A 55,591-nucleotide genomic window follows, 5' to 3' on the forward strand; every position below is an offset into this window, starting at 1 on the left:
ACGTCGGGGGCGGGCCGCTCGTGCGGGTCGGTCCCGGCGCCGTCGACCGCGGGTGCGTACCCCGTCGGGTCCGGCTCCCCCGCCTGCACCGGGATCAGCAGCTCCATCGTGGTCTCCGCGGGGGATTCCACGGGTGCGGCCGTCTCGTCCGGGTCGGCGTCCGCCTCCGACTCGGCGTGTGCCGTCGGCTCACCGGGTGCAGGCGGCTCGGCGGACGCCGGCGGGGCCGCCGTCTCCGGCGATCGCGGCGTCTCCGGCGATCGCGGCGTCTCCGGCGATCGCGGCGTCTCCGGCGCCTGGGGCGCCTCTGCCGGTTCCGGCCCCCCGGCCGGTTCCGGGTGGTGGGCGGGCGTCGTGGTGTCCGCGGCTTCGTCCTGGCGTACCGCCTTCTCCGCCAGGGCGACCAGCGGGTCGTCGTCGGAGGCGCGTCCGTGCAGGACGTTGGAGTTGGCCTCGGCGGCGGCGCCCGGGAAGGAGTAGGAGTGGGCCGTGCCGGTGAGCGGGCCGGAGGTCGCTACGGCCACGGGCGGGGCGGCGGCGAGGAGTGTGCGCGGCAGGACGACGACCGCCGCGACACCGCCCTGCTTCTGCTCGCGCAACTGGACGCGCACACCGTGGCGGTGGGCGAGCCGGGCCACGACGTACAGGCCGAGGCCGAGACCGTCCTCGCCCTCCTGGTCGTAGGGTGCCTCGGGGTCGAAGTCGGTGAGGCGGGCGTTGAGCCGCTCCAGCCGCTCCTCGGTCATGCCGATGCCCTCGTCCTGGACGGACAGCATGACCTCGCCGTTCTCCAGCAGCCAGCCGGAGATCTCGACGGGCAGGTCGGGCGGCGAGAACGAGGTGGCGTTCTCCATGAGTTCGGCCAGCAGATGGGACAGGTCGTCCGCGGCGAACCCGGCGATGTGCGCGTGCGGCGGCAGCGCGGCGATCCGGACCCGCTCGTAGCGCTCGATCTCGCTCACCGCGGCCCGGACGACGTCCACCAGCGGCACGGGCCCGGCGGCGTGCTGGACGTGCTCGGTGCCGGCCAGGACCAGCAGGTTCTCGCTGTGCCGGCGCATGACCGTGGCGAAGTGGTCGAGCTTGAACAGCGTGGCGAGCCGGTCCGGGTCCTGCTCGCGCTCCTCCAGGTTCTCGATGACGGCGAGTTGCCGCTCGACCAGGCCGAGGGTGCGCAGGGCGAGGTTGACGAACGTCCCGCCGATGGCCGTGCGCAGCCGGTCCAGCTGGGCCGCGGACTCGGCGAGTTCGCCGCGCAGTTCCTCACGCGCGTCGGCCATCTTCTGGCGCTGCCCGACGAGGTGCTTGCGGTCGGACTCCAGCGTGGTGATCCGCTCGGTGAGGGCGGCCGCGTGCGCGTGCAGGGCGTTGACGGAGCGGACGGCCTGGGCGAACTCGTCGTTGCGGCCGGTGAACTTCACCGGCTCCTCGGTCGCCGGGTCGTCGGCCTCGGCGAGGCGCTTCGAGCCCAGGCGCAGGACCGCGAGCGGGCGGGTGAGGCTGCGGGCCATGCCCGTGGCGACGCCGACGGCGAGCAGCATGAGGGCGCCGAGGACGGCGATGCGGATCTCCAGCGCGGTGACGTCGTCGTCGCGCAGCGCCTCGAGGTCCTTGGTACGGCGGTCGTAGAGGGCCGACTCCACGCCGCGCATGAGGTCGACGCGGGCGGACAGGGCCGCGTCCAGCTTCTTGGTGCTGGTGGCGAGGTCGGTGCGGGAGAGCGTCGGCTGATCGGTCAGGGTGGCGAGGTACTTGTCGGCGGAGTTGACCTCGGTGCCGGTGACCGTGGAGTCGAAGGAGGCGCGGGCCGGCTTGGGCGCGGTGCCGCGGAAGTCGGCCAGCGCCGCGTCGGAGCGCAGCCGGGCCTGCTGGGCGGCGGCGCTGAGGGCGTCACGCTGCCGGGTGTCGGCGTCGGAGGAGGTGGAGGTCCCGGTCGGCAGGCCGGTGACGGGGTCGATGGCCGCGCTCGTGCTGCGCGGCACGCTGAGCGCGGCGAGCAGCAGTCCGCGGGCGGCGGCGGCCTGCTGGACGGCGGAGTCCAGCTCGGCCAGCGCGTAGCCGCCGGCACCGGCGCGCGGCGGGGTCCGCTGCGCCAGCTGCTCGGCCAGGTCGTGGAGTTCGGTGATGGCGCGGGAGTACGCCTGGTGCGCTTCGAGGGCGCTGCTCTTGCCGGTGAGCGCCGCCCTGCGCACGGCCGCTATGCCGTCGAGGTCCGAGCGGAGCGAGGGGGGCGTGTCGGTGTCGGAGCGCAGCTCCTCGACCTGCCGGTCCACCCGGGCGCTGCGCTGCTCGGAGGGCGCCTTGGACTTGGGGCGCCCGGCCGCGATGTAGGAGGTGACGTCGTCCCGTTCGTCGGCGAGGGAGTGCGCGAGGGCGAGCGCGTCCTGCGTCTGCCCCGCGAGGGTCACCAGTTCCTGGGAGTCGTGGAGCTGCTCGGAGGCGGCCAGGACCGACGGGCTGCCGGCGCCCGCGATGGCCGCGGCGACCACGGCAACGGCCACGATCAGCCGGTTGCGTACGTGCGTGGGGCGTCCCGTGCCGGTGGGGGGCGTCGGCTCAGCGCCCTGAACGGGGGCCTTCTGCTTGCCTGTGCGACGAGGCCGCGTCTTCTGCACCGGTGCTCGCATTCCTGACTCGTGAACCCTTGGGCCCGGATGACGCTCCGTCAACTGGTGCGTACTCCCGGTACACTTCCCGACCCTCCCAGCGCCGGTGGGCAGCGCACGCGCATCACCTGACCCGCCACCCGAAGGAGTGAACCCCGGAGGAGAGTTGAGGGGCAAGTTCCGCAGGCCTTTGCAGCGACCTTGCGCGGCACGCCGGTTGGACGACGGCGACGGCCGGTGGCAGTATTCGCCACCGCGCCTTCCCGGAACAAATCATTCCATCCCAAACCCGGCGTCCGACCTGCGCGACTGCGCCGATCCGGCAACCGTTGCCGACCCCCTGCGGACCTTGTGAAGGGCTCGTGCAGACTGGCCGGATGCGCACGGAACTCGCCTCGGAGCCGGGAGACGCCGGCCGCCCCAACGAGGACTTCGCCGCTGTCGGGCTACCGGCCTCGGGGCAGGGCGGTTCAGCCGTCGTCCTGGACGGGGTCACACCGCCGAGGACCGGAACGGGCTGTCTGCATTCCGTTCCCTGGTTCACCGCACGCCTCGGTGGAGCACTGACCGAACTGACCGTTTCACTCCCGGATATCCCCCTGGTCGACGCCTTGTCCCGCGCCATCGCGCGTACCTCCGAGGCGCACGCCGCAACCTGTGACCTTTCTCACCCTCGGACTCCTCAGGCCACGGTGGTCGTGGCCCGGTGGAATCCGGACACGGTGGAGTACCTGGTCCTGTCCGACTCGGCCCTGCTGCTGGAGTCGCCCGACGGCGTGGTGACACCCGTACTCGACGACCGGCTGGCCCTGCTCCCCCGCTCGGCGCTCGCCACGGACGCGCAGGTGGACTCCACGTTCCGCAACATGGAGGGCGGCTTCTTCACGGCTGCCGCCGACCCCTCGGTGGCCGCCCGGGCGGTGACCGGAACCGTGCCCCGTAGCGAGGTCCGCGCCCTGGCCGCGCTGACGGACGGCGCGACGCGCTGGGTCGAGCGGTTCGGGGAAGGGGAATGGGCGGACTGCTTCCGGCTGATCCGCAAGGAGGGGCCGCAGGCCCTGGTGGACCGCGTCCGGACGCTGGAGAGGTCGGACGCCGCGGTGACCTTCCTGGGCCGGAGCAAGCGTCACGACGACGCGACGGCCGTGTACGTCGAGTTCTAGGTCGTGTCCGCAAAGTCCCGCCTGACCCGATCGACAGACCCTGGGCGCCGGACGCTCGCCCGGCCTACTTCTCCATGCCGCGGTTGAGCTGGTGCAGCAGCCGGGCCAGTTCCGTGACCTCGCGGGAGTCCCAGTCGGCCAGGCGGCCGGCGTAGCGGGCGCGGCGGGCCTCCCGGACCCGGCGAACACGGTCGTGGCCCTCCTGGGTGAGGGCGACGAGCCAGGCGCGTCCGTCGGCGGGGTCGGGCTCGCGCGCGACCAGCCCGAGTTCCTCCAGGGCGCGCAGCTGGCGGGACATCGTCGCCTTGCCGACCCCGATGTAGGCGGCCAGCTCGGTCGCCCGCTGCTTCCCGTGCTCGTCCAGCCGCACGAGCAGGCCGTACGCGGACGACTCCAGGTCGGGGTGGACCTCGCGGGCCATCTCGCCCTGGCTGGCCCGGGCGCGTCGCAGCAGCACGGTCAGCTCGCGCTCCAGCGCCAGGAAGGCAGGCTGGTCCACACCGCTTCCGGCCAGTCCGGCGTCCCGGTGTCCGTCGTCGTTGCCGCCCTCGTGCACGTCAGCCCCTGCCTCGGTCGTCGCCCGGCCGTGAGAGTGCCGGTACCTAAATTTTCCGCCACCTGCCGTGATCACCGCAGTTCGGCAAGTATTCCGCAGGTCAGGGCGTCCGTGTCCACAGGGCCACCACACGGTGAAGGCCCGGGCCTCCCTCATGGGAACCCGGGCCTTCCTTCATCCGGTCACGTCCGTCACGCCGCGACCGGAACCTCCGGCGCGGCACCCGCGGTGGCGGGCGCGAGCGCCAGCTCCAGGACCTGGCGGACGTCGGTGACGGCGTGGACGTCGAGCTTGTCCAGCACCTCCGCCGGGACGTCGTCCAGATCGGGCTCGTTGCGCTTGGGGATGATCACCGTGGTGACACCGGCCCGGTGCGCGGCGAGCAGCTTCTGCTTCACCCCGCCGATCGGCAGGACCCGCCCGGTCAGCGAGACCTCGCCGGTCATCGCCACGTCCGTGCGGACCAGCCGGCCGGACAGCAGGGACGCGAGGGCCGTCGTCATCGTGATGCCGGCGCTCGGGCCGTCCTTGGGGACCGCGCCCGCCGGGAAGTGGATGTGCACGCCCCGGTCCTTCAGGTCGGCCACCGGCAGTTCCAGCTCGGCGCCGTGGGAGCGCAGGAAGCTCAGCGCGATCTGCGCGGACTCCTTCATCACGTCGCCCAGCTGACCGGTCAGGGTCAGCCCGGCCGCGCCCGTCTCCGGGTCGGCCAGGGACGCCTCGACGTACAGGACGTCACCGCCCGCTCCGGTCACCGCGAGGCCGGTCGCCACGCCGGGCACGGACGTCCGCCGCTCGGCCGGGTCCTGGGCGGACTCGGGCACGTGGTGCGGCCGGCCGATCAGGTCGCGCAGGTCCTCGTCCCGGACGGTGAAGGGCAGCTTCCGCTCGCCGAGTTCGTGCTGGGCGGCGACCTTGCGCAGCAGCCGTGCGACGGACCGCTCCAGGGTGCGTACGCCGGCCTCGCGGGTGTACTCGCCGGCGAGCTTGCGCAGCGCGCCCTCGTCGATGGTCACCTCGTCCTCACCGAGCCCGGCCCGCTCCAGCTGGCGCGGGAGCAGGTGGTCACGGGCGATGACGACCTTCTCGTCCTCGGTGTAGCCGTCCAGGCGGACGATCTCCATCCGGTCGGCCAGGGCCTCCGGGATCGCCTCCAGGACGTTGGCAGTGGCGAGGAAGACGACGTCGGACAGGTCCAGCTCGACCTCCAGGTAGTGGTCCCGGAAGGTGTGGTTCTGCGCCGGGTCGAGCACCTCCAGCAGAGCAGCGGCCGGGTCGCCCCGGAAGTCCGAGCCCACCTTGTCGATCTCGTCGAGCAGCACGACCGGGTTCATCGAGCCGGCCTCCTTGATGGCCCGGACGATCCGTCCCGGCAGCGCGCCGACGTACGTACGCCGGTGGCCGCGGACCTCGGCCTCGTCGCGGACGCCGCCGAGGGCGACGCGCACGAACTTGCGGCCCATGGCGTGGGCGACGGACTCGCCCAGGCTGGTCTTGCCGACGCCGGGCGGCCCGACGAGCGCGAGCACGGCACCGCCGCGCCGCCCGCCGACCACGCCCAGTCCCCTGGCGGTACGCCGCTTGCGCACCGCCAGGTACTCGGTGATCCGCTCCTTCACGTCCTCCAGGCCGGAGTGCTCGGCGTCGAGGACGGCCTGGGCGCCCTGGATGTCGTAGGCGTCCTCGGTGCGCTCGTTCCACGGCATCTCCAGGACCGTGTCGAGCCAGGTGCGGATCCAGGAGCCCTCGGGCGACTGGTCGGAGGACCGCTCCAGCTTGTCGACCTCCTTGAGCGCGGCCTCGCGGACCTTCTCGGGCAGGTCGGCGGCCTCCACGCGGGTGCGGTAGTCGTCGGACTCCTCGCCCTCCTGCTCGCCGTTGATCTCGCGCAGCTCCTTGCGGACCGCTTCCAGCTGACGCCGCAGCAGGAACTCGCGCTGCTGCTTGTCGACGCCCTCCTGGACGTCCTTGGCGATGGACTCGGCCACGTCCTGCTCGGCGAGGTGGTCGCGCAGCTGCTGGGTGGCGAGCTTCAGCCGGGCCACCGGGTCGGCGGTCTCCAGCAGCTCGACCTTCTGGTCGGTGGTCAGGAACGGCGAGTAGCCGGAGTTGTCGGCCAGCGCCGAGACGTCGTCGATGGCCTGGACCCGGTCGACGACCTGCCAGGCGCCGCGCTTGCGCAGCCAGGCGGTGGCGAGGGCCTTGTACTCCTTGACCAAGTCGGCGAGATGACCCGGCAGCGGCTCGGGCACGGTCTCGTCGATACGGGTCCCCTCGACCCAGAGGGCGGCACCCGGACCGGTGGTCCCCGCGCCGATGCGCACCCGGCCCCGGCCGCGGATCAGCGCGCCCGGATCACCGTCGGCCAGCCGGCCGACCTGTTCGACGGTGCCCAGGACACCGGTGCCGGCGTACGTCCCGTCGATGCGCGGCACCAGGAGTACCCGGGGCTTCCCGGGCGTTGCACGGGCAGCGGCCTGGGCGGCCTCCACCGCGGCGCGGACCTCGGAGTCGCTCAGATCCAGCGGGACCACCATCCCGGGCAGCACGACCTCGTCGTCGAGCGGCAGTACGGGCAGGGTGAGCGGTGTGAACGCCGTGGACTCAGCAGCCATGATCTCCCCTTCGGCAGTCAAGTTGAGTTATGCCGACTCAATGCTTGGGAGGCCGGAGATGTTCCCCACCCGCTGTTCGCTGTCAGCGATCACCGACGACACCGGACGCGGGAGGGCGCGTAGGCTCCTCACTCGTAATAGATGAACCGGCACTTCAGTCATTACAGGGGACGACGTGGACGCAACCGTGCGGGCATGGGTGGACGGCTGGGTCGTCTCGCGCGGGGCAGCCCCGCCCATGACGGAGCCCTGGGGCTGGACCATCGACGTGGGCATGTTCGGGCACGTCACGCGGCATGTGCTCGGTGCCACCGGCGAGGACCTCGACGAGCCGACCGTCCGCAAGGTGGCCGGCGCGGTGACCGGGCACGGCGTGTGGCTGAAGGCGTTCCGGGACCCGGCGGTGATCTGCGGCTGGCTGGACGACAGCTGGTGGATCGACCCCGAGCCGGGTTACCTGATGACCGTCCCGCTGGCGGCGGACGGCGCTCCGGACGCCCCCGGCGGCTACCGGCTGCGCACGTGGTCGCGCGGCGGGGTGACCCGCCTGATGGTGGCCGCCCCGGACGGGTCGCCTGCGGCGCGCGGCCAGGTCGCACCGAGGGGCGAGACCGCCGTCGTCGACCAGATCGAGACCGCCCCCGAACACCGCCGCAGGGGGCTGGGCAGCCTCGTCATGAGGACGCTGCAGCACACCGCCGCCCTGCAGGGGGCACGGACCGGGGTCCTGGCCGGGACACCGGCGGGGCGAGGGCTCTACGAGGCGCTGGGCTGGGGCGTGGTGGCCACACTGACCAGCGCGAGGCACGACCCGCCTGCCTCCGCCCGGCCCTGACAGGCCACAGGCCTCAGGCGCCGGCTCCCCCGAGGCGGGTCGCGTACCACCGCCGGACCAGCGGCCAGGTCGCGATCCCGATGGCCAGGGCGATGAGGTGACCCCAGTTCGTCATCGGATCGGCGTAGGCGAGCAGGTCCTGGAGCAGCATCCAGCCGAACCCGGCCAGCAGCGGCAGACGCTGCCACAGCGGCAGCAGACCGGCCAGGGCGCCGATCCCTGCTGCGACGCCGAAGCTGACGCCGTAGTCGAGGCGGTGCAGGGAGCTGTCGGGTAGGTGCCCGGCCAGGACCGCCAGGCCCACCGGGACCTCGGTCGCGAGAGTGGCGAGGACGTGCCCGAGCAGGAAGACGCCGGCCGTGCGCACGCCCCCGATCCGCCGTTCCAGCGCGGTCAGCACCAGCACGAAGGCGATGGCGAACGGCGAGGTCACCCCGCCCGCCACCCACAGCGCGCTGCCGACCAGCACCAGCTCCGGCGTGCGCACCAGGTGCGTCACATCCGTGCTGGAGCCCTGGAGCAGGGCGTGCACGAGGGCCGGATCGGCATACGCGGAGATCAGCGAGGTGAGGCAGAGGAGGAGCGCGTATCCGAAGGTGAACGGCGTGCGGGTGGGGGTGGGCAGCAGCCACCAGGGGCGCCAACCGCCCGGCACGGCCCAGGAGCGCGGACGTCGCCGGGGCTCCGCCGCCGGACCGGGCTGCCGACCCGGCTGCCGTACTCCCGCGACCGCCCGCTCGCCCGGGCCCCGCTGCCGCGGGACCCCGTCCAGCAGCACCGTCGTATCGGTGCCGGGCCCACCGCTCGGCATCCCCGGCGCGACGGCACCGGGCGCACCGGGCACACCGGTCGGCATCCTCGGCGCGACGGCACCGGGCGCACCGGGCACACCGGTCGGCATCCCCGGCGCGACGGCACCGGGCGCACCGGGCACACCGGTCGGCATCCCCGGCGCGACGGCACCGGGCGCACCGGGCACACCGGTCGGCATCCTCGGCGCGACGGCGCCGGGCGCACCGGTCGGCATTCCCGGCGCATCGCCGCCGGGCAGCCCGCCGGGCATCCCCGGCGCATCGCCGCCGGGCGCGCCGGTCGGCGTCGATGCGGCCGGGTCGCGAGGCGGCGCGGTGCGTTCCACCACCGGCACTCCTTCCGTCGGGTCCCAGCCTTCGCTCCGGGCGCTCCGCTGTCTGTGACCCTCGCCACGCGAGAGCCGATTCACAGCAACCTGTAAGCCCCGCCCCGCGTCCCCACGAGACCCGGGGAAATGCGAGGCGCCACTCCCTCCACCCCTGTCAGGATGCCCCCATGCCTTCCTCGTACGACATTCCCGATGTCCTGGACCGTCGCGAGGGCCCCCACGGTGAAGTGGTGCTGCGGCGGCACGGCGACCGGCTGGAGATCATCGCCAACGGATGTTTCCTGATGGACACCTCCGACGGCCGCTCGGAGCGGCGGCTGGTCGACGCGGCACTGGACGCCCTGGCCGGCCGGGACCGCCCCGACGTCCTGATCGGCGGACTCGGCGTCGGCTTCTCCCTGGCGCACGCGGCCGCGGACCCGCGCTGGGGGCGGATCACGGTGGTGGAACGGGAGCACGCGATCGTCGAATGGCACCGCGACGGCCCGCTCTCCGCCCTCTCGGCCCGGGCCGTGGCGGACCCCCGTACACACATCGTCGAGGCCGATCTCGTCGCACACGTCAATGAGACATCCGACACGCATGACGCCCTGTGTCTCGACATCGACAACGGACCCGGCTGGACCGTCACGGAGGGCAACGGAGATCTCTACCGGGAAGCCGGACTGGCAAGCTGTGCAAGGGTGTTGAGACCTGGTGGGGTTCTGGCCGTCTGGTCCGCCCAGCCGTCTCCGGAATTCGAGGGAACCTTGCGGAATGCCGGGTTCCAACAGGTGCGTACCGAAGAGATCCCGGTTGCCCGGGGCGTTCCCGACGTCGTGCACCTCGCCATCCGCCCTGGATAGCAAAGGCGTACTGACTCCCCGTACGCTGCTCCCCTGACGCCGATCATTCAAGCGTCAATCGCAACCATGCGCAGGCATAGCCAGTCAGAAGGAATCACCCCACTGATTCCGGAAAGCACACCCCAGGGGCGGGCGATGGAGCAGACACAGACCTCCCACAACGGTTCGGCGACGGCTTCTCCGGGCGCACAGCGCCGGGTCCTGGTGGTCGAGGACGACGCGACGATCGTGGACGCCATCGCGACCCGCCTGCGGGCCGAGGGATTCCTCGTGCAAACAGCGGGCGACGGCCCGGCCGCGGTCGACACGGCCGAGGCGTGGCAGCCCGACCTGCTGATCCTCGACATCATGCTGCCCGGCTTCGACGGTCTGGAGGTCTGCCGGCGCGTGCAGGCCGCCCGTCCGGTGCCGGTGATGATGCTCACCGCGCGCGACGACGAGACCGACATGCTGGTCGGCCTCGGGGTCGGCGCCGACGACTACATGACCAAGCCGTTCTCGATGCGGGAGCTGGCGGCGCGCGTGCACGTCCTGCTGCGCCGGGTGGAGCGGGCCGCGATCGCGGCGGCCACCCCCCGCTCCGGCATCCTGCGCCTGGGCGAACTGGAGATCGACCACGCACAGCGCCGGGTCCGGGTGCGCAGCGAGGACGTCCACCTCACGCCCACCGAGTTCGATCTGCTGGTGTGCCTGGCCAACACCCCGCGCGCGGTGCTCTCCCGTGAGCAGCTCCTCGCCGAGGTCTGGGACTGGGCGGACGCCTCCGGCACCCGCACGGTCGACAGCCACATCAAGGCCCTGCGCCGGAAGATCGGCGCCGAGCGGATCCGCACGGTGCACGGCGTGGGTTACGCCCTGGAGACCCCGACGCCATGAGCGGCGGGCCGGCCGCACGGAGAAACCCCGGGGAGAACCCCTGGGGCGGGGTGAGCCCGTTCTCGATCAAGACCAAGCTGGGCGCGCTGGTCGTCATCTCGGTGCTGATCACCACGGGCCTGTCGGTGATCGCGGTGCACACCAAGACGGAGCTGCGCTTCATCACGGTCTTCTCGATGATCGCCACGCTTCTCATTACGCAGTTCGTGGCCCATTCACTCACCGCACCGCTGGACGAGATGACCGCGGTGGCCCGCTCCATCTCGCAGGGCGACTACACCCGCCGCACGCGGGAGAACCGCCGTGACGAGCTGGGCGACCTGGCCGTGACGATCAACGCCATGGCCGACGAGCTGGAGGCCCAGGACAGCCAGCGCAAGGAACTCGTGGCGAATGTCTCGCACGAGCTGCGCACGCCCATCGCGGGTCTGCGCGCGGTGCTGGAGAACATCGTCGACGGCGTCACGCAGGCCGACCCGGAGACCATGCGCACGGCTCTGAAGCAGACCGAGCGCCTCGGGCGGCTGGTGGAGACGCTGCTGGACCTGTCCCGCCTGGACAACGGCGTCGTACCGCTGAAACAGCGGCGGTTCGAGGTGTGGCCGTACCTGTCCGGCGTGCTGAAGGAGGCCAACATGGTCGCCTCCGTACGCGCGGGCATCGCCACCGGCTCGGGCAGTCACACCCGTACGGACGTCCACCTGCACCTCGACGTCCACCCGCCGGAGTTGACCGCGCACGCCGACCCGGAGCGCATCCACCAGGTCGTCGCCAATCTCATCGACAACGCGGTCAAGCACAGCCCGCCGCACGGCCGGGTCACGGTCAAGGCGCGGCGCGGTGCCCTGCCGGAGTCGCTGGAGCTGGAGGTCCTGGACGAGGGCCCAGGCATTCCGAAGTCGGAGTGGCACCGGGTCTTCGAGCGTTTCAACCGCGGCAGTGCCAAACGGCCGCAGGGGCCGGGCAGCGACGGCGGCACGGGTCTCGGCCTGGCCATCGCCCGCTGGGCCGTGGACCTGCACGGGGGCCGGATCGGAGTGGCCGAATCCGAGCGTGGTTGCCGGATTCTTGTCACTCTTCCGGGACTGTCATCTGTGCCAAGTTGACGTAAAGTTCGAACCGGAGTCACAAGATCCACGGGGGTCCGCGCTGACGGACACGTGTGATCAGGCACGGGCCCGCGCCATCGGCGCCCTGGGCCCTCCCCCGCTCTTGCCTCATTAAGCGGAACCACGCTTGTTTCCCGCCATTTCAAGCCCCGAAACACGGTTCCAGATGTGATGTGCACGACGTTGAACGGGCCCGGCCTGACCTTCCCCCTCCAGGGGGCGTAGCCTTGATTCCCGCTGTCCATCATCTTGTGAAGCGGAAGAGGGCGGTTGCCGCCGTGTCGCCACAGTCCCCCAGTAACTCGAGCATCTCGACCGACACCGACCAAGCGGGGAAGAACCCTGCCGCGTCGTTCGGTGCCAACGAGTGGCTCGTCGACGAGATCTATCAGCAGTACCTCCAGGACCCGAATTCGGTAGACCGAGCCTGGTGGGACTTCTTCGCCGACTACAAGCCAGGGGCGGCTGCCGCCCCGGCTCCGGCGGGTACCGCGGCCGCGGGGGCCGCGGGGACCACCACCACCGCTCAGCCGGCCGCTCCGGCCACTCCCGCGCAGGCCCCCGCCCCGGCGGCCGAGAAGCCCGCCGCAGCGCCGGCTCCGGCCCAGGCGAAGCCCGCCGCGCAGGCCCCGGCCCCCGCTCCGGCCAAGGCCGCCGCTCCGGCGCAGGCCGCCCCGGCGGCGAAGCCCGCCGCCAAGCCTGCCGCCGCGGCGAAGAAGGCCGAGCCCGCCGCCGAGGCCCCCTCGGGCCCCGAGCAGGTCGTGCTGCGCGGCCCCGCCGCCGCGGTCGCGAAGAACATGAACGCCTCGCTGGAGGTGCCCACGGCCACGTCCGTGCGCGCGGTCCCGGTGAAGCTGCTGTTCGACAACCGCATCGTCATCAACAACCACCTGAAGCGGGCCCGGGGCGGGAAGATCTCCTTCACGCACCTGATCGGCTACGCGATGGTGCAGGCCATCAAGGCCATGCCGTCGATGAACTACTCCTTCGCTGAGAAGGACGGCAAGCCGACCCTGGTCAAGCCGGAGCACGTCAACTTCGGCCTCGCCATCGACCTGGTCAAGCCCAACGGCGACCGCCAGCTCGTGGTCGCGGGCATCAAGAAGGCCGAGACGCTGAACTTCTTCGAGTTCTGGCAGGCCTACGAGGACATCGTCCGCCGCGCCCGCGACGGCAAGCTGGGCATGGACGACTTCACCGGTGTCACGGTCTCCCTGACCAACCCCGGCGGCCTCGGCACCGTGCACTCCGTGCCGCGTCTGATGCCCGGCCAGTCGGTGATCATGGGCGTCGGCTCCATGGACTACCCGGCCGAGTTCCAGGGCACCTCCCAGGACACGCTGAACAAGCTCGGCATCTCGAAGGTCATGACGCTCACGTCGACCTACGACCACCGGGTCATCCAGGGCGCCGCCTCCGGCGAGTTCCTGCGGATCGTCGCGAACCTCCTCCTCGGTGAGAACGGCTTCTACGACGACATCTTCGAGGCGCTGCGCATCCCCTACGAGCCGGTCCGCTGGCTCAAGGACATCGACGCGTCCCACGACGACGACGTCACCAAGGCCGCCCGCGTCTTCGAGCTGATCCACTCCTACCGGGTCCGCGGCCACGTCATGGCCGACACCGACCCGCTGGAGTACCAGCAGCGCAAGCACCCCGACCTGGACATCACCGAGCACGGGCTCACCTTGTGGGACCTGGAGCGCGAGTTCGCCGTCGGCGGCTTCTCCGGCAAGTCGATGATGAAGCTGCGCGACATCCTCGGCGTCCTGCGCGACTCGTACTGCCGCACCACCGGCATCGAGTTCATGCACATCCAGGACCCGAAGCAGCGCAAGTGGATCCAGGACCGCGTGGAGCGCCCGCACTCCAAGCCGGAGCGCGAGGAGCAGCTGCGCATCCTGCGCCGGCTGAACGCGGCCGAGGCGTTCGAGACGTTCCTGCAGACGAAGTACGTCGGCCAGAAGCGCTTCTCCCTGGAGGGCGGCGAGTCCGTCATCCCGCTGCTGGACGCCGTGCTGGACTCGGCCGCCGAGTCCCGCCTGGACGAGGTCGTCATCGGCATGGCCCACCGCGGCCGGCTGAACGTCCTCGCCAACATCGTCGGCAAGTCGTACGCGCAGATCTTCCGCGAGTTCGAGGGCAACCTCGACCCGAAGTCGATGCACGGCTCCGGTGACGTGAAGTACCACCTGGGCGCCGAAGGCACCTTCACCGGTCTCGACGGCGAGCAGATCGCGGTCTCCCTGGTCGCGAACCCCTCGCACCTGGAGGCGGTGGACCCGGTCCTGGAAGGCGTCTCGCGCGCCAAGCAGGACATCATCAACAAGGGCGGCACGGACTTCACGGTCCTGCCGGTGGCGATCCACGGCGACGCGGCCTTCGCGGGCCAGGGCGTGGTGGCCGAGACCCTGAACATGTCGCAGCTGCGCGGCTACCGCACCGGCGGCACGGTCCACATCGTCATCAACAACCAGGTCGGCTTCACCGCGGCCCCCGAGTCCTCGCGTTCCTCCATGTACGCGACGGACGTGGCCCGCATGATCGAGGCCCCGATCTTCCACGTGAACGGCGACGACCCGGAGGCCGTGGTCCGCGTCGCGCGGCTCGCCTTCGAGTTCCGCCAGGCGTTCAACAAGGACGTGGTGATCGACCTCATCTGCTACCGCCGCCGCGGTCACAACGAGTCGGACAACCCGGCCTTCACCCAGCCGCTGATGTACGACCTGATCGACAAGAAGCGCTCGGTGCGCAAGCTCTACACCGAGTCCCTCATCGGTCGCGGCGACATCACCCTGGAAGAGGCCGAGCAGGCGCTGCAGGACTACCAGGGCCAGCTGGAGAAGGTCTTCACGGAGGTCCGTGAGGCCACGTCGCAGCCGGGCACGGTCGAGTCCACGGACCCGCAGGCCGAGTTCCCGGTCGCCGTGAACACCGCGGTGACCACGGAGGTCGTCAAGCGGATCGCCGAGTCCCAGGTGAACATCCCCGACAACATCACCGTGCACCCGCGTCTGCTGCCGCAGCTGCAGCGCCGGGCGTCGATGGTCGAGGACGGCACGATCGACTGGGGCATGGGCGAGACCCTCGCGATCGGTTCCCTCCTGCTGGAGGGCGTCCCGGTCCGCCTGGCGGGCCAGGACTCCCAGCGCGGTACGTTCGGCCAGCGCCACGCGGTCATCATCGACCGCAGCACGGGCGACGAGCACACGCCGCTGCAGTACCTCTCCGAGGACCAGGCGCGGCTGAACGTCTACAACTCCCTCCTCTCCGAGTACGCGGCGATGGGCTTCGAGTACGGCTACTCGCTGGCCCGCCCCGAGGCGCTCGTGATGTGGGAGGCGCAGTTCGGCGACTTCGTCAACGGCGCCCAGACGGTCGTGGACGAGTTCATCTCGTCGGCCGAGCAGAAGTGGGCCCAGACGTCCGGCGTCGTCCTGCTGCTGCCGCACGGCTACGAGGGTCAGGGCCCGGACCACTCCTCGGCCCGCCCGGAGCGCTTCCTGCAGATGTGCGCGCAGAACAACATGACGGTCGCCATGCCGACGTCGCCGTCGAACTACTTCCACCTCCTGCGGTGGCAGGTGCACAACCCGCACCACAAGCCGCTGGTGGTCTTCACGCCGAAGTCGATGCTGCGCCTGAAGGCCGCGGCGGCGAAGGCGGAGGAGTTCACGACGGGCCAGTTCCAGCCGGTCATCGGCGATGCGTCGGTGGACCCGGCCGCGGTCAAGAAGGTCGTCTTCTGCGCCGGCAAGGTCTACTACGACCTGGAGGCCGAGCGTCAGAAGCGCGGCGTCACGGACACGGCGATCATCCGCATCGAGCGTCTGTACCCGCTGCCGGGTGCCGAGCTCCAGGCGGAGATCAAGAAGTACCCGAACGCCGAGAAGTACCTGTGGACCCAGGAGGAGCCGGCGAACCAGGGTGCCTGGCCGTTCATCGCGCTCAACCTGATCGACCACCTGGACCTGGCGGTCGGCGCGGACGTCCCGCACGGCGAGCGGCTGCGGCGCATCTCGCGCCCGCACGGCTCGTCCCCGGCGGTCGGTTCCGCGAAGCGTCACCAGGCCGAGCAGGAGCAGCTGGTGCGTGAGGTGTTCGAGGCGTAATCGTCCTCGCGCGTCCTGCGTGGCCGGGCCGCATCCCCACTGCGGGGGTGCGGCCCGGCCGTTTTCGCGCACCTATCCTTGAGGCATGTACTTCACGGACCGTGGCATCGAGGAACTGGAGAAGCGGCGCGGCGAGGAGGAAGTCACCTTCGAGTGGCTCGCCGAGCAGCTGCGGACGTTCGTCGATCTCAATCCCGACTTCGAGGTTCCGGTGGAACGCCTGGCCACGTGGCTGGCGCGGCTGGACGACGAGGACGAGGAGTAGGACCCCTTCCGGCCACTGCGGACAGGGTCCGAAGGGACCGGCTCCGGCAGCTACGGCGACACGGTGCGCAGGGGGCCGGGTCGGGCAGTTGCGGGGGCGGTGCGCAGGGGGCCGGGTCGGGGAGCTACGGGGACGGTGCGCAGCGGGCCGGGTCGGGCAGTTGCCGGGACGACGAGCCGCATCCGGCGGCCACCCGGACGACGAGCACGAGCCGGATCCGGCGGCCACCCGAACGTCGAGCACGAGCCGGATCCGGCGGCCACCCGAACGTCGAGCACGAGCCGGATCCGGCGGCCATCCGAACGACGAGCACGGGCAGGATTCGGCCCGGCCGCTCCCGGGGCGTCAGTCGCGCGGGTGTGTGAAGGCGTAGGCCAGGCCTGCGGCGCCGTGCGCGAGGAGCAGGGCTCCGGCCGTGACCCAGCCCCAGCCTCCGCTGCGCCTGCGCATACCCCAGGACAGCAGCGGTGCGCCCACCGCCACCTGCGCCAGAGCCAGTGCGCGCGCCCGGGGGCCGCCGGTCCAGGGCGTCCAGGGGCCGAGGCGGCTGTGGTCGACGGTGTCGCGTTCCGCGACCGCGTCACGCCACCCGGGCCAATCGACGGGCAGGCTGTCCGGCAGGCGGGCGGCGGCCTCCAGCAGGCGGCCGGCGGGTTCGCCGGGGGCGAGTTCGGCGGGCAGTACGACGCCCACGCGCGCGAGGACCGCGAGCAGCCCGCGCAGACGGGTACCGGCGTCGGCGTCGGAATCGGGTCCGGCCGGCTCGTCGAGGGCCTGGACGTCCAGGACGGGGTCGAGACCCATCCGTGCGGCGAAGGTGTGCAGGGCCTCCTCCTCCCCCACCGGCACGCCGCTCGCGAGCCACACGAAGCCGACCGGGCGGCGGAAGCCGGACGCGAGGGTGAATCCCGCGTGGTCGGTGTCCCACCACAGAGCGAGGACGGGCCAGGGCGCGCCGACGGCCAGGGCCGTGGCCCAGCCGGTGACCACGCGGTCGACGGGCTCGGTGCCGTCCCGCCAGGGCCCGCCGCCGGGGACGAGGACGCTCCATGCGTCACCCGCGCGCGTGAGGCGCATCGGCGCCCGCAGCAGATGGGCGACAGGCGCGACGGACGCGGGTGCCGCCTTGCAGAGCAGGAGAGCCCCGATGGGGAGTTCGGTGCGGGCGGCTTCCGTCGACATGGTCACACGCTAGGCCGATTCATCACATTTTGAGCAGTTCTGACCGCCCCACCCTCCCCGAAACGGGTGTCTTGACTTTCCGCGACCGCGATATATCGTGAATACGAGAGGACGCGATATGGCGCGTCGAGTCGGGGAGGTCTCCACCATGTCCGAGTGGTCCGTCACAGAACCGAGGAAGCTCACGTTCGACGAGCCCGTGAGCGACCTGAGGGTGCGTCTCGTCAACGGCACGGTGAACGTGGTGGGCACGGACGAAGGTTCCGCCCGCCTGGAGATCTCCGAGATCGAGGGGCCACCCCTGATGGTGACCCGGCAGGACGGCGTCCTCACGGTGGCTTACGAGGACCTGCCCTGGAAGGGCTTCCTGAAGTGGCTGGACCGCAAGGGCTGGCGCCGCAGCGCGGTGGTCTCCCTGGCCGTCCCGTCCGGCACACGCGTGGAGGTGGGCGTGGTGGGCGCGGCCGCCGTGGTCTCCGGGATCCACGGCCCGTCGGTGGTGAAGGGCGTCAACGGCGACACGACACTGGTGGGCCTGTCCGGCCCGGTGCGCGCCGAGACGGTCTCCGGAAGCCTGGAGGCCCAGGGCGTGACCGGCGACCTGCGGTTCAACTCGGTCTCCGGCGACCTCACGGTGCTGGAGGGCTCCGGCCCCTCCGTGCGGGCGGAGTCGGTCAGCGGCTCGATGATCGTCGACCTCGACCCGAACGGCCCTACGGACGTCCGGCTGACCAGCGTCTCGGGTGAGATCGCCATCCGGCTCCCGTACCCGGCGGACGCGGAGGTCGAGGCGAACACGGCGAGCGGATCCCTCTCCAACGCCTTCGAAGGCCTGCGGGTGCACGGCCAGTGGGGAGCCCACAAGATCACGGGCCGGCTCGGCGCGGGCACCGGCAGACTGCGGGCCACCACCGTCTCCGGCTCGATCGCCCTGCTCCGCCGCCCGGCCGGAGAGGACGATCACGACGACGAGCCATGGGGCACCCGGCCCGGCAGCAGCGGCGCGGCGGCAGCCCCGGCGAGCGGCCCCCTGGCCGGCTCGGGAGACAATTCCGTCTCCGGCCCGGGCGATGACCCCACCACCGTCCCCGCCGACGGCACAACCGACAAGAAGGTGCTCTGACATGCCCCCCGTCTTCGCCCACGGCCGCCTCCGCCTCTACCTGCTGAAGCTGCTGGACGAGGCGCCCCGTCACGGCTATGAGGTGATCCGCCTCCTCGAGGAGCGCTTCCAGGGGTTGTACGCGCCATCGGCGGGCACCGTCTACCCCCGCCTGGCCAAGCTGGAGGCCGAGGGCCTGGTCACCCACACCACCGAGGGCGGCCGCAAGGTCTACTCGATCACGGACGCGGGCCGCGCCGAACTGGCCGACCGCAGCGGCGAGCTGGCCGACCTGGAGCTGGAGATCCGGGAGTCGGTCGCCGAACTGGCCGCGGAGATCCAGGCCGATGTACGCGGAGCCGCCGGAGACCTGCGCCGCGAGATGCGCGCCGCGGCGACGGAGGCCCGCCGGGGCAACGGCACCACGGCCGAGGGCACCACGGGCACCCCCTACGGCGACTCCTCGCAGTACGGCGACAAGGAGGCCTGGCGCATCGCCAAGGAGGAGATGCGCCGCGCCCGGCAGGAGTGGAAGGAGCAGGCCCGGCGCGCCAAGGACGAGAGCCGCCGCGCCCGCGAGGACGCCCAGCGCGCCCGCCGTCAGGCGAAGGAGGCCCAGGAACAGGCCCGGGTCCAGGCCCAGGAGCAGGTGCAGCGCATCACCCGCCGGGTCCAGGAGCAGGTGCAGGACCACTTCGCCCGAGGCGACTGGCCGACGGGTCTGCGCGAGGGCCTGAGCGAACTGGTCAAGGAGGTGGGCGAGTTCGGCAAGGACTACGGCAAGGACTTCGGAAAGGACCTGGGCTTCGACTGGCCCGGCACCGGCAGGCCCACGTCGGAGCCGACCCACGCCCATCCCCCGGAGGACTTCCCGGCCGCCTATGAACCGGCCTGGGCCCACGAGGACACCGCGGACTCCACCGGTGACCCGGCCCGCGACCTGGACCGCCTGCTCGACCGATTCCGGGACGACATCCGTGACGCGGCCCGCGACCACGGCGTCACCCCAGGTCAACTGCGGGACGCCCGCCGCCATCTGTCGACGGCGGCGGCCCACATAGGAGCCCTCCTGCGCACGCAGCAGAAGTAGGCGCCCGGGACACAGCCCGTCAGCCGGCCTTGGCCTCGCCGCCACTTCCGTACAGCACCCGTACCAGGGACGCGTACGTCACCCCGTGGTCGGCGAGGACCTCGGCCGGCACTCCGGGCCCGGCGGTCAGGGCAAGCAGGATGTGCTCGTCCCCGATGTGCCGGTCACGCTGGGCGAGTGCGACCCGCAAGGAGCGCTCCAGCACCTCCTTGGCCCCCCGCCCGAAGGAAGTGCGCCCCGACCACCACCGCTTGTCCGTCCGGTCACCGGCGAGGGCACCGACCCCGTGCGTCTCCTCCACCCGGGCGACGATCTCCGCCACGTCGATCCCCAGCCCCGCGAGCGCATCGGTTTCCGCCTGTGTCAGCCCGGCCCGCCGCCGCGCCTCACGCAGCGCCCGGCGCACGGACTCCCGCCGCTCACCGAGCCCGAGAGCGGCGAGCGCGAAGGACCCACGGCTGCCCTCCCGGTCGAGCAGAGCCAGCAGCAGGTGCTCCGGCTCCACACACACCCCACCCCCATCACTCCCGTCCACATAGGCGTAGGCGCTCTTCACCACGTCCCGGGCATCTTTGGTGAACCGCTCGAACATCAATGCCTCCCGTACTTCTTGTGCACGGCCTGCCTGCTCACACCGAGTTCGGTGGCGATCTCCTGCCACGACCAGCCCTGATTGCGCGCATTGCGCACCTGTACGGCTTCCAACTGCTCCAGCAGCCGACGCAGCGCGGCGACGGCCCGTAGACCGACCCGTGGATCACGGTCACCCGCACGCTCGGCCAGATCGGTCGCTTCGGTCATGCAGTCAACCTAAGTTGACAAAGAGCTTTCGTCAACCACGGTTGACAAACGAAAACGGCCGGCCCACCCGGGACCGACCGTCGACGCACCCAAGGGCACTCAGGAATTGCTCAGCACGATCTTTCCGAACTGCTCACCGGAGGCCAGCCGCTCGAAGCCCTCACGCGCCCGGTCCATCGGCATGACCTCGTCGATGACCGGCCGGACACCGGTGGCGGCGCAGAAGGCCAGCAGGTCCTCCAGCTCGTCCTTGGTGCCCATCGTGGATCCGACGACCTTGAGTTCGAGGAAGAAGATCCGGGTCAGCTCGGCGTGCGAAGGCCGGTCTCCACTCGTGGCGCCGGAGATGACCAGCGTGCCGCCGGGCTTCAGCGACTTCACCGAATGCGACCAGGTGGCGGCACCGACGGTCTCGATGACGGCGTCCACCCGCTGCGGCAGCCGCGCCCCCGACTCCAGCGCCTCGACGGCCCCGAGCTCCACGGCCCGCTTGCGCTTGGCCTCGTCCCGGCTCGTTGCGAAGACCCGGAGCCCGGCGGCCTTGCCCAGCACGATGGCGGCCGTGGCGACACCACCACCGGCACCCTGCACCAGCACAGAGTCCCCGGGCCGTACCCCCGCGTTGGTGAACAGCATCCGGTACGCGGTCAGCCACGCCGTCGGCAGACAGGCGGCCTCCGCGAAGGAGAGCTCCTTGGGCTTGGGCAGGAGGTTCCAGGTCGGCACGGAGACCTGCTCGGCGAAGGTGCCCTGATAACGCTCGGTGAGGATGGAGCGGGGTTCCTTCGGACCGACCCCGTGCCCGCTCTGTCCGATCACGGAGTGCAGGACGACCTCGTTGCCGTCCTCGTCGACACCCGCGGCGTCACAGCCGAGGATCATCGGCAGCTTGTCCTCCGCGAGGCCCACGCCCCGCAGGGACCACAGGTCGTGGTGATTGAGGGAGGCGGCCTTGACCGTGACGGTGCTCCAGCCGGGACGGGCCTCGGGAGCCGGACGCTCCCCCAACTCCAGGCCGGACAGCGGCTGGTCGCGGTCGATTCGGGCGGCGTAGACAGCGAACATGACCTTGACGATAGGTTCCGCGAGGACCCGAAGGAACCACCCACCCCTGTGAGACACGCCCTCTTGCCAGGCAGGCCGCGATGCTGTGCGGATTCGACGCGAGTCGGGACGCATCCGCACCCGCCCACGGCCAGAAGGGGCCGTGCCGGGGGGTGTCCGCCCGCAGCGGTTGGCGCGTCAACGAACAGTCAGTCGGCGTGAGACCCCATCGCGCCGTTCCGAGGACGGACCCCCCCCCGGCGCGGCCCCGACCCACCACCCGGCGTAAGGCGAGGGACGCGCACCCCCACCGAAGCAGCCACAGGCAACACGGCCCGCACCACCCGAACAGCGCCACACGAAGGCAAAAAATGGCCCCGCCCGACCCCGGGCGGGGCCACCTCACACCAACGTCAGGTCGGCTTCAGCGCCGGGCCACACCCTCGGCCCGGGCAGCCGCCGCCACCGCGGCCGTGACCGCCGGCGCGACCCGCTCGTCGAACGGCGACGGAATGACGTAGTCGGCGGCGAGATCGTCCCCGACCACAGCGGCCAGCGCCTCCGCGGCGGCCAGCTTCATCCCCTCGGTGATCCGGGAGGCCCGGACCTGCAGCGCGCCCGCGAAGATCCCGGGGAACGCCAGCACGTTGTTGATCTGGTTCGGGAAGTCCGACCGCCCGGTCGCGACGACCGCCGCATACTTGTGCGCGACCTCGGGGTGCACCTCGGGGTTCGGGTTGGCCATGGCGAAGACGAACGCGCCCTTGGCCATCGTCGCCACCGCGGACTCCGCGACCGTGCCACCGGAGACGCCGATGAACACATCGGCCCCCTCCAGCGCCGCTTCCAGCGACCCGGTGATCCCGGCCTTGTTCGTGAACCCGGCCAGCTCCTGCTTCACCGGCGTGAGGTCGTCCCGGTCCGCCGACACGACACCCTTGCGGTCGGCCACCGCGACGTCCCCGATGCCGGCCTCGACGAGCATCTTCGCGATGGCGACACCGGCCGCGCCGGCGCCGGAGATGACGGCCCGCAGCTCGCCGAGGGCCCGCCCGCTCAGCCGCGCGGCGTTCCGCAGGGCCGCCAGCGTCACCACGGCCGTACCGTGCTGGTCGTCGTGGAAGACCGGGATGTCCAGCCGCTCCTGGAGCTTGCGCTCGACCTCGAAGCACCGGGGCGCCGAGATGTCCTCGAGGTTGACCCCGCCGAACGACGGCGCGAGCCGCACCACGGTCTCGACGATCTCGTCGACGTCCGTGCAGGCCAGGGCGATCGGAACCGCGTCCACGCCACCGAACTGCTTGAACAGAATGGCCTTGCCCTCCATCACCGGGAGGGAGGCCTCGGGCCCGATGTCACCGAGGCCCAGCACGGCCGTACCGTCCGTCACGACGGCCACGACCGACGACTTCCACGTGTAGTCGTGCACGAGCTCCGGCTGCTCCGCGATGGCGCTGCACACCTTCGCGACGCCGGGCGTGTACGCCAGGGACAGGTCGTCCTTGTCACGGACCGGCACGGTGGCCTGCACGGCCATCTTGCCGCCACGGTGCAGGGCGAACGCCGGGTCGAAGGAGTCGAGGGGCTCCGCACTGCCCTCGTGTTCCGTATCGCCGGTCTTGCTCTCGCTGCGAGGATTGACGATCTCCGCTGCCACTTCGTTTTACCCCTTAAATCTTCATTGTTTTGAGGGTGGCCACTCCTGGTGAGGGGTGGGCGGGCACCGCGTAGACCCATGTCGTGCTTGTACGTGTATCCGTACGGGCGCGTACGCGACGGGCGCGCCGCACACGCGCCCTGAGCCCCGGATGAGGGGTGTAAACACCCTTCTTACCGGACGGACGGCTTCGGGGACGAGTCCATAACGCGAAGGTCACATGACGGGGCCCTGACTCTTCGTCCAAAATCGGGACAAGACCTGGACAAACCAGCTACACCCACTCAACCATCCGTGAAGTCTCCGGTCCCCGTATCGAAATCTCGGGATTTACCGAAGATCTTCCGGCCGGAACGGATGATTCCTGCAGAAGGTCCGGCCGTGATGTACCGGAGTGGTGCGGTTCGGGGGTCGCCCGTTATCCGATTTTGACATGGCTGGCCCCCAGAATCGCGCAGTCCGAATGGCAAGATGCCGTAATCACACGAGGTCGCGACACTCGAAGAGGTGTGCACTCGTCGACCCGCGGCACTGCCGAAACCTTCGGCGTGCCACGGCCGTGCCGAACCCGTCGGCGGCGGCCCGCCCCATCGGCAACTCCACCCATCCGCCGGAGGAACCCACCATGACCGCAAGCTCCACCCGTCGTACGACCGCCGCGCACTCCCGGCTAGCAGCGGTCGGTGCGATCGCGGTCGCAGGCGCGCTGATGCTCACCGGGTGCGGTGACCAGACCAAGGACACCGGCTCCAGCGACACCGCGGCCTCCGCCCCGCTCGCGGACAAGCTGCCGCAGGCCATCCGCGACAAGGGCGTCATCAAGGTCGGCTCCGACATCGCCTACGCCCCCGTCGAGTTCAAGGACGACTCGGGCAAGGTGGTCGGCATCGACCCGGACCTCGCCGCTGCCATGGGCAAGCAGCTCGGGGTCGACTTCCAGTTCGAGAACGGCACGTTCGACACGCTGATCACGGGTCTGCGCTCCAAGCGGTACGACATCGCCATGTCCGCGATGACCGACACCAAGGACCGCCAGGAGGGCATCGACTCCGACACCGGCAAGAAGGTCGGCGAGGGCGTCGACTTCGTCGACTACTTCACCGCCGGTGTCTCGATCTACACCAAGAAGGGTGACGACCAGGGCATCAAGACCTGGTCCGACCTGTGCGGCAAGAAGATCGTGCTGCAGCGCGGCACGGTCTCCGAGGACCTCGCCAAGGCGGAGTCGAAGAAGTGCCCGGCGGGCAAGAAGATCGCCATCGAGCCCTTCGACAACGACCAGCAGGCCCAGACCCGGCTGCGCGCGGGCGGCGCCGACGCCGGCTCGTCCGACTTCCCGGTCGCCGCGTACGCGGTGAAGACCTCCGGTGGCGGCAAGGACTTCCAGATCGTCGGCGAGCAGGTCGAGGCCGCCCCGTACGGCATCGCGGTCGCCAAGAACCAGGCGCAGCTGCGTGACGCCCTCAAGGCCGCGCTGGATGCCGTCATCAAGAGCGGCGAGTACGAGAAGATCATGAAGAAGTGGGGCGTCACGGACGGCTCCGTGCAGGAAGCCACCATCAACGGCGGCAAGTGACCGCGCCCTAGCGGCACTGAAAGGCAACACCCGTGACTGTTGACATCGACAAGACGCCGGCCGACACACCCCCGGCCGGACCGGAGGCCATCAAGGCCATTCCGGTCCGGCACTACGGGCGGTACGTCTCCGCCGTCGTCGCGCTCGCCCTGCTGGGCGGCATCGTGTACGCGTTCTCCCAGGGCAAGATCAACTGGGGCGCGATCCCGGACTACTTCTTCGACGACCGCATCCTGGACGGCGTCGGCAAGACCCTCCTGCTGACGATCCTGTCCATGGCGATCGGCGTCATCGGGGGCGTCCTGCTCGCCGTGATGCGCCTGTCGAAGAACCCGGTGACCTCGTCGATCGCGTGGTTCTACATCTGGTTCTTCCGCGGAACCCCGGTCCTGGTCCAGCTGATCGTCTGGTTCAACCTGGGCCTGGTCTTCGAGTACATCAACCTCGGGCCGTTCTACAAGGACGAGTGGTCGGACTTCATGACCCCGTTCCTGACGGCGCTGCTGGGCCTCGGCCTGAACGAGGCCGCCTACATGGCGGAGATCTGCCGCGCCGGTCTGCTCTCGGTCGACGAGGGCCAGACCGAGGCGTCGCACGCCCTGGGCATGAGCCACGCCCGGACGCTGCGCCGGATCGTCATCCCGCAGGCGATGCGCGTGATCGTGCCGCCGACGGGCAACGAGGTCATCAACATGCTGAAGACGACCTCGCTGGTCTCGGTCGTCCAGTATCCCGAGCTGCTGCGCGCGGCCCAGGACATCGGCCAGACCTCCGGCGCCCCCGCCGAGATGCTGTTCCTGGCGGCGGCCTGGTACCTGCTGCTGACCTCGGTCTTCAGCATCGGCCAGTACTACCTGGAGCGGTACTACGCGCGTGGTTCGAGCCGTTCCCTGCCGGCCACCCCGTTCCAGAAGATCAAGGCGAACGTGCTGTCCCTGTCCAACCGCTCGGCGTCGACGGGAGGCACCGCATGACCGCCATGGTCAAGGCCGAGGGCGTCCACAAGTCCTTCGGCCCCGTAGAAGTCCTCAAGGGGATCGACCTGGAGGTGAAGTCCGGCGAGGTGTTCTGCCTCATCGGCCCCTCCGGCTCCGGCAAGTCGACCTTCCTGAGGTGCATCAACCACCTGGAGAAGATCAACGCCGGCCGTCTGTACGTCGACGGCGAGCTGGTCGGCTACCGGCAGAAGGGCGACAAGCTCTACGAGCTGAAGGACAGCGAGGTCGCGGTCAAGCGCCGGGACATCGGCATGGTCTTCCAGCGCTTCAACCTGTTCCCGCACATGACGGCCGTCGAGAACGTCATGGAGGCACCGGTCCAGGTCAAGGGCGTGGGCAAGGGCAAGGCCCGCGAGCGCGCCCAGGAGCTCCTGGACCGGGTGGGCCTCGCCGACAAGGCGGGCAACTACCCCTCCCAGCTCTCCGGCGGTCAGCAGCAGCGCGTCGCCATCGCCCGGGCCCTCGCCATGGACCCGAAGCTGATGCTGTTCGACGAGCCGACCTCGGCGCTCGACCCGGAGCTCGTCGGTGACGTCCTGGACGTCATGCGCGACCTGGCCGAGTCCGGCATGACGATGGTCGTCGTCACCCACGAGATGGGCTTCGCCCGCGAGGTGGGCGACAGCCTGGTCTTCATGGACGGCGGTGTGGTGGTCGAATCCGGTCACCCGCGCGAGGTGCTGACCAACCCGCAGCACGAGCGGACGAAGTCGTTCCTGTCCAAGGTGCTCTGACGGCAGGCGCGGTGAGGGGGCGGTACGGGCTTTCCGTGCCGCCCCCTTCGTCTGTGCTGCCTGAGGGCCGACGGCGGGGTGTCCGGGGGCGAGCCCCACACCGGCCTGGCCTCGCCGAGCCCCTTGTCGCGCGGCACGCGCGCACGCCACTGGCCGAGGGCCCGTCCCGTTTGGCCTGATCCATACGGGCGTGCCGCTGCGCGCGCTCCGCCGCGTTGCTCCGGGACGTCGTCTCGTCGATCATGTGGTCCGCGTTCATGAAGAGGGCGGGAGAGCCGGGACCGGCAGCAGCAGTGGTACCTGCCCGATCGCGGGGAGCGGTTCCGGATCGTGCTCGTTGGAGTCCCGAGGTCTGCCGGTCGGCGGTGGCCGTGGTGGCGTCGGCGTCCGTCGTCGAGCCCCTCCCTCGTAATACCCTGGAAGCGCCATCAGCTCTTACGAGTGCACGCTCTCGACCGCAAGCCCCTCCGTGAGGACTACAAGTGGAACTGGCCTATTACTCGGACTACGCCGTGCGCCTCGTCAACACCGAGGAACCGGCCCGGGGCAAGGACGCCCTGACGTCGGTGGAGGCCGTCCGCGATCTGTTCGGGCCCAGCCAGTCGGCGGCCCGCCGCGCCACCGACGCGGACGTGACCCGCTTCCGCTCGGTCCGGGCCCGGCTGCGTGCCGTCTTCGAGGCGGCCGACACCGGTGACGAGAGGCTCGCCGTCGACCTGCTGAACTCACTGCTGCTGGAGTTCCCGGTGAGCCCGCAGATCTCCGGGCACGACTTCCGTGACGACGACGGCCGCCCCCTGTGGCACATGCACCTGGCGGATCACCCGTCGAACGCGACGGCGGGCTACGCGGCGATCGCGGCGATGGGCCTGGCCTTCCACCTGACCGAGCACGGCGCCGACCGCCTCGGCCTGTGCGAGGCCGCACCCTGCCGCAACGCCTATCTCGACACCTCCACCAACCGCTCCCGGCGCTACTGCTCCGACCGCTGCGCGACCCGCGCCAACGTCGCGGCCTACCGCGCCCGCAAACGCCTGGAGGCCACCCGGCCCGACCTGCCCGAGAGCACGGGCCTGGCCGCCGACAGCGCCCAGCCGAGCAGCGCCCAGGGCGACCGCCGGTCCGGCCTGCGGGGCCGGTAGCGGAACCGCACCCGCCCCAGCACCAGGTCGTCGGGCACGACGCCGTAGTCGGTACTGTCGCCGCCGGCGTAGGCGTTGTCCCCCAGCACCCACCAGCCGCTGTCACGGCGCTGGGCGACTCGCTTGACGACCAGCAGGTCTTGCTGGAAGGGGTGCCGCAGCACGACGACGTCGCCCGGCCTGACCCGGGCCCCGTAGTGCACCAGGAGCCGGTCACCGTGGTACAGCGTGGGCACCATGGACGGCCCGGTGACCTCGGCCACACCGAAGGGCGGGGCCGCCCTCCCCCGCTCGAACTCCTGCGACAGCTCCGGCATCACCCGGTACCTCCCCGGTTCTTGCTCCACCAGTCTCAGTCTCGCCCCGGACTTTTGTCCTAAGCCCATGGGGGCACCCGCGAAAAGCCGTCCCTCACGGAGTAATGTCCCCTGTGAGAAGACGATCACGAGGAAGGAATGCTCCATGCTTTCCCGCCTGTTTGCCCCCAAGGTCAAGGTCAGTGCCCACTGCGACCTTCCCTGCGGTGTGTACGACCCCGCCCAGGCCCGCATCGAGGCGGAGTCGGTGAAGGCCGTGCAGGAGAAGATGGCCGCCAACGACGACCCGCACTTCCAGGCGCGCGCCACCGTCATCAAGGAGCAGCGCGCCGAGCTCGCGAAGCACCACGTCTCGGTGCTCTGGAGCGACTACTTCAAGCCCCCGCACTTCGAGAAGTACCCGGAGCTGCACCAGCTGGTCAACGACACCCTGAAGGCCCTCTCGGCCGCCAAGGGCTCGACCGACCCGGCCACCGGCCAGAAGGCGCTGGACTACATCGCCCAGATCGACAAGATCTTCTGGGAGACCAAGAAGGCTTGATCCTCTCCGTATCGCCCGATCAGCGTTGTCGCCGGTCGGGTGAGAGGGGACGGTGGGCCCCGTACCCGGCGCCGGGTACGGGGCCTTCGCTCTTTCCGCACCTCCGGTGGGCCGGACCGGGATCTCCCATGCGCGGGTCCCCGGCGCTCAGGCAGCCGCACCGGCCTCGGCCGACGCCTCGGTGCGGATGGCGGTTTCGCGGCCGTCGTTGATGTTGCGCGCGTGTACCGGGTTGCGGCGCGAGACGAGGACGATGCCGACGGCGAGGGCCGCGCCGCCCACGGCGACGGCGGCCGTTCCGAGGTCACCGCCGTGGTGCACGAGCGCGGCGGCCAGTGCGCCGACCAGGGCCGCGGCGGGCAGGGTGACCGCCCAGGCGACCGCCATACGGCCCGCGACGCTCCAGCGGACCTCCGCGAGCCTGCGGCCGAGACCCGCACCCAGGATGCTGCCCGAGGCCACCTGGGTGGTCGACAGCGCGAAGCCGAGGTGCGTGGAGGTCAGGATGACGGCCGCGGAGGCGGTCTCCGCGGCGAAGCCCTGCGGCGACCGGATCTCGGTGAGGCCCTTGCCCAGCGTGCGGATGATCCGCCAGCCGCCGAGGTACGTGCCGAGGCCGATGGCCAGGCCCGCGGACGCGACGACCCACAGGGGCGGCCCGGCATGGTGGCCGAGGGCACCGGCCGAGATCAGCGTGAGGGTGATGACGCCCATGGTCTTCTGCGCGTCGTTGGTGCCGTGCGCGAGGGAGACCAGCGAGGCGGAGGCAATCTGGCCGATGCGGAAGCCCCGGATGACGCAGTCCCCGCCGGCCCGGTCGGTGAGCCGGTAGGCGAGGTGGGTGGCGAGCAGCGCCGCGACACCGGCCACGACGGGCGAGGCCAGCGCCGGCACCAGTACCTTCTCGACGACCTTGCCGAAGTCGACGCCGTGGCTGCCCGCCCCGATCCACACGGCCCCGATCAGCCCTCCGAACAAGGCGTGCGAGGAGCTCGAAGGCAGACCGATCAGCCAGGTCAGCAGGTTCCACAGGATGGCGCCGACCAGCCCCGCGAAGATCATGCCCGGGGAGACGAGGGTGTCGTCCACGATGCCGTCCGAGACGGTCCTGGCGACCTCGGTGGACAGGAAGGCGCCCACGACATTGAGGACACCGCTGATCAGCACCGCCGTACGGGGTGCGAGCGCGCCCGTGGCGATGGACGTGGCCATCGCGTTCGCCGTGTCGTGGAAACCGTTGGTGAAGTCGAAGGCGAGTGCCGTGATGATGACGGCCGCCACGAGGAACGTGATGTGGTCCATTGCTGAATGCAAACAGCGCGGGCCGAAGGATCCGGACCGGTGCGTCGGGGGCCGGTCGAGGTTCACGCAGGTGGCGGCGGAGCGTCCCTCTACGATCGCGCCCATGAGGATCAGATGGACGTACGCCTTCGTCGACCGCCCACGTGCGGACTTCGGCGCCGCCTGCGACTTCTGGACAGCGGTCACGGACACCCGCCTGTCCGAACTGCGCGGCGAGCACAACGAGTTCGTCACCCTGCTCCCCGAAGGCGCCGACGCGTGCGTGAAGGTGCAGGCGGTCGGCCCGGGTTCGGGCGGTGCGCACATCGACTTCTGCGTGGACGACGTGGCGGAGTTCGCCGCCGCGGCGGTACGGCTCGGCGCGGGTGTGACGGCCGACCTCGGGTCGCTCGTCGTGCTGCGTTCGCCCGGCGGGCAGTTGTTCTGCGCGGACCCCTGGCGCGGTCAGTCGTCACGGCCGGGTGTGGTGCGGGGCAGCCGGCTCGACCAGGTGTGCGTGGACGTCCCGTTCGCGGCCTACGAGGGCGAGGTCGCCTTCTGGAGCGCGCTGCTCGACGACTGGCAGTCGCTGCCGGGCGCCCTTCCGGAGTTCCACGTGGTCGAGCCGCCGCCGGGCCTGCCGGCCCGTCTGCTCCTGCAACGCCTCGGCGACGAGGGGCCGGCCTCGGCCCATCTCGACCTCGCCTGCGCGGACGTCCTGGTGACCCGGGCACACCACGAGCGACTCGGGGCCGCCTTCGTGGCCGGTTTCCCCGGCTGGACGGTGATGCGCGACCCGGCGGGCGGCACGTATTGCCTGACGACCCGGGACCCGGTGACGGGCCGGTCGCGCGGTCAGGGGAGGTCGGCGTAGGCGCAGGAGACGGTCCCGCCTTCCCCGGTCGTCGGGCATGGCGGCAGGTCCGGTGGCTCGTCGGGATCCGTCCGCTGCCAGACGTACGGCCCCCGCGGCTCCGGCGAGTCCTGCATCCACAGCGTCAGACCGCCCGCGACGGCCACGAGCAGCGCCCACCCGACCATCACCCGCCGCCACATCCTGCGGCGCCGCTCCCCCGGTACACCCATGCCGCACACGGTAGTGCCGCGGCGGGCGGGGCGTGCGCGACGGGACGAACGCCGCACGGAGCGGCACTTCCCGCACGGGCGGGTCCGTCGGTGCCGGCCGTCCGTCAGATGTCCCCGGAGCCGTCCATGATCGGCCGGATCACGACAGGGTGGGCCGGGGCACCGGGCGGCTGGGGGCAGCGGGAGACGCGGTCGGCGATCTGCGTGACCCGCTCCAGGCTCTCGCACTCCAGGACCCAGTAACCGGCCGGCAGCTCCTGGGTCTCGCCGTACGGCCCGTCGCTGATCACTGCCTTGCCGTCGTCGCCGAGGGTGACGTGCCGGGTCTGTGCCGGCTCGGCCAGGCCCTGCCCGTCGACGAGCTCGCCGCTTACGGAAAGGTCGTCGTTGATGGCGCCCATGTAGGCGAACATGGTCTGCACGTCCTCCTCGCTCCAGGCCGGGGAGCCCGCCGACGCCTTGCCCCGCATGGCCTCGTAGTCCGCCTGCGTGCCCTGCACCATGACCAGGTACTTCATGAGACCGCTCCTTCGGCTCTCACCGCCTCGTCGGGCGGCTCTTCACAGGGGACGTCGGAGCCGGGCAGCGCTTTTCGACACGGGCTCAGGAATTCTTCGCGCCGGATGTCCCGGGGGCCGTTCCGGTCCCGTCCGGAGTCGCGCCGGACCGGCCGGGGGCCGCTTCACGCGGGTACGGGGCCGTGCCGACGGGGCGGGAGGCGGCTTCGCTCCCGGGCGTCGGCGTGGGCGGAACGGTCTCCTCGGGGGCCGCGGGCCCCTCTCCGGGGCGAGTGCCCTTGACTTCGGGGCCGCTCTCGGCGGCTTCCGTGTCGTAGGAGGCGCACTCCGGGTTGTGGCACGGGCCCGCCACCCATCGGGGGACCCAGGTGCCCAGCGTCTTGTGCCGCCGGACGACCGTGTCCACCGGCTGTCCGCAGCTGGGACAGACCTGTTCTTCGCTGCCCATGTCCTCAGCGTAGGCCGGTCGGGGGCGCGGCGCTTCCTGCCGTACGTGCGCACCGACTCCAGGGTGAATTCCGAGATCACGAACCCGGAGCCGAAACATCGGCATGCCCGTGCGGGAGCGGAGCGCGGGCCTGACGTTCCTTCCGGCCTAGGCGGGCTGCCGGTTCGGTCCGGGCTCGCGCCACATGGGCCACATCGCCGGGCCGTCCGGGAGGTCGAGGACCGGGCCGACGGGCTCGAAGCCCAGGCGCTCGTACAGCTTGCGGCTGCGGGCGCTGCTGGCCTCCAGGTAGGCGGGCAGTGCCTCACGGTCGCAGCGGTCGAGGACGGTCTGGATGAGCGCGGTGCCGAGTCCCTCGCCCTGGCGGCCGGGTGCCACTCCGATCATCCACAGGTACGCGTGTGCCCGCCCGGTGGGATGGATGGCCGCTGTCAGCCGGCCGATCATCTCGATGCGCTCGTTGTCGGGATCGACGGCCTCCCGCACCTGGGCCGGACCTTCGTCCTCGGTGGCGCCGCCGTGACCGGTGGGGTCCTCGTGGCCGGTGGCGCCGCCGTGGCCGGTGGGGTCGTCGTGGCCCCCGTCCGCGGGCACGGAGAGCCACAGGGCGCAGGCCGAGCCGTCCTCGGTGACATCTATGCGACCGGCCGCGAGCACGATGTCGGTGAAGGCGGCCATGAGCCCGGGATGCTTGGCACGGCGCTCCTCCGTTCCGGGGAAGACCCAGCCGCTCACGGGGTCGTCCTGGAACGCCTCGTCCAGCAGGCGGACGATCAGCTCCCTGTCCCCTGCGCCCGCCGTCCGGATGGCCACGCCCATGCCCCGCCCCTTCGCTCGTCCGACGGGCGTTGATCGTAGGGGGGTTGGCCCGCGTGGGGCGATGCGAGCAGGATCTTGGCGGGATTCAGTCGAACGTTTACCCAAACGCATCGATATGGCAGCAGCACGGGAGCCGGTCCGGAGGCCGGTCCAGAAGGCGCTGGGGGATCCGTTCCGGACGGGAGCGCAAGGGGCGCTCGGGGAGCCGATGGGGACGGGAGCCCAAGGGGCGCTCGGTGAGCCGTTACGGACCGTGGGCCCGGTGGGCTTTCTTTGGAGCCGTTCCGGGAACTAGGAGCGGGCCCCGCACACCGTGGGGCAGTGCGGGACCCGCCTACCGGAGGCCGGTGGCCGTGCGGGGTCAGGAGCCGCACGGCCCCGGGCTCCCCGGGGTCTTACCCGTCGGTGGCCCGAGGGGCGTCGCTGGTGCTGCCGCTCGTCGGCCTGGGCCGACCGGAAATTGCCCTTCGACCGCTGCAGGCCCCTTCTCGCCGCGGGCATCGTCCGTCGAGGCCGTCCACCGAGGCCGTCTCTCATCACGGGCCGCCACCAATCGAGGCCGCCACCCGTCAAGGCCACCTCCCACCCGGCCGCCGCCCACTGAGGGCCACCGCCTGCCGCAGGCTGCAGGCCGCCCCCCACAGTGGGCCACCGCCTGCCACGGGCCGTCAACCAGCCCGCCGGGTCACCAGTTCGGCGAGGTCCAGCAGACCGCCCGCCGCCTCCGGGTCCGGCACCGCACGGGCCAGTTGCTGCATCGCCCGGGCCATCCGGTCGGCCGCCTGGCCCTGAGCCCAGTCGCGGCCGCCCGCGCGCTCCACTGCCAGCGCGATGTGCTCCGGATCCCCCGTCCCGCCGGGTCGCGCGCACAACTCGGCGAGTTCGGTCGCCGCCGGGTGCCCGGAGGCGAAGGCGGCGACCACCGGCAACGACTTCTCGCGGGCGGCCGGATCGGCACCCGCGGGCTCGTCGGCGCAGTGCGGGTCGCCCCATATGCCGATGACGTCGTCGATGAGCTGGAAGGCGAGCCCGGCCTCCCGCCCGAACGCGTCCAGCGCCGCGACTTCCGCCTGGGAGGCACCCGCGTACAACCCGCCGATCGCGCAGGCACCTCCGAGCAGCGCGCCCGTCCTGGCCTCCGCCATGACGAGCACCTCGTCGAGCGTGACCTCGGCAGGGGCGCGGCGTTGCATCGCCGTGTACGCGTGCTGCCCCGCGCACAGTTCGACCACGCAGTCCGCGAGCCGGGCGGCGGCGGCCGGTGCCGCCGGGTGCGGGTCCTGGGCGAGCAGCCGCAGGGCCAGTGCCTGGAGGGCGTCCCCGGCGAGGACGGCGTCCGCATCGCCGAACACGGTCCACGCGGTGGGGCGATGGCGGCGGGTGGTGGCCCGGTCCAGCGCGTCCTCGTGCAGCAGCGTGGAGGTGTGGACGAGCTCCACCGCGGCCGCTGCCCGAGTCGCCCCCGCCCGCGCCTCGGACCCGCCGGCGGCCGCGGCGGCGAGGACCAACGCGGGCCGGACGGCCTTGCCGGAGCTCCCTTCCGCCGCAGTGCCGTCGGCCTGTTCCCAGCCGAAGTGGTAGAGCGCGATCCGGCGCATCGGCCCGGGCAGCGAGCCGAGCGCGGCCCGCAGCACCGGATCGACCTCCGCCCGGGCCCGCTCCAGCAGCATGGCCGCCTCGTGCCCCTCGGCCGGCGCCGGCCGGCCGTCCCGCTGTGTCCCGATGGTCCCTCGTCCTTCCGGTGTCCCGGCGGCCTGCCGGGGCGCGCCGTACCGCTGCCTGCCCGGGGCGGGCAGCGTCGTCTCCGTCCTGGACTCCGTGAGGGACTCACCCATGGGACCGCCTCGGAGGATGAGCGGATGGTGGCGCTTCCGCTGTCACTGGGCGCGTGCCCCGAGGATGTACCCGCCCTGACGGGCGGGGACACGGCATGCCTGCCGGCAGTGTCACCGCCAGCGGCCGATCTCGACGTTCTCCAGGACACCGAGCGCGTCCGGTACCAGGACCGCGGCCGAGTGGTAGGCCGTGACCAGGTACTTGATGATGGCCTGTTCGTTGATGCCCATGAAGCGCACGGACAGGCTCGGCTCGATCTCGTCCGGGATGCCGGAGGCGCGCAGCCCGATGACGCCCTGGTCGGCCTCGCCGGTACGCAGGGCGATGATGGACGTCGTACGGGCGTCCGAGACCGGGATCTTGTTGCACGGGAAGATCGGCACACCGCGCCAGGTCGGGATGCGGTTGCCGGCCATGTCGATGGTCTCGGGCACCAGCCCGCGCTTGTTGAGCTCGCGGCCGATCGCGGAGATGGCACGCGGGTGGGCGAGGAGCATCTTGGTGCCGCGGCGCCTGCTGAGCAGCTCGTCGAGGTCGTCCGGGCTGGGCACGCCGTCGTGCGGCTGGATCCGCTGGTCGTACTCGCAGTTGTGCAGGAGCCCGAAGTCGCGGTTGTTGATGAGCTCGTGCTCCTGGCGCTCCTTCAGCGCCTCGACCGTCAGCCGGATCTGCTGCTCGGTCTGGTTCATCGGCTGGTTGTAGAGGTCGGCCACGCGCGTGTGGATGCGCAGCACGGTCTGGGCGACGCTGAGTTCGTACTCACGGGGCCGGGCCTCGTAGTCGACGAACGTGTGCGGGATGTCCGGCTCCCCCGAGTGACCGGAGGAGAGGTCGATCTCCTTCTCGCCGTACTTGTTGGAGCGCTGCGAGGGGATCGAGCGGCGTTGCTGGAGGTGTTCGCGCAGGGTGTCCGAGCGCTCCGCGATCTGCTCGAACTCCTGGCGGGGCAGCACGAGCACGGTGCACGCGGTGAGGGCGCGGGCCGTGAACTCCCAGATCGCGTCCGCGTCGAGTAGCGCCTCCTCGCCGAAGTAGGCGCCGTCGGCGAGGATTCCGAGGGACTCGTCGTCCCCGTAGGGGCCGGTGCCGACCTTCTCCACCCTGCCGTGGGCCAGCAGGTACACCTCGTCGGACGGGCTCCCGAAGGAGGCGATCACCTCGCCCGCCGGGATCTCCCGCTGTTCGCAGCGGCGGGCGATCTCGAAGAGCACCTCCTCGTCCTCGTACGACCGCAGCGCCGGGAGCTCCCCCAGCTCCGCGGGGATGACCTCGACCCGGTCGCCGGTCTTCACGAACGTCACCCGGCCGTCGCCCACGGCGAACGTGAGCCGACGGTTCACCCGGTACGTGCCGCCCTGGATGTCGACCCAGGGAAGCATTCGCAGCAGCCAGCGCGAGCTGATCTCCTGCATCTGCGGCACGGACTTGGTCGTGGTGGCCAGGTTCCGCGCGGCCGCCGTGCCGAGACTCTGCTGCGGCTTCGTCTGCTCCGTGCGGACCTCTTCGCCTACCGACATAGAGAACTGCCCTCCCGGTTGTGACCGACGCCCCCATCCCTCGGGCATCGATGTGCACGCGCAAGCCTTCCGCACCCGACGCGGGTGGTGCTATTACCCGAAAGAGCGGGAATGGATCTTCGCATTACTGGGAACAGGGGCCCGTCACGGCGTTCGAATGCGCCCGAGTCCGGGATGCGGACCGGGCGCCCGGTCGCACCGAGGGGCACCGGCCCCGAGCTCCCTCCTCCCCCACGTGCGGGTGACAATGGCTCAGTGACCAGCCCCGACCCGCCCGGACTCGCCGCGCTGCGTCCGCGGCTGCCGTCACCGGTGCAGGAAGTCGTGGACGACCGGTTCGAGCGCCGGGGAGTCCGGCTCCTGCTGAAGCGGGACGATCTGATCCACCCGGAGCTGATCGAGAACAAACCGACTGGTGTAGGTGGGCCCTGACCTGGTCTTTATTTATTGGACACCCACCTTCACCTTGACTGAGGGTGGTTCTCGTTATGGGTGCGAACACAGACCCCGCGAAGCTCGTCGACCTGTACTTGCGTCGTAGTAATTGGCAGGACGACAAAGCGACGCTGAACAAGCATGAACGAGACCTTCGGGAGCGTGCGGCGCGCGAGGGGCTCACGGTTCGTAGGGTCTGGACAGAAGAGCTCTCGGCTTATAAGGCCGGTGTCGTGCGAGAAGAGTTCGACAAGGCCATTGCGGCCGTAGTGGCTGACCAAGTTCGAAATCTCTTCGTCTGGAAGCTTGACCGCTTGAGCCGACAGGGCATGGGTCAAGTGGGCATGGTGCTGGATAAGTTCGAAGCAAAGGGTGCCCGACTTATCGCGCACATAGATGGACTGGATAGCAGTATCCAGCAGCATCGGGGACTCTTTGCCTGGATGGCAGAGCAGGCTCGGTCCGAGTCATTCAATACGTCGACTCGAACTCGCAGCACGAAAGCAGAGAAGAAGCAGAGTGGTGACTGGCCGGGCGGGCAGGCTCCATATGGGTTGTGCGTGCGGAAAAAGCGGACTCGCCGTTTCCGCAAAGAGCATTCGACTGCGCGCCGAATTGCTGACGCTCTTCTCAAGAATCGATCCGGTGAAAGCATCGCCGAGGAGTTGAACTCTGAGGGTCTGAGGACTCGGCGGGGTGGCCTGTGGCGGTCGTCGACCGTTCACCAGTTGGCGCACTCTCCAGCCTGGGCGGGCCTCATGCCCACGCATGAGCGGTACGTGGACAAGAGGGGGCGGGAGCGGTGGCGCGCGACTGACGAACCGCTGCTTGGGGAGGACGGCAAACCGATCCGGGTCGGCGACGGCGTCATCACGGTGGCTGAGCGCGCCCAGATTCTCGCTGGGCTGCGGTCGCGCACGTCGGAGTCCTTCGCGGGCGGACGGCGTGGAAAGCCTGCCGCGCAGTCTTTGCTTTCCAGTTTCGGGAAGTGCGGGCGATGCAATGGGCCTATGACCAAGAGTGGGCAGCAGTACCGATGCTATCGACGGGTCAACCTTGGAAAGTCCGCCTGCCAGGGAATGACTGTCCTGGTGAAGGATCTGGACTGGGCCATCTCGGCGGCATTCATGGCTCGCGTTCGGTCATTCTCGTACGATCACGCAGTCTTCAAGGAATTGGCTACGCGCTGGCTTGCGTACGACAATCCCGAATCTGAAGCGCGGCGACTTGAACTGATCGCCATTGTCAGTGATGCCCAAGCACGCCTGGAGAAGCTGGACGATGCTTACTACGTTCAGGGGCGGTTCAAGGATGCCAATGGTGAGCATCGCTATCTGAAGCTTCGGGAAGCAATTGAGGGGCAAATGGCTTCCGCTGATGAGGAACTGTCGGAGATCAAGGAATCTATTGATCTGTCGACCCTGAAGGATCCAGAAAAGTTGCACGCTTCGTGGCTTTCTGCTGATCGGGAAAAGGCTCGCATGCTCCTTCGTGTCGTGCTGCATTCCTTCACCGTTCTTCCTCCGCGTGGGCAGGGCTGCAAACGGAGCCGGTTCGAGCTGCTGGCAGAGTCCTGCTTTCACTGGGTCGGCGAGAAGAAGCAGCCGCTCAGGCGTGACATGGAGCGGCTCAGCGGCGTAGTCCTGCTCGACCAGGAGGCGGGCCTGGTGGAGCTGGCGGCCTAGGCCTCAGGCCCCCTGAACTGCACTTTTGGCACGCGGCCGGCCGTAGAGGCTTTGGGCTGGAGCTGCCATGGGGCGAGTGAACAGGGGGCCTTACGCTGCCTGCGGATCGGGCAGTCTTTGGGACCTGCCCGCAATAGCCCGATCGGCCCCCTGTTCTTCGAGGCTCGCCCCATGGTGGCTGCCTAAAGCCTCGTAGGCCGTCCGCCCCCAGCCACGACGCCCCCTCCAAGACAGGTGCCAGATGCCGCGTGAGCTAGAGAGGGTGCGGGCCATCGGTGTAACTCTTCGCACGGCTCGGGAGCGTCCTGCGGTCGGGCGGCCGGTGCCCGGTCCGGACCGGCCGAAGGCCGCATGCCGGGCCGGTGCGCCGAGCCGCCCGGCGCGCCGAAGGCGCGCCCTTGAGTAAGTAGAGAGAAGTTACGCCGATTGCTCCCGGCCCCCTCCTCGACGCTCGCGCCTGCACTCTCGGCCTCCCCGTCGCTGGTGGGGGCGGCGTGCTGCTGGGGGCTCTGCGGCCGTACGTCGTGCTTGCTGGCAGCTACCTGACGGGCGGCCGATTGAAGCGCGTAAGGGCCCGTCGGGACGTGTCTGCGGTCTCGAACGTCAGGGCCCATGGGCCGCTGTTGACCGTGAACGACTTGTCGAACCCGACCCACCTGCCTTCCATGCTCCGCCCGGTCATCTCGACCAATAGTTGGACGGCCCCGTGGTAGACGGCTCCCTTGTAGTACCCATCGGCCGCTGTCCGCTCGGTCCACGTGCCTGTGAGGGCCGGGCCGTCCTTGGTGAGTTCCACGAAAATCGGAGAGTCGTTCGAGCCGGGCAGGCTCTCGCCGTGGAGCCGATTGCCCACCTGCCGCATGATCACGTAGTGGTGCCGGGTTACTTCACCCCTGCGGGTGCTCTCGTAGGTGTAGCGGCTGTGCCATATCCCGGAGAGGGAGTCTGAGTCGGGTTGGTCGGCGCTCAGCACATGCACGGACATCCCGAGAGCCTGAGCTATCGGGGCCAGCCAATCGCGCGGTGTGCGCTTCCCTGTCTCGTAGCGGTAGATCTCTTGCCTGCCTAGCTTCTCGGGGCCCACGCCTGCAACGCGGCACGCTTCCCTTGCCAATCGCGCCTGCGACCAACCCAGTTGTTCGCGCCGGTCGCGAATCCGTTCCCCGATATTCATACCCGCCATTGTGGCCTACACCTGGCCTACATGTGGGCCCACATCGGGCCGCTAGTTGGGGCTGAACCTTCGGTTCGAGGATCGAGTTACGCAAGTGCCTCCCTCTGAGGGTGAGGCGGAATTCAGCGACAAACGGAGGGCGCTCGATGCTGACCGTGGAGGTTCCTGCCTGGGGTAGCGTGCTGACGATCTTTCAGGCGCAGGCCACCGCTCGACTCCCGGATGGGCGACCTGTGCACCTCGGCGGAGTACGCGCCAAGTCACCTCGCCTGGCTATGCGCTGGCTTCGGAAGCGCACCCGCCATGTAGCCGCTCAATTGGATCCCCCGTACGCACGCCCGCTCTACTCGTGGTTGAACGACGACCGAGAGCAGCAGCGGGCGCTAGCGGAGTTGGCTCGGGGTGAGTTCTACATCATTCGGGCGAGGGACGAACAAGGGACCGAGTACCTACTGACCGCAGAACCTCAGACAGTTGCCGGTGAGCCCTGCCTATCCGCCTACGGAGCCGAGGGGGTCTCATGGCGCGCTGCATGACCGAGGGGCTTCTGCGTCCGGGATTCTGGTGCGAACGAGTCACCTACAGGTCGCTCGACACTGAGGACATTGCGTCGGCGTCCTTCTTCGCCACCACCAACCCGGCTCAGGCAGTCCGCAAGATCCGCGTAGCTGCGCGGGCTCTCGTATCTGCGCTGCCTGCACGGGAAATGGAACGAGCCTTCGAATGGACCGATGGCCCCGGTTGCCTCGGAGCGGTCGCAGCCCTGCACCGGGGCGAGCCGTGCGGGTTCTCACTCAGCAGTCATGACGGGTGGGTCGAGTGGACGGTTAGGCCGGTCAAGTTCCTGCCTCTGGCTTCTCTTCAGCCGTTCTCCGGGTGCCCTCGAAGGGCGGTCCACGCGGGGATCTCGTCCGAACGTTTGTCGCCTGCATCGCCCACCCGATAACTCCCGCCCCCTGTCAGGCGATAGGGACGACCGCCGATTCCCCCCTCCCCCCACGGCGGTCAGACCCCTGGCAGGGGGCGGGTTTCCAACTCTCTCCACAACAGGATCGATCTCGGATGACATCAGCGACCAACGAGCCCTCAGTAGACGAGCAGGCCCGGAATCACTATGAGAACGCGGCTGCCCTGGCCAGCGAGTTGGATGATCACGAGTACACGGCAGACTTCCACTGCGCCGAGGACTGGAAGCAGTACGCCTTAGGCCTCGGGGTCGCCTTTCGGGGCCTGGATGCCCTGCTCACGACGGGTGCGGCCTTCCCTGAGGAGTGGGTGACGGGCGGCAAGCTGTAGGGGCGCGCTAGCGCATCTGACCTGCGCTCTTGTCACTTACACCAGTGGGCGTACACTCGATCGGCAACAAGTGGCGCAAGCTCGCGCCGAACCTGACCGCGGCGGCCGGCCGTACCGTCGTCACCTTCGGCGGTGCCTGGTCCAACCATCTGCGCGCCACGGCCGCCGCCGGCCGGCTGCTCGGCATCCCCACGGTCGGTGTCGTACGCGGCGACGAGCTGGCCGGCCGGCCCCTCAACCCCTCACTGGCCCGCTGCGCGTCCGACGGCATGCGGCTGCACTTCGTCGACCGGGCGACCTACCGCCGCAAGTCCTCGCCTGGGGACCTGGCCGCCATCCTGCGCGCGGCGGACGCCGAGGACGCGTACGTCGTCCCCGAGGGCGGCAGCAACGCCGAGGCCGTACGCGGTTGCCGCGCACTCGGCACCGAGCTGCGGGGCCGGGCCGAGGTCGTCGCCGTGGCCTGCGGCACCGGTGGCACGCTCGCGGGGCTGGCCGCCGGTCTCGGCACCGACGTGCCCGCCCTGGGCGTGCCGGTGCTCAGGGGCGGCTTCCTGAGCGCCGAGACGGAGGCCCTGCAGCGTGAGGCGTTCGGCGGCCGGCGCGGCGCCTGGAGCCTCGATGAGCGCTTTCATTTCGGTGGTTACGCGCGCGTGCCCGCCGAGCTCGACGCCTTCGCGGAGGACTTCGGGCAACGGCACGGCCTGGCGGTGGAGCGTCTGTATGTCGCCAAGCTGCTGTACGGACTCGTCACGCTGGCCGGTGAGGGTGCCTTCCCGCGTGGATCGGCGGTCGCGGCCGTGATCACCGGCCGCCCCTTCGCCTGAGGCGCCCCTCTCTTGGGACGCCGCTCTCCTTGAAGCACCGCGCCTGCTGAGATTGCGGTCTTGAGGTGCCGCTCGCCCTGAAGCACCGCGCCTCACGAAACGCCGGTCTTGAGGCGCCGACCCCGTGAAGTTCCGCGCCCCTTGATATGCCGATCCGCCTGTCCTCCGGCGGCGCCCCCCCCGCTGTCACGCCGCCTCCCGGAACGCCGCCGCCTCTTCCAGGTCCAGCCTGCGCAGCAGGGTCCTCAGCATCTCGTCGTCGATGTAACGGCCGTCCCGGAGCCTGACGAACACCTCGCGCTCGGCGCTGATCATCTCGCGCGACAGCCGCCGGTAGGTGTCGTCGACGGACTCGCCGGTGATCGGATTGGCCTGGCCGAGCCGCTCCCAGACGGCGTTGCGGCGGCGCTCCAGGACGATGCGCAGCCGGTCGGCGAGCGGAGCGGGCAGGGCGTTGCGCTCGTCGGTGAGGAGCTCGTCCAGGCGCCGTTCGGCGGCCCGGGAGGCCTGTGCCTGGGCATTGGCCTCGGCCAGTGTCTCGGTCTGGGCGTCCCGCCCGGGGAACTTCAGCACCCGGATCAGCGGGGGCAGGGTCAGGCCCTGCACGACCAGGGTCCCGATGACCGTGGTGAAGGTCAGGAAGAGTATGAGGTTGCGCTGCGGGAAGGGCTCCTCTCCGTCGTGCATGGTGAGCGGGATGGAGAAGGCGATGGCCAGCGAGACGACCCCCCGCATCCCGGCCCACGCGATCACGAACGGTCCCTTCCAGGTCGGGTTCTGTTCCCGTTCCCGCACCCGGGCCGACAGCAGCCGCGGCACGAAGGTGGCGGGGTACACCCAGACGAACCGGGTGGCGACGACGACCAGGAACACGGCGATCGCGTACCAGGCGGCCTCGACGCCCTCGTACTCCCCGAGCCCTCTCAGCACCACCGGCAGCTGCAGGCCGATCAGTGCGAACACCGCCGACTCCAGGACGAAGGCGACCATCTTCCAGACCGCCTCCTCCTGCAGGCGCGTCGCGAAATCGACCTCCCACGCACGGTGCCCCAGGTAGAGCGCGACGACCACGACCGCGAGGACACCGGAGGCGTGCACCTGTTCGGCGACGGCGTACGCGACGAAGGGGATCAGCAGGGACAGCGTGTTCTGCAGCAGCGCTTCCTTCACGTGCGTGCGCAGCCAGTGGATCGGCGCCATCAGCAGCAGGCCCACCACGACGCCGCCGACCGCCGCGAGCAGGAACTCACCGATGCCACCGGCCCAGGTCGCGCCCTCGCCGACGGCGGCGGCCAGGGCCACCCGGTAGGCGGTGATCGCGGTGGCGTCGTTGAGCAGGGACTCGCCCTGGAGGATCGTGGTGATCCGCGACGGCAGCCCCACCCGGCGGGCGACCGCCGTGGCCGCGACGGCGTCCGGGGGCGCCACCACCGCGCCGAAGACCAGCGCCGCGGTCAGGGGCATCTCCGGCACGATCACGTACAGGGCCCAGCCGACGGCGAAGGTCGCGAACAGCACGTACCCGACGGACAGCATCGCGACCGGCCGCAACTGCGCCCGCAGGTCGAGGTAGGAGCTGTCGGTCGCGGCCGTGTGCAGCAGCGGGGGCAGGATGAGCGGCAGGACGACGTGCGGGTCGAGCGTGTACTCGGGTACCCCCGGGACGTAGCTGACCGCCAGCGCCACGGCCACCAGCAGCAGCGGTGCCGGCACCGGAGTCCGCCGCGCGGCCGCGGCGACCGCGGCGCTGCCCGCCACGAGCAGCAGCAGTGGCATCACGTCCATCGTTCTCGCCCGCCCTCGTTTTTCGACGCGGTCTTCCGCTCGACCGTCGTAACCTGGCAATCATGAAACAGTGCACGCACGCCGACGCGCTGCCGCACCCCGAACCCGGCCCGCTCAGCGAGACGTGTCCGGAGTGTTTGGCCGAGGGCATGGATCCGGTGCAACTACGGCTGTGTCTCAGCTGCGGTCACGTCGGCTGCTGCGACTCCTCGCCGGGACGGCACGCGGCGGAGCACCACAAGGAGTCCGGTCACCCCGTGATGCGGACCCACGAACCCGGAGAGACCTGGCGCTGGTGCTTCATCGACCATGTCCTGGTGTGACGCGACGGGACCCCGGCGGCGGACGGTTCGACCGTCTGACGTCTGGGTACGTCAACCCGGCGCGCGCTCTTCCCATTTGGGCCCGCCCAACCCCTAGACACGGAGCGTATCCGCAGGTTTACTGTGAGTGACGACAAGGGGTTGGGGTCCCGGGGACAGGACCGTCGAGAGCGCGGTAGCGTCACCGCTGAACCACGTATCGCGTTACCCCGAGGGGCGACCCTCGGCCCTGAAACGCTTGTACCACCATGGAGGTGAGGGTGTCCCAGATCGCAGGCGAGCCCGCGACCCAGGACTTCGTGGAAGTCCGGCTGCCGGCCGCGGGGGCCTACCTGTCGGTGCTGCGCACGGCCACGGCCGGTCTCGCGGCCCGTTTGGACTTCACCCTCGACGAGATCGAGGACCTGCGCATCGCGGTGGACGAGGCCTGCGCGATCCTGCTCCAGCAGGCCGTGCCCGGCTCGGTGCTCAGTTGTGTCTTCCGCCTCGTCGACGACTCACTCGAGGTCACCGTCTCGGCGCCGACCACGGACGGTCATGCCCCTTCACGGGACACCTTCGCCTGGACCGTCCTGTCCGCCCTGGCGGGCAAGGTCTCCTCCGCCGTGGACAAGGACAAAACCGTTTCGATCAGCCTCTACAAACAGCGCGGCGCGGGACCCGGGCCGGCGTGAGGAGCGAGGACGGGCCGGTGCGGGACGAAGAGCGCGGCACACGAGAGCTGCCGGCCGAGGGCACGGGCACGAGCGGCCCGACCGGTGCCCGACGCATGGCGGACGGCATCGACGGCATCCCCGAGCAGGCCCGCCCGCATCCCGAGGACGACTCCGCGGGGGTCGTCCTCCCGGGTGGCGGGCGGCCGGACCGGGACGGTGCCGTGCGGAGCGCGCCTCCGGGCGAGGGGATCGCCGTGCCCTCTGCCCAGGGGGGTCTCCCCACTCCCGCGAAGTCCAGAGTGGCGGAGGAGGCGAGGGCTCGGGGAAGGGCGACGGGCGGGACGATGAGCGAGCACGAGCGACACTCCGAGGATCAGACGCCGCGTGCGCACCACACGCAGCGAGCGCACCACACGCAGGGTGCGCACGGCTCTGCGGACCGCAGTGGGGCGCGCGAGATGTTCCTCAAGCTGCGCACCCTGAGCAGCGGCAGTCCCGAGTACGCGGACCTGCGCAACCAGCTGGTCCGGATGCATCTGCCGCTCGTGGAGCATCTCGCACGCCGCTTCCGCAACCGGGGCGAGCCGCTGGACGACCTCACCCAGGTGGCCACGATCGGACTGATCAAGTCGGTCGACCGTTTCGACCCGGACCGCGGCGTGGAGTTCTCGACGTACGCGACCCCGACGGTCGTCGGCGAGATCAAGCGGCACTTCCGCGACAAGGGCTGGGCGGTGCGCGTCCCACGCCGGTTGCAGGAGCTGCGCCTGGCGCTGACCACGGCGACGGCCGAGCTGTCGCAGCTGCACGGCCGCTCCCCCACGGTCCACGAGCTCGCCGAGAAGCTGGCGATCTCCGAGGAGGAGGTCCTGGAGGGTCTGGAGTCCGCCAACGCGTACTCCACGCTGTCCCTGGACGTCCCCGACACCGACGACGAGTCCCCGGCGGTCGCGGACACCCTCGGCGCCGAGGACGAGGCGCTGGAGGGCGTGGAGTACCGGGAGTCCCTCAAGCCGCTGCTGGAGGATCTCCCGCCGCGCGAGAAGCGGATCCTGTTGCTGCGGTTCTTCGGCAACATGACCCAGTCGCAGATCGCGCAGGAGGTCGGCATCTCCCAGATGCACGTCTCCCGGCTGCTGGCGCGCACGCTGGCCCAGCTGCGGGAGAAGCTCCTCGTCGAGGAGTGACGGCTACTTCTCCACGCTGCCGGAGTTGCCGGGCCCGCGAATCCCGAGGGCCCGGGTCGTCTCGGGGTTCACCAGCAGTACCAGAGACGCGACGGCCGCAGCCGCGAGAGCGATCCCGCCCGGGATGGCCATGCTGTCGGCCTGCAGCAGGTTGTAGGCCACCGGCAGCGCCATGAGCTGGGTGATCACGGCCGGGCCGCGGCTCCAGCTGCGCAGGGCCAGCAGCCCCCGGGCCGCGAACAGCGGCAGCAGTGCGAGCACGACCAGCGTGATGCCGCCGGTCACGGCCTGCTGCCGGTCGTCGGGGTGTCCCGTGAGGCCGAGGACGAGAATCCAGACGCCGCCGACGACCAGTGCGAGGCCTTCCAGCGCGGCCAGCAGCGCGGCGTAGGTCAGACGCCGGGGGCGGGGGCCGGTGGTTTCCTCGGTGGTGGGGGTCTGCTCACTGCTCACCCCTGAAGAGTAGCCCTCGTCGTACGCGCCCCTCGTGGCCAGGTTCACCCCCGCCCTCTTACCCGATCCCTACCTCGGTATGGGCCCGGTACCCCCCAGTAGGTACGCTGCCAGTCATGCGTGCACTCCTCGTGGTCAATCCGGCGGCAACCACCACAAGTGCGCGCACACGCGACGTACTGATCCATGCGCTCGCCAGCGAGATGAAGCTGGAGGCGGTCACCACCGAGTACCGGGGGCACGCGCGCGACCTCGGCCGGCAGGCGGCGGACAGCGACGACATCGACCTGGTGGTGGCCCTCGGCGGTGACGGCACGGTCAACGAGGTGGTCAACGGCCTCCTGCACGCCGGCCCCGCGCCGGGCCGTCTGCCCGGCCTCGCCGTGGTCCCCGGCGGTTCCACTAATGTCTTCGCCCGCGCCCTGGGCCTGCCCAACGACGCCGTGGAGGCCACCGGGGCCCTGCTGGACGCCCTGCGCGACGGCAGCGAGCGGACCGTCGGCCTCGGCCTGACCTCGGGCACGCCGGGCACGGAGGACGAGTCGGTGCCGGCCCGCTGGTTCACCTTCAACGCGGGGCTCGGCTTCGACGCCGGCGTGGTGGGTCGTGTGGAGCAGCATCGCGAGCGCGGCCGGAAATCCACACACGCTCTCTACGTGCGCCAGGTGATGCGTCAGCTCCTGGGTGAGCCGAACCGCCGCAACGGGACGATCACACTGGAACGGGCCGGCGAGGATCCGGTCACCGATCTGGTGCTGTCCATAGTCTCGAACACCTCGCCCTGGACGTTTCTGGGGAATCGCCCGATCTACGCGGCGCCTAAAGCCTCGTTCGATACCGGGCTCGATCTCTTCGGTCTCAGCCGCCTCTCCACTGCGGCGGTTGCCCGGTATGGCACCCAGTTGCTCACTTCGTCCCCTGAGCGTGGACCCCATGGCAAGCACGCCACCTCTCTGCACGACTTGACAGAGTTCACCTTGCATTCGAAGGTCCCGCTCCCCCTCCAGATGGACGGTGACCACCTGGGGCTGCGGACCAGCGTGACGTTCACAGGCGTACGCCGTGCACTGCGTGTGATTGTGTGAGCAGAACTGGCTAAAGTCCTTTCACTCGAACGTTTAGGCCAGGATCCACCCCATGGAAGTACGGCTGTGACCTAGTCGACACCGAAGAATCAAAAAAAACTTTCCAGAAGGGGTTGTATCCGCCGCTGAGGTTTGCGAGTCTCTACGTGGCGATCGGGACGGCCCGCAAGACCGGCCTCCACTGATCACCAGAACCCCTCTTCAATCCACAGGACCTTCGTCAGGCAACCCTGGCGGTCGGCCCTTCACTTGTTGAGGGATTCGTGAAAGCGTTCACATTCACAAGCACCTGCACGTAATACCAAGGAGAGGTAGCAGCCATGGACTGGCGTCACAACGCCGTTTGCCGCGAGGAAGACCCCGAGCTCTTCTTCCCCATCGGCAACACCGGTCCTGCGCTGCTGCAGATCGAGGAAGCCAAGGCCGTCTGCCGTCGCTGCCCGGTTATGGAGCAGTGTCTGCAGTGGGCGCTCGAGTCCGGCCAGGACTCCGGCGTCTGGGGTGGTCTCAGCGAGGACGAGCGTCGCGCCATGAAGCGCCGCGCCGCCCGCAACCGGGCCCGTCAGGCCTCCGCCTGACAATCCACCCCTGCTGACAGCCTGAGCTTGGCGGCGCGTGCAGCGAGCACGCATCTCCCGCCCCCGAGCCGCAGCGCGCAGTTCCCCCGATGCGCTTAGACAAGCAGCAACGAGCTTTAGCCCCGGGCCACTTGATGGCCCGGGGCTCATTGCTTTTCCGGTCCCTTTCCAAGGTTTTCACATTCCGCTGCTTCTGGGACCGCACCGCGATGTCGCGTTACTCGCGGGACCCCATCGCGACGTCACATTACTTCTGGGACCGCACCGGGATGTCGAGGATCACACGGGTGCCGCGCTCCGGCGCCGGGACCATGTCGAACGTGCCTCCCAACTCGCCCTCCACCAGGGTCCGCACGATCTGCAGGCCGAGGTTGCCGGCCGTATGCGGATCGAATCCGTCCGGCAGGCCGACCCCGTCGTCCTGGACCGTGACCAGCAGTCGTGACTCCTTGGCCGTGCCACCGCGGACCGCCGACACCTCGACCGTGCCGGTGTCGCCCTCGCGGAACCCGTGCTCCAGCGCGTTCTGCAACACCTCGGTCAGCACCATCGACAGCGGTGTGGCGACCTCGGCGTCGAGAATGCCGAAACGGCCGGTGCGCCGGCCCGCCACCTTGCCCGGGGAGATCTCCGCGACCATCGCCAGGACGCGGTCGGCAATGTCGTCGAACTCCACGCGCTCGTCCAGGTTCTGGGACAGCGTCTCGTGCACGATCGCAATCGAGCCGACGCGTCGCACCGCCTCTTCGAGCGCCTCGCGCCCGCGGTCGGACTCGATGCGCCGGGCCTGGAGTCGCAGCAGGGCCGCCACCGTCTGGAGGTTGTTCTTGACGCGGTGGTGGATCTCCCGGATCGTCGCGTCCTTGGTGATCAACTCACGCTCGCGACGGCGCAGCTCGGTGACGTCCCGGAGCAGGACGAGGGAGCCGATGCGGGTGCCCTTCGGCTTGAGCGGGATCGCGCGGAACTGGATGACCCCGTCGCTGGCCTCGATCTCGAACTCGCGCGGCGCCCAGCCGCTGGCCACCTTGGCGAGCGCCTCGTCCACCGGGCCCCGGGTCGGGGCCAGTTCGGCGGTAGTCCTGCCGAGGTGCTGACCGACGAGGTCGGAGGCGAGGCCGAGCCGGTGGTAGGCGGACAGGGCGTTCGGGGAGGCGTACTGGACGATGGCGTCGGCGTCGAGCCGGATCAGGCCGTCGCCCACCCGGGGCGAGGCGTCCATGTCGAGCTGCTGGTTGGCGAACGGGAAGGATCCGGCCGCGATCATCTGCGCCAGGTCGGAGGCGCTCTGCAGATAGGTGAGTTCCAGGCGGCTCGGGGTGCGCACGGTGAGGAGGTTGGTGTTGCGCGCGATGACTCCGAGGACGCGCCCCTCCCTTCGTACGGGGATCGACTCGACCCGGACGGGCACCTCCTCGCGCCACTCGGGGTCGCCCTCGCGCACGATGCGGCCCTCGTCGAGGGCGGCGTCCAGCATCGGGCGGCGGCCGCGCGGGACGAGGTGGCCCACCATGTCGTCCTGGTACGAGGTCGGACCGGTGTTGGGCCGCATCTGGGCGACCGAGACGTACCGGGTGCCGTCGCTGGTGGGGACCCACAGGACCAGGTCGGCGAAGGAGAGGTCGGAGAGCAGCTGCCACTCCGACACCAGCAGGTGCAGCCACTCGAGATCGGTGTCGTCGAGGGCGGTGTGCTGGCGTACTAGTTCGTTCATGGAGGGCACGTGTGCGAGCGTACCCGGGGGTTCGTACGGCTCTGAAACACCCGCGGGCCGCGGCGCCTGAGAGGGACCCTCAACCCTCCCGGCACCGCAGCCCGGAGCAACATCGGCCGTGGGGTGTGCGGTCCCGGTCGGCCGAAGGATGAGGATCCGGGGCAGTCAGGGCAGAGAGCCTCGGTTCCTCGGTCCGCCTTCCTGTGCGGGGAAGACGGAGGCTGGTGCGCGTTGCACACGCGCTCTCGTTACGCATTGTGGACTAGACCACTTAAGGGTGTCCATGCGTTGGAGGCTGTTCGTTGTTGTCATTTCTTCGACGCATCGGACGCACCGGCGTCCAGCAGGCAGCCTAACCTGTGTGGGTTCCTGTGCGGGGCCAGATGGACAGGGCAATTTCCGCGACCGCCTCCAGTTCCTCCCTGCTCGCCCCGTCACGCGCCTGTTGTGACATGCCCTGGATCATCGCTCCGGTGTGGCGGGCCAGGGCGGCGGCGTCGGTGGTGGGTGGCAGCACGCCGGCGGCGACGTCGGCCCTTATACGGCTCTCGAACGCGGCGACGTTGGCGTTGCGGCGGTCCCGCAGCGACTGCTCCACCTCCGGGTTCGAGCAGTTCGCGGCCGCGTGGACGACCAGGCAGCCGTGCGGGCGGCCGGGTTCGGTGTAGGCGGTGGCGGCTTCGCGCAGCGTGCGCTCCACGGCGGCCCGCGCGGTGGGCTCTTCGGTGAGGGCCCGCTCGGTGAAGGATCCGTATCGCGTGCCGTACACGCGGACGACCTCCTCGAAGAGGGACTGCTTGTCGCCGAAGGCGGAGTAGAGGCTGGGGGCTCCGATATCCATGACGCGGGTGAGGTCGGAGACGGACGTGGCTTCGTAGCCGTGCTCCCAGAAGGCCAGGAGGGCCTTCTCCAGTGCGGTTTCGCGATCGAAGGAGCGGGGGCGGCCGCGGGGCCTGGTCCTGGACCTGCCCGCTTCGGCGGTCGTCGCACTCGTGGCGTCGGGCCCCTGTGCGGCCTTCGCGGTTCCGTCCTCGTTCACCATGGGATGCATTTTATAGCGGGCACTAGAGAAATGGAGGCGGGCTGCGCTACGGTCATTTCTGTAGCGACCGCTAGAAAAATGAGAAGGGGGCGCCGTCATGGGCGTGCTCACGGGCAGGACGGCACTCGTCACGGGGGCCGGCAGGGGCATCGGGCGAGGCATCGCGGAGCGGCTGGGGCGCGACGGTGCTCGGGTCGGGGTGCACTACGGCAGGAACGAGACGGCGGCGAAGGAAACGGTCGCGGCGATCGAGAAGGCCGGCGGCTCGGCGTTCGCGGTAGGCGTGGAGCTGGGGACACCAGGGGACGCCGAGGCACTGTGGGAGGAGTTCGACCGGCACGCGGACGGGCTGGACATCCTGGTGAACAACGCGGCGATCGGCACCACCCGACCCATCGATCAACTGGAGGAGCGGGAGTACGACGAGGTCTTCGCGGTGAACGTGAAGGCACCGTTCTTCATCCTCAAGCACGGCATGGCACGCCTGCGGGACGGCGGCCGGGTCGTCAACATCTCGTCGGGGCTGGCCCGGACGGCGGCGATGCCCGACAACGTGGCCTATGCGATGACGAAGGGCGCTCTGGACGTCCTCTCCCGGGACCTGTCCAAGGTGCTGGGGCATCGGGGCATCACGGTGAACTCGGTGGCCCCGGGGATCATAGACACGGACAACACGGCGGCACTGCTGTACGGCAGTCCCGACGGCCTGGCGAAGGCCGCGGCGTATTCGGCGCTGGGCGGGGTGGGCCGGCCCGCCGAGGTCGCCGACGTGGTGGCGTTCCTTGCGTCGGACGGCGGGCGGTGGGTGACGGGCAGCTGGGTGGATGTGACGGGGGGTTCGCTCACCTAGCCGCAGGGGGGCCGGGGGGCGTGCGCCCCAGCCCTCCCTCAGCCCGGCTCTCCCTCAACCCGGCTCCCTCCGACCCGACCCTCCCCCGGCCCGGCTCCCGTGCGGTCCTCAGCGGGTCTCCGTCACCTTCGCCAGCGCCCGGGGAGCGTCCGGATCCTGGCCCCGGGCGATGGTGACCTCGTAGGCCAGGAGCTGGAGGGGGATGATCTCCAGCACGGGCTGGACCTCCTCCGCCACGTCGTCCGTGGGCAGCACGAAGCCGGCCGAGGCCTGCTCCACCTGGTGCCCTGGTCCGATGACGACGAGGTCGGCGCCGCGGCCGCGCAGCCGGTCCAGGACGGGCTGGAGGGCTTCGCCCCCCTTGCCGTCGGTCACCACGGCAATGACCGGGGAGACGTTGTCGACCATGGCGAGCGGTCCGTGCAGCAGGTCCGCGCCGGAGTAGGAGAGGGCGGGGATGTAGCTGGTCTCCATCAGTTTGAGGGCGGCCTCCTTGGCCGTGGGGTAGCCGTAACCGCGGGAGGTGATCACCATGCGCTCGGCGAAGCGGTAGCGGGCGGCGAGCGTGCGCACCTCCCCCTGGCGGGCGAGTAGTTGCTCGGCCAGGTCCGGCAGCACCCGTGCGGGCGCGCCGTCGCCGCCCCGCAGTCCCTCGACGAAGAGGTAGAGCGCGAGAAGGGAGGCCGTGTACGTCTTGGTCGCGGGGAGGGCCTTCTCGGGCCCGGCCATGATGTCGATGTGGTACTCGGAGACACCGGCGAGCGGTGAGTCCGGATTGTTGGTGACGGCCAGCGTGATGGCGCCTGCCTCACGGGCGGCCCGGGTCGAGGCGACGAGGTCGGGGGAACCGCCGGACTGGCTGACGGTGACGACCAGGACGTCGGTGAGGTCGGGCCGGGCGCCGTAGGCCGTGGTGGTGGACATCGAGGTGAGTCCGCAGGGCAGGCCGAGCCGGATCTCCAGGAGGTACTTGGCGTACAGGGCTGCGTTGTCGGAGGTGCCGCGAGCGGTCAGCAGGACGAAGCGGGGCGTGCGGGAGGCGATCCGCCGGGCCACGTCCTGGATGGCGGGGGCGCCCTCGGACAGGATCCGGCGCAGGACGGCGGGCTGCTCCGCCATCTCGCGGGCCATGGTCCGGCCCGGGAGTTCGCCGAGGGGGTCCGAGGTGGCTGCGGCGGTCATGTCGGGGTCCTTCCGGGGGCGGGGCGGGTGCAGACCCCATTCCACTCCCCCGGGCCGGAGGCCGCCCACCCGGGAGGGCCGGAACGCTCTTCGGCATCCGTGGGTGCCCCACTGTTCACCCCTTGTCGACCCGTTCGGCACGGCAGCGCCACCGGCGCGGGAGCGTCGGTACGCGCCCTGGGAGCGGTAGGACCGCTCTGTTAGATTGGTCTAAACCACACGACCCTCCGGGTCGGGTCCCAGTGAGCAGTTCTTTCAGATCGGCAGGCCCAGCGTGGAAGTTGTCATCGTTCCGGATGCCAAGGCGGGCGGCGAGATCATCGCCGAGGCCATGGCACAGCTGCTCCGGCGCAAGCCCGCCGCCCTGCTCGGCGTGGCCACGGGCTCGACGCCGCTGCCGGTGTACGAAGCGCTGGCGGCGAAGGTGCGCTCCGGCGCTGTGGACGTCGGGCGGGCGCGGATCGCGCAGCTCGACGAGTACGTGGGGCTGCCGGCCGATCATCCGGAGTCGTACCGGTCGGTGCTGCGGCGTGAGGTGCTGGAGCCGCTCGGGATCGGGATGGAGCAGTTCACGGGCCCGGACGGCACGGCTGCGGACGTGCTGGAGGCGTGCGAGGCCTACGACAAGGCGCTGTCGGACGCGGGGGGTGTGGACCTTCAGCTGCTCGGCATCGGGACCGACGGACACATAGGTTTCAACGAGCCGTGCTCGTCGCTGGCGTCGCGGACGCGGATCAAGACACTCACCGAGCAGACCCGGATCGACAACGCGCGCTTCTTCGCCGGTGACATCGAGCAGGTGCCGCACCACGTGATCACACAGGGCATCGGCACCATCCTGGAGGCCCGGCATCTGGTGCTGCTCGCCACCGGCGAAGGCAAGGCGGACGCGGTCGCGGCGACGGTGGAAGGGCCGATCGCCGCGGTGTGCCCCGCGTCCGCGCTCCAGCTCCACCCGCACGCGACCGTCGTCGTCGACGAGCCGGCCGCGTCGAAGCTGAAGCTGGCGGACTACTTCCGCCACACCTACGCCAACAAGCCGGACTGGCAGGGAATCTAGGGTCGTGCCACGGCCGCGGTTCATCGCTGCGGCGAGGGCGTTCCCCGGTCGTGCCGGCACGGATCGGCAGCGGGCACGACCGGTTCACCTCCGGGCCGTCACACCCCCGTGACCCCGGCGATCACTTCGGCTGCCGCGCGGCCGCAGACGCGGGCCGCGCCGTGGGTGGCGATGTGCAGGGCGCCGCGCGGGGCGGCCTGGGGGACGCCCATCTCCACGACGACGGTGTCGGGGCGGGCCGCCAGCAGGGTGTCGAGGGCCGAGGCCATCCAGGGGTGGCGGTGTTCGTCGCGGACGACCGCGACGATGCGGCGCGGGCCGGCCGCCTCCAGTGCCGCCCGCCCGGCGCTCCCACCGGCCGCGCTCTGCGGGCCGTCCCCGGCGGAGAAGCTGCCCGTCACCGTGCCGGGCAGGAGGTGGACGAGCTCCGCGGCGACGCCCCACGGAGTCTCGTCCCCCACGGCGATGTTGGCGACGGGGGTGAGGGCGGCGACGTAGGGCGGTTCGGTGAGGGGCTCGAAGGTGTCGGGGCTGCCGAGGCCGGGCGCGGCGGTCACGGTGAGGGCACGGCGGGCGGCGTGCAGGCCGATCTCGGTGCCGTGGGCGCTCTCGGCCGGGCGGCCCGGCGTGCTCGCCCAGCGGGCCAGTGCACGTACCCGGTCGGCGGCCTCGGCGAGGCGCTCCTCGGGGAGTTCGCCCGCCCGTACGGCTTCGACCAGGGCGTCCCGCAGGCCCCGGACGGTCGCGTCGTCGGCGAGGCCGCCGCCCACGCAGATCGCGTCGGCGCCCGCGGCGATGGCGAGGACGCTGCCGCGTTCGATGCCGTAGGTGCCGGCGATGGCCCGCATCTCCATGCCGTCGGTGACGATGAGGCCGTCATAGCCGAGCTCGTCGCGCAGCAGGCCGGTGAGGATGCGGTGGGAGAGGGTGGCCGGGCGATCGGGGTCCAGGGCCGGGACCAGGATGTGGGCACTCATGACAGCCCGGGTGCCGGCGGCGATGGCGGCGCGGAACGGGGTCAGTTCGCGCTCGGCCAGCACCTCGGCGCGGACGTCGATGCGCGGCAGGGCGTGGTGGGAGTCGACGGCGGTGTCGCCGTGGCCAGGGAAGTGCTTGGTGCAGGCGGCGACACCGGCGGACTGCAGGCCGGTGACGTAGGCGGCTGTGTGGCGGGCGGCCAGGTCGGTGTCGGCGCCGAAGGAGCGGACACCGATGACCGGGTTGCGCGGATCGGAGTTCACGTCGGCGGAGGGGGCCCAGTTGAGGTTGACGCCGCAGGCGGCGAGGCGCCGGCCCAGTTCGTGGGCGACCTGCCGGGTCAGCTCCACGTCGTCGACCGCGCCGAGGGCGTGGTTGCCCGGGAAGGAGGAGCCGTTGCGCACCTCCAGGCGGGTCACGTCACCGCCCTCCTCATCGATGGCGACGAGGACGTCGTCGCGCTCGGCCCGCAGCTGGGCGGTCAGGGCGGCCAGTTGGTCCGGGGAGGCGATGTTGCGGCCGAACAGTCCGACGGAGGCGAGGCCCTGACCGAGCCGCCGGAGCAGCCAGTCGGGGGCGGTGGTGCCGGTGAAGCCGGGCTGGAGGACGGTCAGGGCGTCGCGGGTGAGCGTGTCGGTGCCGCCGGCGAGTGTCGTCATCGGGTGAGGTCATCCCTTCACGGCGCCCGCGGTCAGGCCCGCGGCCATCTTGCGCTGGACGAGGAGGAAGAGGGCGACGATAGGCAGGGCCATCATCGTGGCGCCGGCCATCATCGGGGCATATTCGGTGCCGTGTTTGGTGGTGAAGTTGCCGAGCCAGACGGTCGCGGTCTGGTTCTTCTGGCTGAGGAGCATCAGGGCGTACAGGTACTCGTTCCAGGCCTGGATGAAACCGTAGACCGAGGTGGCGACCATGCCGGGGGCCAGGAGAGGGAAGACGACCCGGAGGAAGGCGCCGGTGCGGGAGCAACCGTCGACCATGGCCGCCTCCTCCAGTTCCCTCGGGATGTTGACGATGAAGCCCCGCAGCGTCCACACGGTGAACGGGAGGATGAAGGTCAGGTACGTGATGATGAGGCCGGTCAGCCGGTCGTACTGGCCCAGGTCGTTGAGCAGCAGGAACACCGGGATGATCATCGCGACCAGCGGCACCATCTGCACGGCGAGGATGCCCACGATCACGATTTTGCGGCCGCGGAAGGCGAACCGGGAGATGGCCAGCGCGGCCAGCAGTCCGACGGCCATGCCGATGACGACCACGGCCAGCGACACGACCAGGCTGCGGCCCACCGGGCCCCAGAAGTCGGCGATGTCCAGCGCCCGGCCGAAGTTGTCGAGGGTGAGGCCGGTCGGCAGCAGGCTCGGGTCCGGGTCGATGGCGTCCTTGGCGGGCTTGAACGCCGTGTTGAGCATCCAGTAGAGCGGGAAGCCGGCGACGACGAGGACCAGGAGGCCGAGGAGGTTCCAGCC

The 55,591-nt window shown here is 70.5% G+C and carries 49 protein-coding genes and 3 pseudogenes (2 of these 52 only partly in view); 26 read left to right on the forward strand and 26 right to left on the reverse strand.

All coding sequences use genetic code 11. The annotated features are described in order from the left end of the window. Nucleotides 1-2,615 carry the 5' portion of a nitrate- and nitrite sensing domain-containing protein gene (locus tag ACFCXS_RS06265; RefSeq protein WP_376641891.1) on the reverse strand. Its footprint begins 469 nt before the window's first position, so the window shows 2,615 of its 3,084 coding nt (coding positions 1-2,615); its start codon is at nt 2,613-2,615; its stop codon lies beyond the left edge, outside the window. A gap of 368 nt (nt 2,616-2,983) precedes the next feature. Here ACFCXS_RS06265 and ACFCXS_RS06270 point away from each other — a divergent pair, with 368 nt between their 5' ends. Then, nucleotides 2,984-3,769: a protein phosphatase 2C domain-containing protein gene (locus ACFCXS_RS06270; protein WP_376641892.1), complete on the forward strand. Its 786-nt coding sequence runs from the start codon at nt 2,984-2,986 to the stop codon at nt 3,767-3,769. 64 nt (nt 3,770-3,833) lie between these two features. Here ACFCXS_RS06270 and ACFCXS_RS06275 read toward each other — a convergent pair whose 3' ends face one another. Together ACFCXS_RS06275 and lon are read right to left on the reverse strand one after the other, a co-directional pair. Further along, a complete protein-coding gene (locus ACFCXS_RS06275) occupies nt 3,834-4,325 on the reverse strand; it encodes a MarR family winged helix-turn-helix transcriptional regulator (protein WP_376641893.1) in 492 nt (163 codons plus the stop codon). Between the two features lie 191 nt (nt 4,326-4,516). Next, nucleotides 4,517-6,940 carry an endopeptidase La gene (gene lon / locus ACFCXS_RS06280; RefSeq protein ID WP_376641894.1) on the reverse strand — a complete coding sequence of 808 codons (2,424 nt, stop codon included), beginning with the start codon at nt 6,938-6,940 and terminating at the stop codon, nt 4,517-4,519. 175 nt (nt 6,941-7,115) lie between these two features. Here lon and ACFCXS_RS06285 point away from each other — a divergent pair, with 175 nt between their 5' ends. Beyond that, nucleotides 7,116-7,775 carry a GNAT family N-acetyltransferase gene (locus ACFCXS_RS06285; RefSeq protein WP_376641895.1) on the forward strand — a complete coding sequence of 220 codons (660 nt, stop codon included), beginning with the start codon at nt 7,116-7,118 and terminating at the stop codon, nt 7,773-7,775. A 13-nt stretch (nt 7,776-7,788) separates the two neighbouring features. Here the strand turns inward: ACFCXS_RS06285 and ACFCXS_RS06290 are convergent, their stop codons facing one another. After that, nucleotides 7,789-8,631 carry a rhomboid-like protein gene (locus ACFCXS_RS06290; RefSeq protein WP_376641996.1) on the reverse strand — a complete coding sequence of 281 codons (843 nt, stop codon included), beginning with the start codon at nt 8,629-8,631 and terminating at the stop codon, nt 7,789-7,791. 452 nt (nt 8,632-9,083) lie between these two features. On the opposite strand from ACFCXS_RS06290, the gene ACFCXS_RS06295 reads away from it, so the two are divergent. From ACFCXS_RS06295 to ACFCXS_RS06315, 5 genes are all read left to right on the forward strand, one after another. Then, the gene (locus ACFCXS_RS06295) at nt 9,084-9,761 is read left to right on the forward strand and encodes a spermidine synthase (RefSeq protein ID WP_376641896.1); all 678 of its coding nucleotides are present in this window, start codon (nt 9,084-9,086) and stop codon (nt 9,759-9,761) included. A 135-nt stretch (nt 9,762-9,896) separates the two neighbouring features. Further along, a complete protein-coding gene (locus ACFCXS_RS06300) occupies nt 9,897-10,637 on the forward strand; it encodes a response regulator transcription factor (protein ID WP_362245554.1) in 741 nt (246 codons plus the stop codon). After that, a complete protein-coding gene (locus ACFCXS_RS06305; protein WP_352098397.1) occupies nt 10,634-11,743 on the forward strand; it encodes a HAMP domain-containing sensor histidine kinase in 1,110 nt (369 codons plus the stop codon). The genes ACFCXS_RS06300 and ACFCXS_RS06305 overlap by 4 nt, the downstream gene beginning before the upstream one ends. Nucleotides 11,744-12,024: 281 nt before the next feature. Beyond that, a complete protein-coding gene (locus tag ACFCXS_RS06310) occupies nt 12,025-15,858 on the forward strand; it encodes a multifunctional oxoglutarate decarboxylase/oxoglutarate dehydrogenase thiamine pyrophosphate-binding subunit/dihydrolipoyllysine-residue succinyltransferase subunit (protein ID WP_376641897.1) in 3,834 nt (1,277 codons plus the stop codon). Nucleotides 15,859-15,943: 85 nt separating this feature from the next. Further along, the gene (locus ACFCXS_RS06315) at nt 15,944-16,123 is read left to right on the forward strand and encodes a DUF6104 family protein (RefSeq protein WP_023586593.1); all 180 of its coding nucleotides are present in this window, start codon (nt 15,944-15,946) and stop codon (nt 16,121-16,123) included. Between the two features lie 345 nt (nt 16,124-16,468). On the opposite strand, the gene ACFCXS_RS06320 is transcribed toward ACFCXS_RS06315, so the two are convergent. Next, nucleotides 16,469-17,305, reverse strand: coding sequence for a hypothetical protein (locus tag ACFCXS_RS06320; RefSeq protein ID WP_376641898.1), 837 nt, complete (start codon nt 17,303-17,305; stop codon nt 16,469-16,471). 148 nt (nt 17,306-17,453) lie between these two features. On the opposite strand from ACFCXS_RS06320, the gene ACFCXS_RS06325 reads away from it, so the two are divergent. Both ACFCXS_RS06325 and ACFCXS_RS06330 read left to right on the forward strand, forming a co-directional pair. Further along, nucleotides 17,454-18,428 carry a DUF4097 domain-containing protein gene (locus ACFCXS_RS06325; RefSeq protein ID WP_376641997.1) on the forward strand — a complete coding sequence of 325 codons (975 nt, stop codon included), beginning with the start codon at nt 17,454-17,456 and terminating at the stop codon, nt 18,426-18,428. Between the two features lies 1 nt (nt 18,429). Further along, nucleotides 18,430-19,497 (forward strand): helix-turn-helix transcriptional regulator, encoded by a 1,068-nt coding sequence (locus tag ACFCXS_RS06330; protein WP_376641899.1) that lies wholly within the window; start codon nt 18,430-18,432, stop codon nt 19,495-19,497. Nucleotides 19,498-19,516: 19 nt separating this feature from the next. On the opposite strand, the gene ACFCXS_RS06335 is transcribed toward ACFCXS_RS06330, so the two are convergent. The 4 genes from ACFCXS_RS06335 to ACFCXS_RS06350 all read right to left on the reverse strand — a co-directional run bounded on the left by ACFCXS_RS06335 (nt 19,517) and on the right by ACFCXS_RS06350 (nt 22,999). After that, nucleotides 19,517-20,089 (reverse strand): Clp protease N-terminal domain-containing protein, encoded by a 573-nt coding sequence (locus tag ACFCXS_RS06335; RefSeq protein ID WP_376641900.1) that lies wholly within the window; start codon nt 20,087-20,089, stop codon nt 19,517-19,519. Continuing rightward, nucleotides 20,089-20,298, reverse strand: coding sequence for an HTH domain-containing protein (locus tag ACFCXS_RS06340; RefSeq protein ID WP_003992902.1), 210 nt, complete (start codon nt 20,296-20,298; stop codon nt 20,089-20,091). Before ACFCXS_RS06340 ends, ACFCXS_RS06335 begins: the two co-directional genes overlap by 1 nt. Nucleotides 20,299-20,397: 99 nt before the next feature. Then, the gene (locus tag ACFCXS_RS06345; protein WP_376641901.1) at nt 20,398-21,363 is read right to left on the reverse strand and encodes a zinc-binding dehydrogenase; all 966 of its coding nucleotides are present in this window, start codon (nt 21,361-21,363) and stop codon (nt 20,398-20,400) included. A gap of 403 nt (nt 21,364-21,766) precedes the next feature. Continuing rightward, nucleotides 21,767-22,999, reverse strand: coding sequence for an NADP-dependent malic enzyme (locus ACFCXS_RS06350; RefSeq protein ID WP_031103309.1), 1,233 nt, complete (start codon nt 22,997-22,999; stop codon nt 21,767-21,769). Between the two features lie 625 nt (nt 23,000-23,624). Here ACFCXS_RS06350 and ACFCXS_RS06355 point away from each other — a divergent pair. Genes ACFCXS_RS06355 through ACFCXS_RS06365 form a run of 3 tightly spaced genes read left to right on the forward strand, consistent with a single transcriptional unit; the run spans nt 23,625 to nt 26,307 of the window. Then, entirely contained in the window at nt 23,625-24,575 is a 951-nt protein-coding gene (locus tag ACFCXS_RS06355; RefSeq protein ID WP_376641902.1) for an ABC transporter substrate-binding protein, read from the forward strand. 32 nt (nt 24,576-24,607) lie between these two features. Beyond that, nucleotides 24,608-25,549: an amino acid ABC transporter permease gene (locus tag ACFCXS_RS06360; protein ID WP_376641903.1), complete on the forward strand. Its 942-nt coding sequence runs from the start codon at nt 24,608-24,610 to the stop codon at nt 25,547-25,549. Next, nucleotides 25,546-26,307, forward strand: coding sequence for an amino acid ABC transporter ATP-binding protein (locus tag ACFCXS_RS06365; protein ID WP_376641904.1), 762 nt, complete (start codon nt 25,546-25,548; stop codon nt 26,305-26,307). Before ACFCXS_RS06360 ends, ACFCXS_RS06365 begins: the two co-directional genes overlap by 4 nt. Nucleotides 26,308-26,366: 59 nt before the next feature. Here ACFCXS_RS06365 and ACFCXS_RS06370 read toward each other — a convergent pair. Continuing rightward, nucleotides 26,367-26,572: pseudogene (locus ACFCXS_RS06370) on the reverse strand (SAM-dependent methyltransferase); the annotation flags it as partial. A gap of 217 nt (nt 26,573-26,789) precedes the next feature. Between ACFCXS_RS06370 and ACFCXS_RS06375 the strand changes: the two are divergent. Continuing rightward, nucleotides 26,790-27,449, forward strand: a complete 660-nt coding sequence (locus ACFCXS_RS06375) for a CGNR zinc finger domain-containing protein (RefSeq protein WP_376641905.1) — start codon at nt 26,790-26,792, stop codon at nt 27,447-27,449. 65 nt (nt 27,450-27,514) lie between these two features. Here ACFCXS_RS06375 and sodX read toward each other — a convergent pair. Continuing rightward, nucleotides 27,515-28,000: pseudogene (gene sodX, locus ACFCXS_RS06380) on the reverse strand (nickel-type superoxide dismutase maturation protease); the annotation flags it as partial. On the opposite strand from sodX, the gene sodN reads away from it, so the two are divergent. Beyond that, a complete protein-coding gene (sodN, locus tag ACFCXS_RS06385; RefSeq protein WP_031140564.1) occupies nt 27,912-28,307 on the forward strand; it encodes a superoxide dismutase, Ni in 396 nt (131 codons plus the stop codon). The pseudogene sodX and the gene sodN overlap by 89 nt on opposite strands. Nucleotides 28,308-28,454: 147 nt before the next feature. Here the strand turns inward: sodN and ACFCXS_RS06390 are convergent, their stop codons facing one another. After that, nucleotides 28,455-29,609, reverse strand: a complete 1,155-nt coding sequence (locus ACFCXS_RS06390) for an anion permease (RefSeq protein ID WP_376641906.1) — start codon at nt 29,607-29,609, stop codon at nt 28,455-28,457. Between the two features lie 103 nt (nt 29,610-29,712). Between ACFCXS_RS06390 and ACFCXS_RS06395 the strand changes: the two genes are divergently transcribed. After that, complete coding sequence (locus ACFCXS_RS06395) at nt 29,713-30,462, forward strand: VOC family protein (RefSeq protein WP_376641907.1); 750 nt, start codon at nt 29,713-29,715, stop codon at nt 30,460-30,462. Here ACFCXS_RS06395 and ACFCXS_RS06400 read toward each other — a convergent pair. The 6 genes from ACFCXS_RS06400 to ACFCXS_RS06425 all read right to left on the reverse strand — a co-directional run bounded on the left by ACFCXS_RS06400 (nt 30,444) and on the right by ACFCXS_RS06425 (nt 35,812). Next, on the reverse strand, nt 30,444-30,674 hold the full coding sequence (locus tag ACFCXS_RS06400; protein WP_376641908.1) for a hypothetical protein: 231 nt from the start codon (nt 30,672-30,674) through the stop codon (nt 30,444-30,446). The two genes, ACFCXS_RS06395 and ACFCXS_RS06400, sit on opposite strands and share 19 nt — an antisense overlap. 104 nt (nt 30,675-30,778) lie before the next feature. Further along, nucleotides 30,779-31,192: a YciI family protein gene (locus tag ACFCXS_RS06405; protein WP_376641909.1), complete on the reverse strand. Its 414-nt coding sequence runs from the start codon at nt 31,190-31,192 to the stop codon at nt 30,779-30,781. Between the two features lie 85 nt (nt 31,193-31,277). Further along, nucleotides 31,278-31,640: a hypothetical protein gene (locus tag ACFCXS_RS06410; protein ID WP_376641910.1), complete on the reverse strand. Its 363-nt coding sequence runs from the start codon at nt 31,638-31,640 to the stop codon at nt 31,278-31,280. Between the two features lie 147 nt (nt 31,641-31,787). Next, nucleotides 31,788-32,459: a GNAT family N-acetyltransferase gene (locus tag ACFCXS_RS06415; RefSeq protein ID WP_376641911.1), complete on the reverse strand. Its 672-nt coding sequence runs from the start codon at nt 32,457-32,459 to the stop codon at nt 31,788-31,790. A gap of 668 nt (nt 32,460-33,127) precedes the next feature. Next, entirely contained in the window at nt 33,128-34,294 is a 1,167-nt protein-coding gene (locus ACFCXS_RS06420) for a polyprenyl synthetase family protein (RefSeq protein ID WP_376641912.1), read from the reverse strand. A 111-nt stretch (nt 34,295-34,405) separates the two neighbouring features. After that, nucleotides 34,406-35,812, reverse strand: a complete 1,407-nt coding sequence (locus ACFCXS_RS06425) for a family 2B encapsulin nanocompartment shell protein (protein WP_376641913.1) — start codon at nt 35,810-35,812, stop codon at nt 34,406-34,408. A 255-nt stretch (nt 35,813-36,067) separates the two neighbouring features. On the opposite strand from ACFCXS_RS06425, the pseudogene ACFCXS_RS06430 reads away from it, so the two are divergent. Next, nucleotides 36,068-36,220: pseudogene (locus ACFCXS_RS06430) on the forward strand (1-aminocyclopropane-1-carboxylate deaminase); the annotation flags it as partial. Between the two features lie 80 nt (nt 36,221-36,300). Next, a complete protein-coding gene (locus tag ACFCXS_RS06435) occupies nt 36,301-37,932 on the forward strand; it encodes a recombinase family protein (protein WP_376641914.1) in 1,632 nt (543 codons plus the stop codon). Nucleotides 37,933-38,470: 538 nt separating this feature from the next. Here ACFCXS_RS06435 and ACFCXS_RS06440 read toward each other — a convergent pair. Further along, nucleotides 38,471-39,106 carry a helix-turn-helix transcriptional regulator gene (locus tag ACFCXS_RS06440; RefSeq protein ID WP_376641915.1) on the reverse strand — a complete coding sequence of 212 codons (636 nt, stop codon included), beginning with the start codon at nt 39,104-39,106 and terminating at the stop codon, nt 38,471-38,473. A gap of 1,062 nt (nt 39,107-40,168) precedes the next feature. On the opposite strand from ACFCXS_RS06440, the gene ACFCXS_RS06445 reads away from it, so the two are divergent. Together ACFCXS_RS06445 and ACFCXS_RS06450 are read left to right on the forward strand one after the other, a co-directional pair. Next, complete coding sequence (locus tag ACFCXS_RS06445) at nt 40,169-40,402, forward strand: hypothetical protein (RefSeq protein WP_376641916.1); 234 nt, start codon at nt 40,169-40,171, stop codon at nt 40,400-40,402. A gap of 44 nt (nt 40,403-40,446) precedes the next feature. Beyond that, nucleotides 40,447-41,229: a 1-aminocyclopropane-1-carboxylate deaminase/D-cysteine desulfhydrase gene (locus ACFCXS_RS06450; RefSeq protein ID WP_376641917.1), complete on the forward strand. Its 783-nt coding sequence runs from the start codon at nt 40,447-40,449 to the stop codon at nt 41,227-41,229. A 186-nt stretch (nt 41,230-41,415) separates the two neighbouring features. On the opposite strand, the gene ACFCXS_RS06455 is transcribed toward ACFCXS_RS06450, so the two are convergent. After that, entirely contained in the window at nt 41,416-43,014 is a 1,599-nt protein-coding gene (locus ACFCXS_RS06455) for a Na+/H+ antiporter (RefSeq protein WP_376641918.1), read from the reverse strand. Between the two features lie 62 nt (nt 43,015-43,076). Between ACFCXS_RS06455 and ACFCXS_RS06460 the strand changes: the two genes are divergently transcribed. The 3 genes from ACFCXS_RS06460 (at nt 43,077) to ACFCXS_RS06470 (ending at nt 45,180) form a co-directional block, all read left to right on the forward strand. Further along, nucleotides 43,077-43,337, forward strand: coding sequence for a UBP-type zinc finger domain-containing protein (locus ACFCXS_RS06460; protein WP_376641919.1), 261 nt, complete (start codon nt 43,077-43,079; stop codon nt 43,335-43,337). A gap of 260 nt (nt 43,338-43,597) precedes the next feature. Then, complete coding sequence (locus ACFCXS_RS06465; RefSeq protein WP_003992877.1) at nt 43,598-44,011, forward strand: hypothetical protein; 414 nt, start codon at nt 43,598-43,600, stop codon at nt 44,009-44,011. Nucleotides 44,012-44,028: 17 nt separating this feature from the next. Continuing rightward, nucleotides 44,029-45,180 carry an RNA polymerase sigma factor SigF gene (locus ACFCXS_RS06470; RefSeq protein ID WP_376641920.1) on the forward strand — a complete coding sequence of 384 codons (1,152 nt, stop codon included), beginning with the start codon at nt 44,029-44,031 and terminating at the stop codon, nt 45,178-45,180. A gap of 3 nt (nt 45,181-45,183) precedes the next feature. Here ACFCXS_RS06470 and ACFCXS_RS06475 read toward each other — a convergent pair whose 3' ends face one another. Further along, nucleotides 45,184-45,633, reverse strand: coding sequence for a hypothetical protein (locus tag ACFCXS_RS06475; protein ID WP_376641921.1), 450 nt, complete (start codon nt 45,631-45,633; stop codon nt 45,184-45,186). 116 nt (nt 45,634-45,749) lie between these two features. Here ACFCXS_RS06475 and ACFCXS_RS06480 point away from each other — a divergent pair, with 116 nt between their 5' ends. Both ACFCXS_RS06480 and ACFCXS_RS06485 read left to right on the forward strand, forming a co-directional pair. Then, complete coding sequence (locus ACFCXS_RS06480; protein ID WP_376641922.1) at nt 45,750-46,718, forward strand: diacylglycerol/lipid kinase family protein; 969 nt, start codon at nt 45,750-45,752, stop codon at nt 46,716-46,718. A gap of 320 nt (nt 46,719-47,038) precedes the next feature. Next, on the forward strand, nt 47,039-47,296 hold the full coding sequence (locus ACFCXS_RS06485; RefSeq protein ID WP_016639615.1) for a WhiB family transcriptional regulator: 258 nt from the start codon (nt 47,039-47,041) through the stop codon (nt 47,294-47,296). A gap of 247 nt (nt 47,297-47,543) precedes the next feature. Here ACFCXS_RS06485 and ACFCXS_RS06490 read toward each other — a convergent pair whose 3' ends face one another. Continuing rightward, nucleotides 47,544-49,010: a sensor histidine kinase gene (locus tag ACFCXS_RS06490; protein WP_376641923.1), complete on the reverse strand. Its 1,467-nt coding sequence runs from the start codon at nt 49,008-49,010 to the stop codon at nt 47,544-47,546. Between the two features lie 352 nt (nt 49,011-49,362). After that, nucleotides 49,363-50,052, reverse strand: coding sequence for a TetR/AcrR family transcriptional regulator (locus tag ACFCXS_RS06495; RefSeq protein ID WP_376641924.1), 690 nt, complete (start codon nt 50,050-50,052; stop codon nt 49,363-49,365). Between the two features lie 97 nt (nt 50,053-50,149). On the opposite strand from ACFCXS_RS06495, the gene ACFCXS_RS06500 reads away from it, so the two are divergent. Further along, a complete protein-coding gene (locus ACFCXS_RS06500) occupies nt 50,150-50,902 on the forward strand; it encodes an SDR family oxidoreductase (RefSeq protein ID WP_376641925.1) in 753 nt (250 codons plus the stop codon). Nucleotides 50,903-51,010: 108 nt separating this feature from the next. Here ACFCXS_RS06500 and ACFCXS_RS06505 read toward each other — a convergent pair whose 3' ends face one another. Further along, nucleotides 51,011-52,084 (reverse strand): SIS domain-containing protein, encoded by a 1,074-nt coding sequence (locus tag ACFCXS_RS06505; protein WP_376641926.1) that lies wholly within the window; start codon nt 52,082-52,084, stop codon nt 51,011-51,013. A gap of 274 nt (nt 52,085-52,358) precedes the next feature. On the opposite strand from ACFCXS_RS06505, the gene nagB reads away from it, so the two are divergent. After that, the gene (gene nagB, locus ACFCXS_RS06510) at nt 52,359-53,144 is read left to right on the forward strand and encodes a glucosamine-6-phosphate deaminase (RefSeq protein WP_376641927.1); all 786 of its coding nucleotides are present in this window, start codon (nt 52,359-52,361) and stop codon (nt 53,142-53,144) included. Nucleotides 53,145-53,242: 98 nt separating this feature from the next. Here the strand turns inward: nagB and ACFCXS_RS06515 are convergent, their stop codons facing one another. Both ACFCXS_RS06515 and ACFCXS_RS06520 read right to left on the reverse strand, forming a co-directional pair. Further along, nucleotides 53,243-54,781, reverse strand: a complete 1,539-nt coding sequence (locus ACFCXS_RS06515) for a glycoside hydrolase family 3 protein (RefSeq protein WP_376641928.1) — start codon at nt 54,779-54,781, stop codon at nt 53,243-53,245. A 9-nt stretch (nt 54,782-54,790) separates the two neighbouring features. Further along, nucleotides 54,791-55,591, reverse strand: the 3' portion of a protein-coding gene (locus ACFCXS_RS06520) for a carbohydrate ABC transporter permease (protein ID WP_376641929.1). It continues 42 nt past the right edge of the window; only the last 801 of its 843 coding nucleotides appear in the window; the start codon falls outside the window, past its right edge; its stop codon occupies nt 54,791-54,793.

Origin of the sequence: Streptomyces sp. NPDC056373, from assembly GCF_042262425.1 — a bacterium.
Lineage (GTDB): Bacteria > Actinomycetota > Actinomycetes > Streptomycetales > Streptomycetaceae > Streptomyces.

What these genes read in the sequence shown, in the direction of transcription:
- ACFCXS_RS06270 (WP_376641892.1), top strand. Translation starts at nt 2,984, where the DNA reads ATGCGCACGGAACTCGCCTCGGAGCCGGGAGACGCCGGCCGCCCCAAC.
- lon (WP_376641894.1), bottom strand. Translation starts at nt 6,940, where the DNA reads ATGGCTGCTGAGTCCACGGCGTTCACACCGCTCACCCTGCCCGTACTG.
- ACFCXS_RS06290 (WP_376641996.1), bottom strand. Translation starts at nt 8,631, where the DNA reads ATGCCGACCGGTGTGCCCGGTGCGCCCGGTGCCGTCGCGCCGGGGATG.
- ACFCXS_RS06295 (WP_376641896.1), top strand. Translation starts at nt 9,084, where the DNA reads ATGCCTTCCTCGTACGACATTCCCGATGTCCTGGACCGTCGCGAGGGC.
- ACFCXS_RS06300 (WP_362245554.1), top strand. Translation starts at nt 9,897, where the DNA reads ATGGAGCAGACACAGACCTCCCACAACGGTTCGGCGACGGCTTCTCCG.
- ACFCXS_RS06305 (WP_352098397.1), top strand. Translation starts at nt 10,634, where the DNA reads ATGAGCGGCGGGCCGGCCGCACGGAGAAACCCCGGGGAGAACCCCTGG.
- ACFCXS_RS06315 (WP_023586593.1), top strand. Translation starts at nt 15,944, where the DNA reads ATGTACTTCACGGACCGTGGCATCGAGGAACTGGAGAAGCGGCGCGGC.
- ACFCXS_RS06320 (WP_376641898.1), bottom strand. Translation starts at nt 17,305, where the DNA reads ATGTCGACGGAAGCCGCCCGCACCGAACTCCCCATCGGGGCTCTCCTG.
- ACFCXS_RS06325 (WP_376641997.1), top strand. Translation starts at nt 17,454, where the DNA reads ATGTCCGAGTGGTCCGTCACAGAACCGAGGAAGCTCACGTTCGACGAG.
- ACFCXS_RS06330 (WP_376641899.1), top strand. Translation starts at nt 18,430, where the DNA reads ATGCCCCCCGTCTTCGCCCACGGCCGCCTCCGCCTCTACCTGCTGAAG.
- ACFCXS_RS06335 (WP_376641900.1), bottom strand. Translation starts at nt 20,089, where the DNA reads ATGTTCGAGCGGTTCACCAAAGATGCCCGGGACGTGGTGAAGAGCGCC.
- ACFCXS_RS06340 (WP_003992902.1), bottom strand. Translation starts at nt 20,298, where the DNA reads ATGACCGAAGCGACCGATCTGGCCGAGCGTGCGGGTGACCGTGATCCA.
- ACFCXS_RS06345 (WP_376641901.1), bottom strand. Translation starts at nt 21,363, where the DNA reads ATGTTCGCTGTCTACGCCGCCCGAATCGACCGCGACCAGCCGCTGTCC.
- ACFCXS_RS06355 (WP_376641902.1), top strand. Translation starts at nt 23,625, where the DNA reads ATGACCGCAAGCTCCACCCGTCGTACGACCGCCGCGCACTCCCGGCTA.
- ACFCXS_RS06365 (WP_376641904.1), top strand. Translation starts at nt 25,546, where the DNA reads ATGACCGCCATGGTCAAGGCCGAGGGCGTCCACAAGTCCTTCGGCCCC.
- sodN (WP_031140564.1), top strand. Translation starts at nt 27,912, where the DNA reads ATGCTTTCCCGCCTGTTTGCCCCCAAGGTCAAGGTCAGTGCCCACTGC.
- ACFCXS_RS06390 (WP_376641906.1), bottom strand. Translation starts at nt 29,609, where the DNA reads ATGGACCACATCACGTTCCTCGTGGCGGCCGTCATCATCACGGCACTC.
- ACFCXS_RS06395 (WP_376641907.1), top strand. Translation starts at nt 29,713, where the DNA reads ATGAGGATCAGATGGACGTACGCCTTCGTCGACCGCCCACGTGCGGAC.
- ACFCXS_RS06400 (WP_376641908.1), bottom strand. Translation starts at nt 30,674, where the DNA reads ATGGGTGTACCGGGGGAGCGGCGCCGCAGGATGTGGCGGCGGGTGATG.
- ACFCXS_RS06405 (WP_376641909.1), bottom strand. Translation starts at nt 31,192, where the DNA reads ATGAAGTACCTGGTCATGGTGCAGGGCACGCAGGCGGACTACGAGGCC.
- ACFCXS_RS06410 (WP_376641910.1), bottom strand. Translation starts at nt 31,640, where the DNA reads ATGGGCAGCGAAGAACAGGTCTGTCCCAGCTGCGGACAGCCGGTGGAC.
- ACFCXS_RS06415 (WP_376641911.1), bottom strand. Translation starts at nt 32,459, where the DNA reads ATGGGCGTGGCCATCCGGACGGCGGGCGCAGGGGACAGGGAGCTGATC.
- ACFCXS_RS06420 (WP_376641912.1), bottom strand. Translation starts at nt 34,294, where the DNA reads ATGGGTGAGTCCCTCACGGAGTCCAGGACGGAGACGACGCTGCCCGCC.
- ACFCXS_RS06425 (WP_376641913.1), bottom strand. Translation starts at nt 35,812, where the DNA reads ATGTCGGTAGGCGAAGAGGTCCGCACGGAGCAGACGAAGCCGCAGCAG.
- ACFCXS_RS06435 (WP_376641914.1), top strand. Translation starts at nt 36,301, where the DNA reads ATGGGTGCGAACACAGACCCCGCGAAGCTCGTCGACCTGTACTTGCGT.
- ACFCXS_RS06440 (WP_376641915.1), bottom strand. Translation starts at nt 39,106, where the DNA reads ATGAATATCGGGGAACGGATTCGCGACCGGCGCGAACAACTGGGTTGG.
- ACFCXS_RS06445 (WP_376641916.1), top strand. Translation starts at nt 40,169, where the DNA reads ATGACATCAGCGACCAACGAGCCCTCAGTAGACGAGCAGGCCCGGAAT.
- ACFCXS_RS06455 (WP_376641918.1), bottom strand. Translation starts at nt 43,014, where the DNA reads ATGGACGTGATGCCACTGCTGCTGCTCGTGGCGGGCAGCGCCGCGGTC.
- ACFCXS_RS06460 (WP_376641919.1), top strand. Translation starts at nt 43,077, where the DNA reads ATGAAACAGTGCACGCACGCCGACGCGCTGCCGCACCCCGAACCCGGC.
- ACFCXS_RS06480 (WP_376641922.1), top strand. Translation starts at nt 45,750, where the DNA reads ATGCGTGCACTCCTCGTGGTCAATCCGGCGGCAACCACCACAAGTGCG.
- ACFCXS_RS06485 (WP_016639615.1), top strand. Translation starts at nt 47,039, where the DNA reads ATGGACTGGCGTCACAACGCCGTTTGCCGCGAGGAAGACCCCGAGCTC.
- ACFCXS_RS06490 (WP_376641923.1), bottom strand. Translation starts at nt 49,010, where the DNA reads ATGAACGAACTAGTACGCCAGCACACCGCCCTCGACGACACCGATCTC.
- ACFCXS_RS06495 (WP_376641924.1), bottom strand. Translation starts at nt 50,052, where the DNA reads ATGGTGAACGAGGACGGAACCGCGAAGGCCGCACAGGGGCCCGACGCC.
- ACFCXS_RS06500 (WP_376641925.1), top strand. Translation starts at nt 50,150, where the DNA reads ATGGGCGTGCTCACGGGCAGGACGGCACTCGTCACGGGGGCCGGCAGG.
- ACFCXS_RS06505 (WP_376641926.1), bottom strand. Translation starts at nt 52,084, where the DNA reads ATGACCGCCGCAGCCACCTCGGACCCCCTCGGCGAACTCCCGGGCCGG.
- ACFCXS_RS06515 (WP_376641928.1), bottom strand. Translation starts at nt 54,781, where the DNA reads ATGACGACACTCGCCGGCGGCACCGACACGCTCACCCGCGACGCCCTG.